A 57,671-nucleotide genomic window follows, 5' to 3' on the forward strand; every position below is an offset into this window, starting at 1 on the left:
AAATTAGAGAAAGACAGTGTGTTGTGTAGTGATGGCTATAAGCCCTACATAGCTCTTTCTGAGAAAAATGATTTAATACACAAGCGCTTAGATGTGGCAGGAGGAATTAAGGTGATAGATAAAGTCTTTCACATTCAAAATGTTAACGCCTATCACAGCCGTCTGAAAGCGTGGATAAAACGGTTTCACGGAGTAGCCACAAAATACTTGGAACACTACCTGGGTTGGTTCAGGTTTATGGATAATCCAGAAAACCTTAACGAAAACAGGCTCTTTTCGATTCAACAACAGTTAATCCGAACATAGCCAAAAGTATTCACTCTGGTTTACACATCAAATGAGTGTTAACCGTGGGTACAACTAAATAGTTACAATCCACATAAGTCCACAGCAGTAAAGTACACAGGAGCAGGGCAGGATGAAGGCGCCGTTGCTAAATCTGTGATACTCGTGGAAGTACAAACCTTGTAAGTGTAAACACACCAACCTGTGGTTTTAGCCGTACTAGCTGGACCTCGGTATGGATCTCTGCGGGTTCCTGAACCCTCTGAGGGGTCATCCGGATGAGGATCGACTTTTTGCCCTTCTTCTTCAACAAATTCATTCCAACAATTTGACATTGTAGTATCCCAGAGTTGCACGACTTCACCTTCGACGAATAGCTGATTAACTTGCACTCCTTCTATTTTTGATATTTCCGGATGCAGTTTGAAGCCAATATCGAGTCTATCATTGACATCGTCCAACTGACCCGAAACGGAAAGGTCAAACGTTAGGTTATTACCGGTTCCATACGTTTTCGTTACCCGTAACGCCTTTTGGAAATATTCCATACCGAAACCATAACCTATTGCACCAACAGCAATATCAATTTGAGCCGAGTTTTGATAACCATCGTTAGTAAACTCAGTCCAGCTTCTGCTCCCCATTCCCTCTCTAATATCGTCAGCAATACCCCTAAGAATATCTCGTCTTGATTCGGCTGATTTAAAATAAGAGGTAGGATGATTAGCGTCGCAAAAATCTTCTGCATCTGAAGAAGTAGCTTGGACTGAAAGCCCTAGGCTCGAAGCTGTAGGGGAGGTTATACTCTCTGTCTGACTAAAATACTCGGTATGTACTTGATCGATAGCGGTTGAAATATCGTCCATCAAATTGAAAAATTTTGTAGAAATCTGAAGGTCTGCACTTGTAGGGTTCTGATCGAAAATACTGATGCTAGCGCCACCGAATCCAGGAATAACAACTAAATGAAACTTAAAAACACTTCTATCATTGACAGAAGTGATAATAATGTCTTGCTCTACTCCATCGCAAACCGATGGCGCCGATGGGAACGAACCGGGCATATCAGCAGTTGAGCAGCTTTCAACGACTGGCGCTTCTTGCATCGCTATTTGCTTAGCTTGCTCATACCCGCAGTTATAGCAGGCAAACGCTTTTGTTGCTTCACTCGCATTTGCAATCTGCACCCAACAAAGCGAGATTAATATAAATATTTTTTTAATAAAAATAATTCCTTTTATTACAAAAGCCAAAGAGAATTAACGTATGAATCATAAGGTTACGAACATGTAGAGACCTTGTGCTAACTGCCCCCAACAGTGAAAGCTGCAGACTTATATATATTGGCAGAGCTAACGCCAATTACGTGCAGGCCTGGCTAACCAGATAACGCTTAGTCGAGCACAATAATAACGCCGGCTTCATTGAAAAAGCCTTTATCATTAAGCTCGATAATGCGCTCGGCATATTCGCTGGCCAGCACAATTTCGGTACGTGTATCACCATAAGTACGCAGCGCCTTAACTAACAGCGGGCGATTTCCAACCACCGGGTGCTGCACAGCAAAGTCCACATCGCGGGCGAACAAAGACACCAGTTGACCACGCTCCAGTAAGCGCTCATTACTAGCGCCCTGATCCGGGTAAACAACCGCGCCGCGTAACTGGCGAATCTTCGGACTCAGTGACGGAATAAAGTTACTGCCTCTGGCATCCACTACCAGCCCGGTCGGCTGCACGTCGGCGGCCGGCCCAGGCTGGGCTTCCTGGCGACGGTTCTCAACCAGTTTTTGCTCGATGACCGACAAACGGCGGTTGAGCTTTTCCATTTCCTGCAGCCATGCCGGTTGCTCCAACTCTACATCATCCTGAGCATAGGCTTTACTGATCACTGCACCGCCTAACCAATCGAGAGTTGAGCGATAAAAACTTTGCAGACCGGTTTCCTGGTAGACTTCCTGATAAATCGTTTTAGACGCCTTACCGCCCAGGTTGATCACCATTTCAATTTTGCAGCTACCATCATTGGCAGGGGTGCGGCTGATAATGCGGGCATTACGAATAATCCCCTCCACTTCACTTTTTACCTCATCGTTACTCAACATGTAGTTGTCGATAACGGTGGTCGCAGTAACCCGGACGCCCTGGGTTGCCTCCAGCAGATTACGCTGAGCATCCACCACTGCCGCACGGCACGCCAGTAATGGCCCGGCTTTACCGCCCACATTGCCCGGCGGCAAACCATAACCTTCGGCAGAGACTTGCGCCGTGGTCCAGTTAATTTTACCGCCGGCCGCTGTCCATTCTTCATAATGAGCGTCCGCGGCAATGCTACTGCTGCTTACCAGCGCCAGGGCGAATAAAAGCTTTCTCATTATTTAGTCCTTACCTTACCTAAAATTGACGTTTCAGATGGCGCAGGTTGCCATTGGTTGCCCTCGGCTATGACCTCATAACTGGACGCGTTCTGAATATGAAACGGGAAATTATTCTGCAGCGTGCAGTCGGTCATATTGAGCTTGGCATAATCACTCACCACAATACCGGCCGTATTACTGCCGTCAATTACGCAGGAGCGTAAGGTCACATTGGATTCACCTTCGATACTCAACGCGGTAAAACGGCTGCCGGTTATCTCAATGGCTTCCAGCAGTGGCTGACCGGATTTAACCAGTATGCCGATGCCGGCACCGGAGATTTTTAGTCCTGAGATTTGTGTTGGTTTGGTATTGTTAACAATCAGGTATGGCTCCCGGCGCGCTTGTTCGCCACTGGCACGAATACGGATATCCTGTTTCAGCCCCCAGAAATACGCCTCACCATTAATTTCGATAGTCGCACCGGGTTCAAACTCCAGCACCACACCCGGCTCAATGTACAACTCACTGTCTTCTTCAAACACCACCTCACCTTTTACCTGATAAGGACTAAAGGTTTCGGTTAGCGACAATATACCGGTATAACCACCCTGCAGCGGGCCACTCACAAAGGTTTGTTTACCCACTTCCTTTATATAGGTAGTCAGCGTCAGTGCCTTAGGCTCACTGGCATTGCCGGCCTCATCAATGGCCACCACCTCATAGGTACTCTTACTGAATGCTTCTGAATCAATGTCGAGGTTCACGAAGGAGTCACTGCTCTGCTGTATGACTTGACTACCGCCGTCATTGGTACGCGTTACTTTATAGGCGGCTGCAACTTCAGCATCCTGCCAGGCCAGTTTAAGGGTGGTTTCAGTCTGACTGCCTACCAGATTAGTGACCGGCGGTGGCGCTTCATTATCAAAATTCACCAGGCCGGTAATACTCAGCAGGGTATTGGTGCTGCCATCGGTGTCTTGCAGAATACCGGTAACCGGCACCCGCTGTTCGTTCCAATCGGGTTGTACCGGGATCTCACTGATATAAATCCCTGGCTCCACTTCTTTAAGCTCGGTACGTAGCTGATTACCAAGCTCTACAAATGCCTGCAAACCTGCTTCGCCTTTCACGCCAACTTCGATTACGTCGCCATAGCGTAGCCATTTGCCAGCTTTGTCGTGAATAACTGATTCAATAAGAGGTCCGGCACTGCCTTTATAAAAGCGCGGTTGAGGAAATTCAAAAGCCACTTTGCGACCCAGTTCGTCGGCGGCCGCGAGCAGGTTTTCATCATCCAGGTTCATGGCGGCAATCGCAGCATTGAGTAATAAGCCCCAGGCGGTAGTCGATACACCACCGGCACGCTGAGTGACCTCATGCTCGCCGGTCCATACCACATCGCCTTTGGTGTTATACAGTGACAGTTTAATGCCCAGCCGGATCTCTGAATAAATTCCGGCAAAAAACCGTTCGAAGTCTACCACTTCACCAACCAGTACCCCTTCAACGCCCAGGTAAGACGCCATCTGAGTATGATCAAGCGGACCCGATGGCAGCCGTTTATCCACTTCCCCCGGATGCATTACCGAAAAGTTCCGGCCGGAAAGCTGGCTGTTAATGACTTGTCGAAGCAGCGGTCCGGCGACTTTTTCCTCGGTGACATTACTGAAGGGTAAAATGGCAATGCTCGAAGGAATCGCCTGCTGGTCACCGCTTACGCCGGTGTTGTTCTCAACTTCGCTGCTGGTTGAACGTTGCGGTGGACCCACCAGCACCGTGTCTTTTGTACTTACCGTACAACCAGCCAACACCAGACACACCGCACCTAACCACAGGCGCACAGACAGCTTATTCATGACTTGGATTCTCCTTCCACAGGCGGTGGTACCGCAGGGTCGTATAGGGATTCATCAGGCGGGAACAAACCATTATTTTCCCGCCCCTTGCCTGGTATCGGCGCGGGCTCCCCGCCCTGTAATAACCAATGTTGACGTAACTGGCGGGTGAGACCATTTACCTCAAACAATAAATTGTTAAGTAATGCCTGGGTTTCTGGCATGTCTGCCACAGTGGGTTCCATATTCACCGCGATAGCATTAATACTTTCCATTAACTGTGCCGACTGCTCTGCCACCTCGGCAAAGGTAGCCATATTATCGTTCACCGTTTGCGAGCCTTCCTGCAGCGTGTTTTCCATCACCTGCATGGTGCGCTGCATCTGATTAAGCACGTCAGGCAACTGCTGACTGGCTTCGGTCATACTGGAGGTCAGCGCAGCAACGTTTTCCAGACTTTTCGTCAGTGAGTCCTGATTATCACTGACATTGGTCACTATGTTGTCGAGGTTCACCAGTATATCGGCCACTTTTTGTGACAGCGCCTGGATATCCCATTCCTGCATAAGATCCTGTATTGACCGTGGCTCTTCGGCTTCCAGCAAGGCGCCGTTTTGTAATTGCCCCGCCGGCCCGGGAATAAAAGCAATGGCCGCGCCCGACAGCACGTTGTCAATGGCCAGCGTAGAATCTATCTTAAGCCGGCTTCCCGCCCGGTACAGTGGCTGGTATTCCCGTTGCATCACTAAGTCCAGCGCCACCTGCCCCTGCTCACTAAGGCGGATATTATCAATCCGGCCCACGCTGACACCATTAATTTTCACCGGCGAGCCCACGCTCAGTCCGAACGACGAAGAAAGGTTAGCCCGAAAACGCAGTTGATCGGCGTGTTGTTCCTGTAAATCCTCAAACAGTAACCAGCCAGCCAGTAACACAGCCACAACCACAAACAAACCAAGCAGCGTATCCTGCGCACGGGAAGACAGCGACTGTGATGGCGCAAAGCTCATTGTACTTCCTCCAGTTGATGGTTATGGATTGCCAGTACCCGGTCGGCAAAGTCGGTGCGATCGCCGGCGGTGACCGTCATCACTACCGCATACTGATGCGCTTGCTGTTCCCTGAGCAACACATTTAGCATATTTTCACGCATTTCGTGTGACATTCCGCTTTGCACTTCATCCAGTAGTATCAGTTTAGGCCGAAACACCATGGCCCGTAACAGGTTCATCATACGGGTTTGCACATCATTCAGCTGATGCGGTTCGAGCGCCAGTAATTCGGTTATTGCCAGCGCCTCTGCCAGGGGCTCTATGTGTTCAGCAATTTCCTTTTCAGACATCCGCGTATGGTACAGCATCGGAAAGGCAATGTTATTGTAGTTAGTAAATATACTCAGTAACCCACCGTCTTCAAAAGCCATACAGGTAGCTTTAAACCGCGCCTGTTCGGTCATATCCCTGAGCGATAAGCCTTCGATAATGATGTTGCCGTCATCCGGTTCGCACAGCCCGGCAGCCAGCTTTAAAAGACTCGACCCACCATCGAGCACGCCAGTTTCCACACACACAATTTCACCGCTATTAACGCGCAGGTTGAGCTGCCGGAACACCACATTATCGTTAAACCGCAAATCAACATTATCTATCTGTAAGCAAGTCATAGGTACACCAGGTAAGACAAGCCCACGTTCAGCACAAAAAAGGCAAACAGTTGAAAGGTGTTTGAATTAGAAATTGCCCGCGACACATCGGTAAAACGGTCTTGTACATTGTAGCCAAAAAACAGACTCGCCAGACCAATCAGGCAACCGCCCACCAGCGCCTTGGTCATACTCACCAGCACTTCGGTGAAAGTGAGCTGCTCTAGCAGGGCACGGATAAATGCCATCAGTGTAATGCCACCCTCATGATATAACTCGATGACCGCATAGGAGGTAAACACGCATATCAGATTAAAATAGAAAAACATCAGCAACAAAGACAGCGGAAACGCAAAGAACACGGGCAGCAAGAAAACCAGTGCCGGACTCATATTCACCGCAGACAAAGCATCAAACTGGCGGTATAGCTGCATTTGCCCCACTTCTGCGGTTACCGCCGAAGCTGAACGCGCGATCAGTATAATGCCGGAAATTAGCGGGCCGATTTCCCGATTCACCACAATATTAAAAAACTGCGCGTAGTAATCGATAAACTGCATATTATTGGGAATAACCGAATAAGCCTTGGACATCACGAACACGCCCAGCAACACAGCAATAATAGTGTTGATCGACGCTGCTCTGAGGCCTGAGTTATACAACTGACGCTTAAACAGCAACCAGAATATACGACGCCGCTGAGGCTTTAAAAGTTGCGGGCAGGTATTAATCGCCAGCCCGAGCAGACCGGTTATCCCTACCAGCACATTGGCATAACGCCGGGCTCTTAATCCCAGGCTACTGAGCATGAACCGTATCCCTGCGCCAGGCTCTGACCTGCTCTGCCCGGGCGGCCTCGCCCAGCAGACTAAGCAGCAGCGCTGCCCGCGACGCATAATCCGCTGCCGTGTCCGGTTGTCCCTGCTCGTATTTTAACTTTGCCAGTAAAAAATAGCTGTCTGCCATATTATGGCGGGCATCAAACTGCTCAAATAACACCAAGGCTTTTTGTAAAGCTGGCTCATTAAAGGCAGCTTTACCAGAGAGATAACACTGTAGGGCTAACCACTCGGTTGTTTGTGTACTGTTGAGGCAGCTATCCACACTGATATCGAAGATAGCCCGGTAAGAGGCGTCGCTGGCCGGCAGTGCTGCCATGGCCCGCGCATAATCATCCCGATTGCCGGTAATAAAATACTGCCCCAGGTGGGCTCTTGCCTGGGCTAACTCATCGCCCTGAATAATTGCCACGTCCAGCAGTGCCGCACAATCATCGGTGACTCCCGTGGAGGCAACCCCTCGCTGGCATAATTTCCACAGCGCCTTCGCCATCAGTGGCAGGTCGTTATTCAGATAGGCCTGATTGGCAATATTACGCATGGCGTACACCGGAAAACCGGCGTCCCGGGCAAGCTGTTGATATTGTGCAGACAGGCTGGGCGGTGGTGGCGTGCTACCACACCCCCACAACAATGCAGCGCAGCAAAAGCTAAGTGTTCGGAATATCGCCATGTTCATAACTTAGCCTTACCATACGAGTGAGTGTATGGAGGTTATCTTCCGTGTTCACGTAGCGGTTAAGCAACGTCATGATTTCATCCTGCGACATTTGTTCCTGCATAAATTTTATACTGCGGCGCAGAGGTTTTAGCTCGTTAGTCGAAAGCTGAATTTCCAGCAAATCAACAAAGTCATCGTAATCACCTTTTAAAAACAGTTTGCGACTGCGACGCATAAAGTTCCAGTCAGAGAACTTACGCAAATATTTCGACATCACCGTACCTAAGGCAAATGCCATGGCCATAGCAATAAGATCAAAGAGTTTATCAAGAGTGAGTTCTTCTAGCTGCTGGGCCTGCTCACTCACCGACGCATCGTAAATAGACCGTATTACTTCTATCCGGCGGGCCGCAAGGGCATTCAGGGGGTTAATTTCCAGCGCCCGGCGAAAGGCCACTTCGGCCTCGGCTATCTGCTTATTTTCGTACAACGCATCACCATAGAGAGACAGCAGCATGTCATTGCCCGGGTACTGTACCGTGGCATTCTCCAGATAACGAATAGCTTCTTCGTACTCGCCGCTTTCAATGAGGATTTGCGCTTCGACAATCGCTACTTTGGGTGACGCATGGGCAACCGGCTGGCAAAACACCAGCAGCAGGCACACCAATAACCCTCGATAGCAGGTGGCGCTCATCATCTGGCAATCACTATCATCACTTCGGCGTTACCCAGCGCTTTTTGCAGGGTTTGCTGGGATTTCAGTAACGCCACGGCAGCGTCACTGATGATTAAATCTGACTTACGCGATTTATAGGTGCCTTCAGCCGGAATGATAAAAGGTTTAACCGCAATGCGCGCGTTGCGTACCGCATCATTCACATCAAAGTCGTAAGACACCGGGCGGCTGCTGATCCGGCCCTGGGTTAAATCGTCCGCGGTAGGGTAAATAATGTCGCCCTTCTGATTTCTGATACGCGGAATGGTCGCCAGTTCAAAATTAGCAATCTGGCTGGCATCAATTAATACGCCGGTAAAGTTACTGTTACTCTCGTAGAACTCTATTTGTTGTTCCAGCTGAGCGATAACCTGTGGCTGGCTGTGGGCTTTCAGTAACCGGGTAATTTCTTTTACCAGTTCCAGTTGGTTGGGGTTGTCGATAACCAGATGGCTCTGGGTTGTTTCTGCTGCCGCAGCCGTGGGGAACAGAGTAAGCGAGGGCCATTCAATCTGGCCGGTGCGTGCCAGTACCCATTGCACCGGTTTATCGTACCAGTTTGCCGCCGTCATGCCGCCTTTTGCTACCTCAGGCGCAATCATCTGAATAAAACGACCGTCCAGTGACATGGTCATGGTAACCGTTGCAACGTCGTTCTGGTAATGATCGGCGGTCATCGCAGCGCCTTTAATCATGGCTTCCAGGCTGGTTTTCACCGTATCGCTCTGGGCCACCATTTGCTCAACGACCGTTTCAGACGATACCCGCACGCCTTTAATCATCTCGGCCAGGTTCCGGTAAGCATCCAGTTGCGCTGCCCGACGGGCCAGCAACCGTTGTTTTACAAGCGGTACATCATCCGGTGCAACGCCGTAACCGTAGGCTGAAATCACCCCGGAAGACCAGTTAATTAAGCCTCCGGGCTTTTGCTCAACGACTTCTTCTGCATTCGCGAGGCCGGTAAGGAACGCACACACCAAAGTTAAATATCGCATTGTGTTCATTGTTGCTCTCACTTTAAACGGGTTACGCATCAAATTGTTTATATTTGGCCATTCGGGTAACTACCTTTTTCAGGTAGTTTTTAGTTTCCTGGGCTGGCAGGTTTTCCATCAGAAAATCATAAACAGCATCGGGTGACATCTCATTGATAGTGTTCACCGCGGCGGTAATGCTCTTTTTGCCGGTAAAGGTTCTGGCTACGTTGCCCACTCCGGTGTTGTAACTGGCAACCGCACAGTAAAAACGCGCCTGCGGGTCGGTGATCTTGCGTAGGTAGCGGTGGGTTAGCAGGTGGAAATAAGCTGAACCAAGCTTGAGGTTGTTATCCTCATTAAACAAATAGTCAGCACTTACTATCTTTTTCTCGCCGTGCACAAAAAGGTGTGCGTCGAGGCCAGCGGTTTTAGGAACCAATTGCATTAAACCAAACGCGGGAACGGGAGATACCGCTCTGGGGTTATAACTTGATTCTGTTTCGATGATGGCCATGATCACTGAGACCGGCACATCATACTGTTCTGCATAGCCTTTAATATCATCAAAATACTGCTTAACGAGTTTTTCCTGATAACCGTTCACGAACTCAATTTTTAACTGCAGGCGCGTTTGCCCGTTTTCTTCCACTACGCTCAACACCGGCATGGGGGCGGGTACCGGAAAGGGTTTGGCCTGTTCAGCAGGTTGTCGGGTTGCTGCTATCTCAGTTTCCACTTTGGGGTTTTGCGGTGTAGCTGGCTGCTCAACGACAACAGGTGATTTTTCTACAGGTACAGCGGCGACTTGTGGTGATTCTTCCGCCTTGTCATTTACCTTTGGCTGCGGCCGTGGCTGCCCCGCATTGTCTTTGGCTAGTTGTTGCTGTTGCGCCACTTTGCTTACCACCGCACTGATATCAACCGACTCAGATTCAATCTTTAACTCAGGCACTGCAGAGAAATCCTGCTGTAAAGCGTCAGCCAAACCTTCGAGCTGACCGCCGATGGTGTCGGGCAGCACACTGGCCAGGGATGAATCAGTAGATGATGTAATCGCTACCGGCTCTTCGGTGACCTCGGCCACCTCTTTGGTGACTTCCTGGAGCAATACGTCCTGCTCATCCAGCTCGGCGGGTGTGGCAGTGGCAATGGAAGATGACATTTCCATCAGTTCAGCAACCCGTTCCTGCAGATCCTCACCAGGCTCAACCAGGGTTTCGATGATCAATTCACCCGACTCAAAGTCGGCGATTGCCCGGCTGCTCATGGTTTTGTTATAGGTAACCCAGCGGTGCCTTTCAGGCAGGGCGCCATCCGGCCATTTCACTTCAATGCGTTTGGTCAGGCCACGAAAAGCGCGGTCGATGGCTTCATCGACCGCCTGGTAGATATCATCGATACGCTTTGTCTGGTTTTCAAATTCGGCATCCATCCGCGCACTGATTTCATCGAAGTCGTCTACCGACTGCGCAGCACTGAGCGAACTGCATGCCAGCGACGCGGCCAGCAGGCTAATACTGAGAATTTGCCGCATTACTGATCGCCTCTAAACTTTCCCGTTCTTTGCAAATATCAGCTTCGTTTGTCAGGCAGATGCCCAGTACCACTTCAGCAATCCAGGTACCTTCCTGCTCATACACTTTCTCGTCTACCACAACGGTACCCTGTAACCAGGTTTTAACGCGGGTTGCAATGATATCGCTTTTTACTTCATATTCTTCTACAGTAGAACCGGCACGTAATTCGATCCCCTTTACCTGCTCAGACAACTGACGCTGAGCATCAAGCTGAGCAGCGCGTTTAGCCAGCATGCGAGCCTGGGCGTTGGTTTTTGCCATCGCCGGATCCACAGTACCAAAGCCCTGCGCCGTCACTACGCCGGGTAAATCTTCAGCCTGAGCAAGGCCGATGAAACCGGCCAGCAATAACAGTAAACACTTTACTTTCATGGTTTAATCCCTTTTTGCTTAAGTACCTCAGCGTAGACGTGATTAACCAGGTCAATCTCTACTCCTTCCCGTACTGAATCCATCAATTGATCAACAACTTCCACTTTAAACGCACCGGAGAGCAAAAACTGACGCACGCTCAGCAGTTCACGCTTACAGGCAATGGGCGCATGAGCGATAGCAGAGTTAACATCGTTGACTTTTAAATATAGCGTGCCTTTGGCTAATACACACTCGCGATACTTGTCGCGCAGGCCTTCCAGCTCTTTCGACTCGCTGACTTTCTTAATCGCAGAATACTCGTTGGCTACTGCCATATTGAGACCGGAAAACACTGTTACTGCCGAGCACAGCAATAACAGCTTGGATAATTTGATCATGTTAGTTCCCTTCTGCACGCGGTGCAGTGGTGATTTCAGCAGAAGCCGAGACGCTTCCTTCTAATTCGTCTTTATCTACCGCGGATACCCGGTAGCAGTAACTGCGATTGCCAGACACATCAGTATCAACGTAGTTGGCGGCACTGACAGCAGCAAGTTTTCTTACATTGCCACAACTGGAGCCGCGGTACACCTGATAAAAATCAATATCGCTTTCAGGCGCCGGCTGCCATTGCAGCACCACGTTAGGTGCTGATTCCATAACGCTGAGCCCCTCAATGCGGGCCGGTAGCGGTTTGGTTCTGGCCTCAACCACAGGCGAGGTTACGCCATTGGCGTCATATAGATTATACGCCAGTATTTTGTAGCGATAGGTTTGACCATCATCCAGTTTGCTGAAGAAACTCCCCTCATCGACATAGCGACTGGCCGTTCGGCTGCTCAGGGTTTCCAACAGATCAAATTTGCCCTTGTCTTCACGGTAGATCTTAAAGCCTTTAACATCGGCATCGTTAGCCGGCTGCCAGGTGAGTGTTACTTGTTTCACCTGGTTACTCGCCGCCGCAAAGTTCTGAGGTGCTGCCGGCACCGCTTTGGTAGTGGCCGTCACGATATTCGACTTTTGCGTTTCTTGGTCACCATCCACCGCGCTAATCGCATATTCATAGCTCACGCCATCGGCCAGATTCCGGCGGTCATTGTCGGAGTACTGAGTAATGCTCGGTGTAGTAATAGCTGTCACCAGCTCCCAACGGGTTACACCCTGCACCCGGCGGTACAGTTTATAGCCATCAATGTTTTTATGAGCAGTCCAGCTTAAATCCGTTCGCCGCAACATGCCCTGAGCAGCCACACTTAGCGTTACTTCATCAGGACTAGCAATGCTGGCAAACGCAGACGGGTCACTGCGCAGACCGTCTTTATCCTCGGCCACCACATAATAGGAAGTTTGCGCATAAGGTTTAAGGTTAGCATCGGTAAATGCCGACTCATTAGCGGGTACCACCGCAATTTCCTGCCAGCCCTGGTTATTCCAGCGCCGGTATAAGCGGTACTGTTTGATGTCAACCTCACCCGATGGCGGCCAGCTGACACGAATTGTATTGTTGTCTGCCGATAGCGCCGGGCTTTGCGCCTGATCCGGGCGTGGCTTGGTTTGCGCGCTGCGTGTTTCTGATACAAAACCAACGCCTTTGAATTTATTCAGTGCAACCACGAGATAATGATAGGTCGTGCCGTCTTTTAAAGGCTGACCGTTATCCACGCCATCAATAAATTGAGTTTTATTGGCGCCGCTGACATCGGCTAATTCATCGAGCAGGGTATCCTGTTTTAGCTCTCCTTCCGTACGGAAAATCCGGTAACCCACTACATCGTCGTCTTTTACCGCCTGCCAGTACAAGTGCGCCGACTTAACCCCACCCGACACGCTGAACTCTGCCGGTGCTGCCAGTTTTTTAGTTTCCTTGCGGGTAATATTGGAAGGCGCTGAGGCAGACAATTGATCGAACAGGCGAACCTGATACTCATAAACCAGGCCATCTTCCAGCCCTTGTTTGTCTAAATATGTGCCGTTGTGACCCGGATTAATTTCGCCTACCGTTTGCCAGTCATTGGTACCGGCACCGCGACGCTCGATGCGCACGCTGTATTCTGATGCGGCCGGCTGCCATTGCAGGGTGACTTCACGGGTTTTTATCTCACTATCCGCATTAAGCAGGATGATCGGCGCACTGGTTACCATCACCGGTGGAGACTTGGCACTTTCCTTACCACTGTTGGTTACCGTAGTTACCGCAAACTCATAGCTCTTATCCGCTTCCATCAGATTAACAGCAGACACGGAGTAATTAATTTTACCGGTGTCTTCAATTTTCACCGCAGGGGCCCAAACGCCGCCGACTTCACGAAAATACACCTGATAGGCGGCGGTTTTTTCCTGATTAGCAATCGAAGGAACAAAGTCGAGTTTTACGCCATTAACGTAAACCTGATGCTGCAGGATAGATGGCGCTGCCACATCGGCACTGGCCTCGGCTTTGGCAATAGTGGCTTTACTGACCAGGCCACCATCCATTTCATCACCGGTTTCCAGGATAATATCCAGACGGTAATAAAAAGTGCCACTTTGGGGAATTCGGGTATCGACATACTGGCTTTCAGTGGTGCTTTCGACAAACTCAAAAGGCCCCGATTCTGACTCACCCCGATACAGATTGTAGTAAAAGACCGCACCAATATCCGCCGTTGCCCAGTTCAGCACAATCTGTTCGCCCTGTGCTTTGCTGGTAAATGCCGTTAGCGCGGCACTGGCCTGGGCGATATCCGGCTGCACCGACAGTGCTCGGCGGATGCGTCGTTCCAGTGACTCAACAATTTCCGGCGCGCGGGTTACCAACTCACCCTGGGTTTGAAAACTCTCCTGCCAAATTGCCGCTTCCCGGCTGTTTGACACATCAATCAGCTTAAAGTCCACAATAATGGTGGCGCGCTTAATGTCGATGGAGCCAGACAAAATAAAGTTAACGCCCAGTCCGTTGCCGTATTGAATAATCTTTTGGGTATCAGCTACCTGGGCACCACCAATACGGTACAGGCCTTCTTCCATCTGGCGTCTGGAAAGCAGTTGATAGGTTTGGGAACGCTCCAGCTCTTTACGCATAGAAAAGAGCAGGTCACCGTCCAGACCAATGGCATCAATACTGGCCGGTGACAGGTTGAATAAAGCGAGGCTGGTTTTTGCAAAAGTAGTGGTTGGTAACAACAACATTACCAACACTACTACCCTAAAGATTACTGCTTGCATATCCCTCGCCTGCTAACTAGTTTTTAAATTGATAGGTTTCGATGATTTGCTTCATGTACCCGTCAATTTTGGCGGAGATTGGAGAGTTAACGTTTGATTTAACACGCTCGTCAAACTTAGCATCAACAAACCGCTCCAGTGCTTCCAGCGACTCTTTTCGCTTCAGCAGTAACTCTTCACCGGCTTCGAAGTAATCCACTTCACGGTTACGCAGTGGTTGTAATACTTTACGGGATAAATCTTCCACCACCTGATCGGCCATCATCTGCAGCATTTCAGTGTCGGTGGCGATTTCCAGAGGATCGTAAGCAATGTTGGCGTCTTTCACCCCATCGTTACCCACATCTTCTTTAACCAGACGCGAACGGATGGTATCCACACTCACGTTTTGTCCGGTTGAAACATCAACGATACGGTAAGAAATCTCAATAAAACCCACCTTTTTAGCTTTGTTTACGGTGTATTCTTTTTCGGCATAAACCGGCACCATAATTTTCGCCTGAGGCGCTTCTTTCAGATCGTTTTTATCCGGGTTAGGGTTCAGCGCTTTCCAGTTAAGGAAGTCAATGTTGTCCTGGATTTCCTGGCCAACCTGATAACGTACGGTTTCGGCACTTTCAGATTTGGTTTCGTCTACTTTAAACAATAGTACCGAGCCCATAATTGCCACGTCGATACCATACAGGCGGCCCATTTCTTTGGCGGTATCTTCAGATACCACACCGATTTGGCCCAGCTTCATTTCTTCCAGAATGGATTTGAGGTTCTCACGTTCAAGGATGTTGATATCCTTGGTGGCGTTGTTGAACAGGTTTGAAATCAACTTACCGGCAATCAGGCCACCCGCATCCATGTTATAAGAAGGACTCTTGAAGTCGAATACCGCGATAGATTTGATGACACGCTCGCGAATTTTATCCTGCACATCACGTGACTTCTCGAACAGGCCTTCCATTAACGGATCGAGCTTGCCGATTAACTCATACATGTACCAGGCAACCCCCCAGTAACGATTGTCCATGTATTCAATGGCAATATCTTCGGCGCGGGATACCACGGCGTTGCGCAGTGCAACGGCACGCGGAGGCAGTGCACCACCGGTATTCTCATCAATTTCAATCGCCAGATTGATTGCCCGGGCGATATAGCCCTGTTGCAATAAACGGGTTGCTTCGACAATTTTCTCATCAACCTGTTTTTCCAGCGCAGTAGCTTTCCATGCAATACAGTCCTGGTCGTTAGGACTGAACGAAAGCACTTTTTCACAGGCAAACTCAGCCTGACTCCAGTTTTGCGTATCTAACGACTGGGCAGCCAGGTTTTTAAAGAATGTTGCATTGTTCTTTTGATCGGCGTCGGCGGCCATCTTCTTGGCGATGGCGTTGTTCGGATCCAGCATGGTGGCCTTACGGGCTGCCAGCTTGGCATCTTCAAACTCATACTCAACGAAAGCCTTTTTGGCTTGCAACAGATAGTCCCGGGTACCTTCGGTTTTAATCCGCGAAGCTAAGGGGACTGACGCTTCAAAGTTTGGATACAGCTTTTGTACCTGCTGTAGTGTGAGGTTCGCACGCACCCAGTCCTGACGATCAATCAGTGCCAGCGCTTCAGAATAACGTTCTTTTACTTCATCAATGAGTTCGCTGCGCGAGCTGTCGATCTGACTTTCCAGCGGCGCAATGGCCGGTAGGTTTGGCGAAAACTGCTTGGCTTCTGCCACCAGAGACTCAGCTTTCTCAATGTCATTAATGCTGACACTGGCCGCATTCAGGATCCCCTGTGCCTGACTGATTAATGTCTGTGAGGCTTTCAGGCGTAAACTGCTAAGCTGAGCTGAATACTGTTGATTATCCGGCTCCTTGGCAATTGCCTGCTTAAGGTAAGCAATGGCCTCAGCATAATTCCCGGCTGCAGCGAGCTGCTGAGATACATCAAACTCTTTTTTTCCCTTGCCCGTTGATTGACAGCCTGCCAGGGCTGACAATACCAGAGCGGCCAATACGTACCGTCTCATTGGTTGATCCTCAAACTTTGGTTGCGGTGATTTTGTTACCTGTGACGCCAACAATCTGTATTTTATGTCGTTGCGCTATATTACTGGCCAGCAGTTCTTCATATAACTGTTCTGTCCAGCCCTTATAGCTTATGACAAGGTGTGCCACACCATTGGCGATATTAGAAATCTCGATTTGCTGAATAGCCGGCATGGCCTCCTGAATGACCGCTTTCATCTGATTGGCGACCTCCAGTGACTCAACGCCCTCAATATCAAGAAACATATTTCTGGCTTTTATCTGCTCCTGGTGCCAGAAGCGAATCAGTTGCTTACGTAACTGAGGCCATTCCTTGCGAATGATATCGGCTGATAGCTTTGCAAAAATACTGTTCGATTTAACACCCGGCTTGCTGGCGCTTTTGCTGCCTGCTGCCAGTACCTGGTTATCACCCACCCGGGTGACCTGCATACCCAGGGTCAGCTCGTTGGCATTAATTTTCATGCCCTGAAATTCTTCCGGCTTTATTTGGGAATCCACGGTCAGGTTTACGGCAAAGCCGGCATAAATCGGTTCGTCTTCGTCAAACACCTGAAAACCATCCCGCAACAAACGTTCGGTCATCTCATTACGAGCATGCTGGGCAATGATAGGGTTAGTGGAATTTTCGTCGAGTACTACGGTAACGCGGGGCATTTTGGTCCAGCCCATGGAAGCCTGAATCTGGGCGACTCTGTCGACCAGTAAATCAACCCGCACATCAGCCTGAATAACCACTTCGTAGATGTCTTCGCTGTCACCCACGCCGTCATACATAATTTTGTATTCGTCGATTTGCCCGGCCGTGCTGGAAAATATCTGATCTTTGCCGAGCAGGTAATTGTTCACGTCGGTACGGGAGCGCACAAAGGTGCCAACCACTTGCTCTACTGCAGCCCGTTTTGCATTTTCCAGGGCCACTTTGCGGGCTTCAACAATGTTGTTGTCTGCCACCGCGCTGATACCTTTGGCTTCAACCAGCTTTGCAGACGCTGATGAACTCACAACGCTCAGAAAAGCAACGAAAAATGCGGCAACCACGAAAGAATATTGTTTGATGCTTCCACTGCACACTGCCATAGTGTCTCCAAATACCCACTATTACTACCAATAGTAGTTCAATATAATTCAATACCCCGTAATTTGCACTATTACCTGGGGTACTTTACCCGAATATCGTAAAAAGAAGTCATCTTATCGAATTTAGGTGAGCTTAATTTGAGTATTCTATGGGTTTTATTTCGTCATTTATAGGACAAAAGTTGACAAATAAGCCCCACAAATCCGATGTGTTGCTAAATAGCGACTTTTTACAGCCGTAAATAAAAAAAAGCTTTATAAAGTTGCCATTGGCGTATAGCTTTAATAGTTTGTACAGGCCCAATCCAGCGCGATTACGCTGTCTGCCTACTTTTATCCTTCCCTCCCGGCTTTATTTTTGAAGGAAAGCGCAATGCAAAGTGACTCAACCGGAATCTGGTATTTTGAATGTGACGTATCTGATATCGAAGCGCACCTGCTGAACCTGCAAAGTCGTTCTGTTATCTATCCCGATGAATGCGAATACCTGATTAAAAACCTGCATAAACTGCATGCTACGTCAGAGCAGAATACCCATGGCGTGGTCCCGTTGTGCCACCGCTGTGTCACGCTCATTGCTAAAGATGACAAAGTTGAAATTGTTATAAACCGGGAACAGGAAAAAATTGACCACGTCACCCAACTGCCATTACGTGTGTCTCTTTTGCGTCAGTTGGGTATCTGGTACGAACAGGATCCGGAGGCGATAACCGGTATCTGTCTGGTCGAGCTCGACGATTTCAGTGATATTAACGACACCATTGGCCATGCAGCCGGCGACCTGATTCTGTTTGAAATCGCCCGTCGCCTGGAGCGTTACCATGGCTCCCGGTTTAAGCTGGTTAGGCTGCATGGTGACGAATTTGCCCTGGCGGTCACCCAACTGGACGATGCCGAGGATATCTGGCAGGTCTCAAAATGGATTTGCGAACAGTTCGAACCACCGTTTATGACCCAGAAAGGCGCCGTCTTCCTGACGCCATCAATTGGTTTATCGCTGAATATTAATACCGGTGAAGAACCCGTTACCCTGCTGGAGAGTGCGTACATTGCCCTCAACCATGCTAAAGACGATCCGCTGACCAAAGAGAAATTGTACAATCCTCAGCAGGAACATACCCTTACCCGCCAGGTATTGCTCGAAGCCCAGCTCAATCAGGCGCTTACCGAAGAAAACAGTTTACTGGTGTGGTACCAGCCCAAACAGGATTTGCATAACCGGCAGATTAATGGTCTGGAAGCACTTATCCGCTGGAACCATATTACCGAAGGGCTCATTTCCCCCGGTGAGTTTATACCCCTTGCTGAGCGCACCGGTTTAATTTGCAGCATTACCGACTTTGTTGTCCGTCAGGTTGCCAAAGATATCCCCAAACTGCGCATGCACGGGTTTACCGGCAAAGTGTCTATCAATATCTCAGCTAACGACTTTATGCGAGCTAACCTGGTGGATAGTCTGCTGGCGTTGCTCAAGCCTTATAACATCGATACCAGTGACATCGAGTTAGAAATCACCGAGGGCGCTTTTATCAGCGACTTTGATCACTGCATATTACTTCTTACCGCCCTGCGTGACGCCGGGTTTGCCCTATCCATCGACGATTTCGGCACCGGCTACAGCTCTTTGAGCTATCTTACCCGGTTACCGGTAGATACCATAAAAATCGATATGAGCTTCGTCAGGGAACTGGCTCGCTGTGAGCAGGCCCGGCAAATTTACAAGGGGATGATTGATATCTGTAAAGCAATGCATTTCGACGTGCTCGCCGAAGGCGTGGATGATGATGCCCAGCGTGAGGCGCTGGCAGCTATCGGCTGCGATCGCATCCAGGGTTATCTGCTGAGCAAACCTTTACCGGTTGATAAACTTGGTGATTTTCTGAATAAATAATCCGCGCACTCATAAAAAGGGGTGTGTCTCGATAAACGGAATGCTCATCAGTTAGTCAACTTACCCCGCCAGCACAGTCATAGTAGGATTCAGGCCACGAAGCACCGGCCACACAAGCCGTTAATTTTACAAAAAAAACACATATTAAAAATAAATAAGCAACACCACGTAAAGCTTCCATACCAGAAGAGTCTCTATTCTGGTCCCGGGTAGAAGGCGCAGGCTACTCTGAAGCAGTAATGCACGTATAATAGGCGCTTAATTTTTCGTCAACCTATAAAACTAACAGACGAATTAACTTCATTCAGAACGACAGAAATCCAGTTTATTATTATGAAAAATGCATCACACAGTGTTTTTGAAGATGTTTTTGCTCTGCTATGCGCCGGTTTGTTTGTGGCGTTTGGTATTTTCCTGTTTCAGTCTCAGGAGCTCATGGTGGGTGGCGCCGCGGGTCTTGCCCTGCTGGCGACTTATGCAACACCGCTTGAGTTTGGCTTGTTATTCTTCCTGATCAACTTACCGTTTTATTATCTGGCGTGGCGACATATCAGCAAACGCTTTATGATCAATACGTTTATTTCCGTTACTACCGTGTCGCTGTTTTCGGAGTGGGTCCCCCATTTTGTTGATATTTCACGGGTTGATCCCTTTTTCGCGGCAGTATTCGGCGGCATATTAATTGGCGTGGGCATGCTCATCATGTTTCGTCACAGCTCTAGCCTTGGTGGACTTGGGATCCTGGCTTATTACCTGCAAAGCCAGTTTGATATTCGCGCCGGTTCATTCCAGTTGGTGGCCGATACCTGCATTCTGAGTTTGTCGTTTGTGTTTATCGACGCGCATCTGGTGCTAATCTCTATTCTGGCGGCGTTTTGTCTGAACATGGTGATTTCACTGAATCACCGACCGGAGCGTTATACCCTGCCCGCCGTAAAAAAGTCTCAGGCAGATGATGAAGTGGAGCATCTGCACCCGCAAAACGGCTAAACGCTGGTATCCACTGAAGTAAGCTGCTGCTGAGCCAGGTAGACTGCGCCCCATTCCGGTCCGTGCAGGGCGGGTTTGATGCGCGCAGCAACAGACTTTGCCAGATAAGGCCGCCATGCGGTGGCCAGGCCACCGCTGAACACCAGATTCATATTGCTGTTTATAAGCGCCCGGTTAGCCAGCTCATTTAAATAACCCGCGCCTTCTTTAACAATCGCCGCTGCCGCCGCATCGTCTTTGGCCAGTTCAAACAACCGGGGCGCAAAGCGGGCAAATTCACCAGGTAAGGCGTTGTTCAGCCGCTCAACCAATCCGGACGGGGTTGAACAATTATAGAACTGACTCACTTCCTGCCATAACAGACTGTCATGGCCAAGTTCATCGGCCACCAGCAACGCTTGTCTGGCTGCCATCTGGCCGAGCCAGGCACCGCTGGCCTGATCACCAAGCTGAAAACCATAGCCGCCATACTGCGTTACTTTGCTATTTTGCAGCACCGCAGCACAGGAGCCGGTACCGGTAATCATCACAACACCATCCTCGCCACCATGAGCACCAAGTAAAGCAGTATGCAGATCGGAAGAGAAAACCAGTTCAGCAAAGGGATGTTGCCATTGTTCCAGCAGCGCTGTGGAGGATTCCAGGTAAGCACCGGCAAGGCCTGCACTGACTACCAGCTCACTGCTGATGTCACTAAACTTCAGCCCGGCATCAGTCACGGCATCCTTTACCGCAGTCAGTATCGACGACAACGCCAGCTGCCCATGCCTGGCAATATTGGCAGGCCCGCCAACTCCCTGTCCTAACGACTCACCGAATTCGTTAAACAGCTCAGCCCGGCACTTGGTGCCGCCGCCGTCTACGCCTACCCAGTATTCGCCGTATTTCAGGTTTTGTGTCATTTCCATTACCCCAGTAAAACATCCAACAACATCATTACCACAAAGCCAATAAGCAGGCTGAACGTGGCTATGTTCTGATTACCATTCTGGTGGGTCTCCGGAATGATTTCATCAGAAATGATAAACAACATGGCGCCAGCAGCAAATGCCAGCGCCCATGGCATAAACGCTTCAGCGCCGGATACAGCAACAGCGCCTACAAGCCCCCCGAGAGGCTCAACCACGCCACTGCCAATACCTATCAGTGACGCTCTGGCCGGAGTAAATCCCACCGATAATAATGCTACTGATACCGCCAGGCCCTCGGGGATATTTTGCAAGCCGATGCCCAGTGCCAGCGACAGGCCATTTGCCATTTCACCACCGCCAAAGCCAACGCCAACGGCAAGCCCCTCCGGAAAGTTGTGCAGGGTGATGGCCAGCACAAACAGCCAAATCCTGGCTAATTTGGTTTTCGACGCCCCTTCACGCCCGGTAACAAAATGCTCATGGGGCACTGTCTGGTGGATAAAAAACAGTAAAAACGCGCCAGTCAGCAGGCCCGTTGCGGCCACCATACCGCCTGCCATCTCGCCACCGTACAAGGTACTGCTATATTCCAACGACGGCAGTAACAACGAAAAGAAAGTGGCGGCCAGCATAATGCCCGCTGCCAGGCTGAGCAGGGCATCTTCCAGCCGGCGTGACAGCTGCCTGATTAGAAAGACCCCGAGGCTACCAGCCGCGGTGCCCAGACTGGCACAGCCACTGGCTATCACACCTGCCCAAACTATTTGTGAACTATCCAATTATCCATTTCCCATGTTAACCAGTTACTCTTGGTACTCTGGCCGAGACACGGGTGATCAATTCATAACTAATGGTACCGGCCCAGTCGGCCACCTCATCCACGGGTAATTGCGCTCCCCACAGTTCCACATCGTCACCCAGAGCTACCGCTTCGATGTGGGTAACATCAATGGTAATCATATCCATGGAAACCCGGCCCACCAACTGTCCTCGCTGCCCCCTCACAACTACTGGTGTACCATTCGGGCAGTGGCGGGGGTAACCGTCGGCATAACCAATTCCGACTGTGGCGATGACGCTGTCCCGCGGCGCTGTCCAGGTCTGGCTGTAGCCCACAGTTTCACCTTGTTTTACATTATGCAATGCAATGATTTGCGCGATCAGCGTCATCGCCGGTGTGAGGCCGTATTCAGCGGCAGGGTGACCTGTCACCGGACTGGCACCATACAGGCCAATTCCCAACCGACACCAATCGGCCTGACTCGGCGGATTACATAAAGTCGCCGCAGAGTTAGCCATACAGCCAGGTAGAGCCAGTGACCCTGTTAGTGCTAAAAATTGTTGCAGCTGGGCGGCATTATTCGGGTTGTCCGGATCATCTGCACAGGCAAAATGAGAAACCAGCACCGGCTGCTGTTGTTGCAGCCAGTCGTAGCTGCTCAGTACCTTTGCAATATCGTCGGCGTTAAAGCCTAACCGGTGCATGCCGGTATCAACCTTGAGCCAGACTTCGGGCCGTTGTGACTGTTCAAGTTCGTCCAGCCAGGCTAACTGTTGCTGGTTATGTACCAACAAGATGAGATTACCGGCTTTGGCGGCACGGCAATCATCAGCATCATGAGGCCCTTCAAGTACCAATAACGGCTGGTTAATTCCCGCCTCTCTGAGTGCTGCCGCTTCATCGCAAATAGCAATGGCAAAACAATCACACTGCTCAGCCAGCGCTTTAGCTACCGTTACCGCGCCGTGCCCATACGCGTCGGCTTTAATCACCGCAATAGCCACACAATCCCGGCCAGGACTCAGCCGGCGGAAGTTATTGCGAATAGCATCCGGGTTAATGATGGCGCGGGTTGCTCTGCTCAAACGACTGACTCTCAGGTTGCGGATTTCATTGGGTATATCCTGTACGATACACCTTGCTCATAAATTAATAAATTCTTAATTTGAAAATGGCGCAGAATAATATATTCTAAATTCACACCAACTCTGACAAACTGGTGTCGATATCGATGGTTATTGGTTACACAGCTCCATGATAACCCAGCTTTCAAACGGTGAGAACGAGAATAAATGCTAGCCAATTACACCCTGCCAGACTTATTGCTGTTTGCCTTTTACGGGCTGCTGTTGTTGGTATCTGGCTGGTACTTTAATCGCCGTGCGCAAAACACCAGTGACTACTTTTTAGGTGGTCAGGCAATGCCGGTGTGGATGGTTGCCATGTCGGTACTGGCAACATCTCAGTCTGCCGCCACGTTTTTAGGCGGCCCGGATCAGGGGTATCGCGGTAACCTGACCTATCTGGCAACCAACCTCGGCGCCTTTATTGCCGCTTTCTTTGTAGCCAGAGTGCTCATTCCACGCTTTTACCAGCTAAAAGTGTTTACCGTTTACGAATTACTGGAAACCCGCTTTGGTGCCGGCGCCAAACAACAGGCCGGACTGATGTATCTGTTTGGTCGCATCTTTGCCAGTGGGGCAAGACTCTACATGGCCGCACTCGCTGTCGCAATGATCCTGTATGGCAACATTGCTGCCAGTAGTGTAATCACCGCCACACTGCTAATCAGTGTAATCGGGCTGATATACAGTATTTACGGGGGTATCCGTACAGTTATCTACAGTGATGTCATGCAGGCGTTTACCTACATCGGCGCCGCCGTTGCGGTAATAATAGCACTGCTGATTGCTATCCCTGCGGATGTACCGGCAATCCTCGACGTGTTACAAAACCCCGGTGCCGGTGAGCCCTCCAAACTCACCCTGTTCGACAGCCGCATCGATTTTTCGCCTTCCGGCGTGTTTACCCTGACTTCGGTATTTACCGGCTTTGTATTACTGAATATCGCCGCCTTTGGTCTGGATCAGGATATGACCCAGCGAGTGCTGACCTGCCGCAATGCGCAAGAAGGGGCCAAAGCGATGCTGTGGTCGGTAGTTATGGTAATCCCGGTAATGTTACTGTTTATCGTGATAGGCCTACTACTGTATATCTATTATCAGCAACCAGATTTAATGGCCAGCAACGCCGGTGCGCCGGTACCACAGTTTGCCGGCGAACCGGTAACAATATTTATGTATTATGTACTCACCGACTTACCCGCTGGTTTAAAAGGGCTGGTAACCATAGGTATCCTCGCTGCCGCGCTATCCACACTGAACTCCGGGTTAAATTCCATGTCGAGTGTACTCATTCAGGACTTATACCGCCCCTGGCAACGCAAACGGGGGCAGCAGCGCAGTGAACATCATTTTGTCAACGCCGGCCGGGTTGCCATGGCGTTAGTAGCATTGGCGTTAGCGTCCATGGCGTGTTTATGCTATTACTGGCAACAGTATTCAGATACGCCATTATTACAGTTTGCACTGGGCGTGATGGTTTTTTCCTACAGTGGCTTACTTGGCGTATACTTTATTACACTATTTACTCAGCGAGGCAGCCCTGCCTCTGTCACAGCAGCATTATTGTGTGGTTTTATTATCCCCTTGCTGCTACAACCTTATGTGATGAGCTGGTATTTACCTGAAGCCTGGCAACTGAGTCTGGGTTTCACCTGGCAACTGGTGATTGGAACACTGGTGGCCACGCTGGTATGTGCTGCAGGCCACCAGCCTGAATACATGCCCGAGAAGAAGGCGGAAGCAAAATGAATGGAATAACACGTTTAACCGGGACGATGGCTAACCTTAAGGCCGGCAGTTAACTATGCACATGACAAATAAACAGTCAGCAACATTGCTTGAACAACTGAACAGAATTATTTCTGAGGGCCGTAACCCTCACACGATGGATATTGATGTGCTGCCGACCATCGAGATTCTGGAAAAAATCAATCAGGAAGATGCCGGGGTGGCCGATGCTGTACGTAAAACTATCCCTCACATCGCCAAAGCCGTGGACGCCATAGTGCCAAGCTTACAGGCTGGCGGCAGACTGATTTACATGGGCGCCGGAACCAGCGGCCGTCTGGGTATTCTGGATGCAGTAGAATGCCGGCCCACCTTCAGCGTACCGGAATCCATGGTCATCGGAATCATCGCCGGCGGCGATCAGGCCATTAAGAACGCCGTGGAAGGCGCCGAAGACGACACCGTTATGGGTGTGGAAGATTTAAAAGCCATTAACTTTTGTGCCAATGACGTACTGGTTGGTTTATCGGCCAGCGGCCGCACGCCTTACGTGATTGAAGCAATGAAGTATGCAAACTCGCTCAACGCTGCCACCATTTCTGTTACCTGTAACCCGGAGTCACCCATGATGCATGTAGCCGCCATTGGCATTTGTGCCGTGGTAGGTGCTGAGTGCATTACCGGCTCAACCCGCATGAAATCAGGCACGGCACAAAAGCTTATTCTTAATATGCTCAGTACGGCCAGCATGATCCGGTTAGGTAAGACCTACGAAAACCTGATGGTAGACGTAAACGCCACCAACCAGAAGTTAAAAGCCCGCGCCACGCGCATTGTTATGCAGGCTACCGACTGTAGCGAAGAACAAGCCGATACAGCATTACAGGCCGCCAATAACCGAGCAAAACTGGCTATTCTGATGATCCTCACGGGCCAGAGCGCCACCGAAGCAGAAGCACAACTGGCCGACAACGGTGGCTTTTTACGCCGTGCCGTGCAATCTCACTCCTAGTCATGACGCGATTTCTGGCCATTATTCTGCTGTTGCTGATCTCGGCAACAACACAAAGTGCAACATTACAGGTTGGCGCTAAGCAGCCAGAGCGTTACTTACCGCTGCTGGCAGGCAAAAAGGTAGGACTGGTAGTTAACCAGACCAGCCGGGTAGAACAAACCCATCTGGTGGATTTCTTGGTGAGCCGCAATGTGGCAGTGCAGGCGGTATTCGCGCCCGAACATGGTTTTCGAGGCAAATTAGGCGCTGGCGAGAAAGTCACCGATGGCATAGATCCGAAAACGGGCCTGCCGATCCGTTCGCTGTATGGTAAATATAAAAAGCCAGACCAGGCAATGCTCAACGACATCGACCTGCTGGTGTTTGATATTCAGGATGTCGGCGCGCGCTTTTACACCTACATCAGTACCCTGCACTATGTTCTTGAAGCTGCAGCCGAACAAGGCATTGAGGTTATTGTGCTGGACCGCCCCAATCCCAACGGGCGCTATGTAGACGGGCCCCTGCGCGAAGCCGAATTTACCTCCTTTGTCAGCCTGGATCCGCTGCCGCTGCTACATGGGCTGACTGTGGGCGAGCTGGCAACAATGATAAAAGGCGAAGCCTGGATAAATCAGGCAGAAGAGCTGAGCCTCACGGTTATCCCGGTTGCCGGGTATAGCAAAACGGTTGACTATGAATTACCGGTAGCCCCCAGCCCGAATTTGCCCAACAGCACGGCCATCCGCCTCTATCCGTCGCTTTGCTTATTCGAAGCCACCGTTGTTAGCGTTGGCAGAGGCACCGCCTGGCCGTTTCAGGTTATTGGTCATAACGAAGTAACTCTTGGCGACTTTACTTTTACTCCGCAATCCATGCCGGAAAGTGCGCCGAACCCGAAGCTTAAAGGCGAATTATTATTTGGCCGTGATTTACGCGACAGCGTCATTGAGGGCTTTAACATTGAATTGCTTTACGCGGTGTATCAGCAGTTTGAGGAACGTGAGCAGACCTTCATCGACCGTCCTGACTTTTTCGACCTGTTAAGTGGTACAGACAAGCTGCGCAAACAGCTGAGCGAAGGGCTCGACCCTACCGCCATTCGTGCAACCTGGCAACCAGGATTGAATGCCTTTAAAGCGCAGCGCCAGCCGTACTTACTTTACCCGCAATAATTAGCCGGGCGTCAGCTACCCTGAGTCCCCGAACCACCACGTCGGAACTGGGAAACAATCTCGTTGGTTTTCTCCAGCAATTTGCGGCCAGGCCGTGATGCCTGGGTCAGTGCAATAAACAGCATGTCGATAATCAGTTCCTGAGCGGTTCTGGCCAAGATTGAGGACAGCCGTGCCGACGCTTCCTCGGCCACTGAGTAAAGCTGCACATCAGCCGGCTCAGATACCGGCGTAGTGCCATATTTGGTAATGGAGATGACCTTAGCGTGATTGTCCTTAGCCTGATTGACCACATTTACAATCTCCCGGGTAGCGCCGGATTCAGAAATCGCCACCACCACATCACTTTCGTTAAACGTAGCAGCCAGCGCTAATTGAACGTGTCCGTCGGCTTCGGCAATTGCCATCATGCCCAGCTTTTGCAATTTGAATGAAAAGTCTTTGCTCACCAGCGCTGAGCCGCCTACCCCGCAAATCAGAATGCGTTTGGCGTTTTTAATGATCTCTACCGCCTTTTCAAACTCAACCAGTTCGTTGAGGTTACGGGTTTCATTAAGCACACTAATCTTACTGCTTAGCAGCTTGTCAGCCATTTGCTCAAAACCGTCATTGAGGGTGATTTTGCCATGTAGCTGTGTGTTGGGGGTTTCCCGGTTAAGCGCATCAATCACTGCCAGTTTAAACGCCGGGTACCCCTTGTAACCCAGCTTTTGCGCGAACTTCACCACACTGGACTGACTCACGCCCACCACATTGGCCAGTTCCTGAGAAGACAGGTCCCGCACCGCGTTGGGTGAATCCAGCGTAAAGGTCGCCAATTTTGATTCACTGCTCGACAATGAATGCTTTATTGCTTTGATTTTAACAAAAGCTGACATGCGCGTGTTCCTGGTTGTCGGCGTCGGTTACTAAGCAAAGAAACCAACAACAAAAATAACGAAAGAATTTTTTATTCAAATATAAACCAGTTGATAAGAATATCAAAATCTCTTTAAATAGAGTTTTCGGCGCGCTACGCGTTTAACTGTTTGTAAGGTTACCGTAATTTATGAAAGCTGCCCATCCCCACGCGCCTGCACAGGCTATTGCCAGCCTCTGGGATTCTCATCATTTTAGCGCACTGGATAAATCTCATCTGCGCCACGCGGATATTCAACCGGTGCTCGATGAGATTGCGGACTATCCGTCGATCACCCGGGAGACTATTGGCTACAGCTGCACCGGCAAATCCATTGAGCGACTAAGTATGGGCAGTGGTCCGCTAATTATCCTGGCCTGGACCCAAATGCACGGCGACGAGCCGACGGCTACTGCTGCGGTGCTCGACTGGCTGAAACTGCTACATCTTAATTCCACCAGCAACTCACTGGCATTGGGCAGTGACTGGACGTCGCTGGTCACTCTGCACATCATCCCGATGCTGAATCCGGATGGCGCAGAGCGTGATACGCGGGTCAATGAGCAAGGCATAGACATCAATCGTGATGCCAAGCAGCTGCAAACCCCGGAAGGCAGATTGTTGTGGCAACAAGTGCAAACGCTTAAACCGGATGTGGCCTTTAACCTGCACGACCAAAACCCATATTACTCGGCGGGCCCGACGGGTTACCCGGCAACCATTGCTTTTCTTGCGCCGGCTTTTCACCCGGATAAACATGTTGATGCGCCGCGTCTGCGGGCTAAACAACTGATTGCCTGTATGGCAGATACCCTTAGCCACTGGCTGCCCTGCCATATCGGTCGCTATGACGATACCTATTCGCTACGCTCGTTTGGTGACAACATCGCCGGTACCGGGGCCAGCACGATTCTGATTGAATCCGGAGCACACCCTAACGACCCCCACCGTCAGGTGGCCAGAAAGATGAATGTCATTGGCTTGCACAGTGCGTTGGAGGCTTTATTAGGTAATTTGTATCAGCAAAAATCCCTGGCCGACTATTACCGCATTCCCGATAATGTTGAAGATGGCCTGGTCGATATTAAATTTTCCCGTGTTGCGCAGCGCTGCGCCAGCCATGATTACGTGGCGGATATCAGTGTGAATAGAGATAAGCAGGGCCGCGCTACGGTAAAACATATCGGCGACCTGTCGGGTCAGGCCGGCTTTACCAATATCAGCGCCTACCAGACCACCATACTGCCGGTAAAAGCCTATCAACTCGACGGCCCTATGGTGCTAACAGAGACTGATTACCTGGCGCTACTTAAACAGGGCTTCAGTGTTTTTACCGGTGATAGTTCGCTGCTTGATAATCTCAGCGGCTTGCCGGTGTTATGTTTGCCTGAGCCGCCCGCCTATTCCACCTTATATCCCGGTGCAGACGCTTTCTGGATAATGCAGGATAGCGAGGGCAAACAACGGGCCGTGTTAAACGGCAAAATGATTAATCTCTAAAAGGTCTGCCGGGTCAGCTCGGCAACCAGCGCCTGATTAAAGCGCTGCATAAACGCCTTATCTACCCGGTTGCGGCTAAATAGAAAGTGCACCCGGGTTTCATGTATCACCTGTTTGGACACCTTGAAGTCGTCAATACCCAGCTGCTGTGCAGCAGCTTCAAGTACTTTCTGATCGCCAACCACCGCATCCACGCGCCCCATTTTCAACAGCTGCATGCGCCGCATCGTCCCTTCCGCGTGGATCAGGTAGCGATCGTGAGCATCGAGCGCCTTACGCTGGAAGTCTTCGCCAAACCAGCCACTTTTATTGACTGCGACCAGATAATTTTGTTGCAGCAAAGAGCTGACATTGACGTCACTGAAATAGGGATTACGGGAAAACCTGAAGCCAAATACGATGGTTTCCTTACGATAGGGCATTGAGTAGAAGTTATGGGCTTCGCGGGCCTTCGTATAGGCAGCGCCAAGGATCACGTCAACTTCGCCCTGTTTAAGCTCCAGCGCCAGACGCTTTTCCGGTAGCCGCTGCGCATTCAGCTCATAGCCGAGCCGCTTCAGCGTGCGGCGCAGTAAACGTAAATCTTCGCCATCGGGCTCGCCCTGTTGATTGATATACAAGTAAGGCTTCCAGTCAACCGTAACGGCCAGATCGAAAGGCTCTTCACTGCGGGCCATAAAGCCCACCGCATACAGACAAACCGCCAATATAAAGATTAACAAGTCGCGCAACGTCTTTCCCTGTGTTTGCGTTAACGGTGTAATACCAATCCACATAGAAGTTTGCCCACTCAGCAAGACTGTCAGGCTTTCTGGCTAGGCTTGGTTGCACAGGTTTGGTGGTTCCAAATCAAGCAAGCGTAACAACGCCAGAAAGCCTGCCAGCTCGCCCTCAGGGAATTGCCCAAAGGGAGTGGCCAAAACGACTTACATCTGTGTTGCGCCCTCTGGACATAGAATAACTATGCCGCAGAGAACGCGTCGTGATCTAAGTCGTTTTCGTCTAGCCCTCAGGGATCACTCTGAGAGGGTAAACTTCTATGCGGATTGGTATAAGATGATTATTGCACCGGATCTACCCGGATGTGGACTTACCAGCGTTTAAATCCGCCAGAAAAAACCATTATTATACATAAGCTTAATTGGGTAATAGCAGATTATCAGAAAAACTGATGCTAACAATAGCGAAGCCATTTCTGCAGGCAGAGGGAGCGCTTGCATAAATCGCCAGGCATGACCTTTCAGAGAAACACCGTCAACTTTAATAATAAGCAGTACCCGGGCGAGAATACCAGATAACATGAAAAAGGCGATGCTATTGGTGCCGGCAACTAATAGCGGATGCCCTTTGGGCAAAGGGCCAGCCTTACGTTCGTACAGGATACTTAGCCAAAAAAGGATGGTTAGTATACCGCTGGTTACCAGCACAAAAGTGGGCGACCAGAGCGCTTTATTTATAGGGTTGATGACTGCCATGCCATAGCCGGCACAAATGCCCGCCAGAGCCAGCATCATCAGTTTATTCGGGCAGCCGTGTTGTACCAGAACGTAACGCCCGACCCAGACACCGGTCAGGCAAGTCACTACCGCAGGCAGGGTTGACAGGATCCCCTCTGGGTCAAAAGCAAATGGGGTCGCAGCGGAATAATAGACATGATTGGCCCCGAGCAGATGATGATCAAGATAAGCGGCAAGGCTGTTACCAAATTCCCAGCGGCCCTGATAAATCCCGCCGCCGACGTCAGCATAGGGGATCCACTCCATGGCGCCCCAGTATCCCGCCAGCAATACGGCAGCCAGCAAGCCAACCCAGCGCCAGGATACGGCGAGGATGAGCATCACGGTGAGCCAGTATACGACGCCGAGCCGGGGTAATACGCCGGCAAAACGCAGCGACAGCAGGCGCTCTTCAACCCAGTTATAGCCGGGGCTACCGGTGTTGTACCAACACAGATACAACCCCCAGCCCAGTAGAATTAGAGTGATTGCACGGCGGGTAGTGTTTCTGACTACAGCCATCGTACTGTTCAGGCGGGTTAGCTCCCGCGGTAAGTGGATTGCAATAGTAACGCCCATCACAAAGATGAAGCCCGGGAAGATAACATCGGTTGGGGTCAGACCATGCCAGTCAGCATGTTTTAGCGGCGCGTAAATAGCCTGCCATGAGCCCGGATTATTAACCAGCACCATGGCGATGATGGCCAGCCCCCGCAAGGCATCCAGAGCACTAATGCGCTGCATAATTGGTCTTACTCGTCGATGGTGACAGGCGACTTACCCGGCATCGGCGACCGCCCGAGTAAGCCTTCTGCCAGCGCGGTAAAGACCGCACCATGAGCCCGAACTGTACCTTCCTCTTCTGCACCGGTTACGGTGACGTTATAACCGAAGGTAGCCACGGCGGCGCCGGCAAGGTGACGATAATCCGAAATAATATAGGGCGCTCTCAGCGCAATGAATACCGCATTAACCGATTGTTCACCGGCGCTGACTAACAGCCGTCTTACCCACGCTTCCTGAGTGTTTTTATCCGGTCGGTTACGCCAGACGCTCAGGTCTGCCATGCCGCCCATTTCAGCAAGGCTGTGTTGGGGCGTAATATCGCCCACAATCACAGCATCGGAATCAGTCAGGTCGGGCAAGGCTTTATCAGGATCAATGGCGGTTAACGCATCGCAGGTGAGTTGCAAACCTGGCTGAAGCTTTAATAAAGCTGTTGTCATCGCCATGCAACGTGCCTCGTCGGGCATTACCACGTAAAAGCGACTCCCTCTGAGTGGCAACACACCACGATTATAAACCTGGGTTAAGGCGGCGCTGGCCAGCGCCATCTCGGTGCGCTGGTTGTCTTCACCGGGCAGCGTGTCGACAGCGCTTTGGATCCGCTGGGCCAGCGGCTTGCGGGTAAACTCATCAAGCTCAAATTGCTGTTTGGCCTGCAAAATACGCTTAACCGACAACTGGGTTTGCTGGCGGTCAATTTCGCCGCTACTCATGGCCTGTACCCACTGCTTATAGAGCTCCCAAAAACGACTGATACTTTGTGGATTACGCACCGCATAAGGCATCAATGCGATATCCGCCCCGGCATTAAAGGGTTTTATTACAGCGTTCTTATGGTCCACATAGTGTGCAATACCAGCCATATCCAGCGCATCGGTCACAATAATGCCTTGGTAGCCCATTTTATTGCGCAGTATACCGGTGAGAATCTTGTGCGAGAGGGTGGCTGGTACCAGGGTTTCCTCACCGTCGAGTGCCTTAAAACGGGTGTCATCAAGCAATGGGTACTGAATGTGCGCAGTCATTATCATTGCCGGAGCCTGCCCCTGCTCAATGGCATAGCGAAACGGCAGTAAATCAACCGCTTCTACGGTGGCCAGATCGTGATCAACCCGAGGCAGACCGGTATGACTGTCGGTATGAGTATCGCCATGACCGGGGAAATGCTTCAGGGCGCTGAGAATATTTTCGCTCTGTAGCGCGGCCACGGCCGCAGCGCCAAGCTCTGCCACCATTTGTGGGTCTTCACCGTAGGACCTGACGTTAATAACCGGATTATCAGCATTGACATTAACATCCACAGTCGGCGCGAAATTTACGTTAAACCCAAGCTGACCAATGCTTTTAGCAATGCCTTTATTTACCCGTTCTGCGAAGGTGGTGTTATACAGCGGGTAGGTTGCACCAATTGCCATATTGCCAACATAACGGGTTGCCACTTCATCCGGCAACCGCGCAACCCGGCCCCCTTCCTGATCGATGGCAATAAACAGAGGCGGTAAACCTTCCTCTTTGGCAAGTTGCTGAATGGCATAGTTGAGCTCGATAATCTGCTGGCTGTTGTCGAGGTTTTCAGCGAACAGGATCACCCCGCCAATCCGGCCCTGACGAATAATTTCGGCAAACTCAGGAAGCAAGGTGGTAACCGGTGTTTTGCAACTTTCGGCTGGTGTACCATCGGCGCAGTAATAGCGCATGTCCAGCATCAGCTTCTGGCCCAGCATAAACTCGGTGTCCTGCCCGCCGGAGCAGCCTACGGTTAACATTACAAGCAAACTCACCAGTACGGCTTTAGTACGCATCACTATCAGGGCCCTTTCCAAATGCATCAACGTCGATAACCAAGCTTACCCCAGCGACCACAAAAAATAAATTATTCCACCCTGACATTTTGAATCTTTGTTTATCAAAGCCATTAAGGCTTACCACTATCAACCAGAGTCGCAAACAAAAACACACGAAGATGCCTGTATAAAAGCGCTTAACCAACAATTAACAGTTGCCAAAAAGCGCTCAATTCCACACCACACAATAGGAATATTTTATTATGCACAAGCCTTTCGAGTATGGTAGTTTGAGTAATGTAAGCGTCTGTGCCTCAGGCAAACGCCCGGCCAACAAATGAACCAAAGAGTAGAGGAATTGCTGTGACCAGCCGAAGTTTTCGCGGTGTTTTGTTATGGACACTATGTGCACTGCTTTTAATTAGCTGTAGCAGTCGACGGGTAATTGAAATGCCGTCGGCCAATTATGGCGAGCGGGTCAAATCACTGGTGTTGCACTTCACGGCAATTGACTATGCCCGCTCAGTCACGGCGCTGGTTGATGAAGGCGGTTTAAGCTCCCACTACCTTATACCTGAATCCAATGATCCGAGCGATCCCGGCGGCAAGCCCAGAATAATCCGGTTAGTGGACGAAAATATGCGTGCCTGGCATGCCGGCAGAAGTTACTGGCAGGGGCGTACCGGCTTAAATGACCACTCCATTGGGATCGAGATAGTTAATGTGCCGGAATGTGAGCGCGACGGCGATATGGCTCCCTCACTGGCCGAACATGGCTCAAACCGCTTATGTTTTTTCCCGGATTACGACCCGGCCCAAATCGAAGTCGTTATTGAGCTGGTAAAAGACATCATTGCCAGACACCCGGATATCGAGCCCACTGCGGTAGTCGGTCATTCGGATATCGCTTTCGACCGCAAGAACGATCCCGGCCCGCGCTTTCCATGGTTTGAGTTATATCAGGCTGGCGTTGGCGCCTGGTACGACAATGAAACACTGGCCGACTACTGGAAAACCTTTAACGAACAGCCAGCCAGTATTGGTTTGCTGCAAAGTGCACTGCGCGCCTATGGTTATGGTGTAATCGAAACCGGTATCGCCGATACCAGTACTCTTAATGCTATTTCTGCGTTTCAGATGCATTTTCTGCCCTGGCATGTCAGTGGCGAGCCTGACAGCCGTACCACGGCCGCCGTGTTTGCCTTACTCGATAAGTATTTTCCCGAGCAAAAAGACGCGCTGCTGAGCCGTTATGAAAAAGAGCGTGAGCTGGCTATTGCCACCGCAGAAAGTGAGTTACCAGGCGTTCGGCGCGGTCAGGTAGACGCGGTGTTGCCAGACCTCAGGCCATCCAAGCGCGCCTTTGTTAAAGACCGCTTCGCGTTTAAGAGCTATGCCGGTCGCGGCGAGCTGATTATTGAGAGCAACCTGCCAGCTTCGGCGACGGTGTCGGTTAACGGCGAAGTATTATCGCTGGATGACGAGTTTGCCGCCGACAATACCTATCGTTATTCTCTGGCCCGCCGCACCCGAACCGGCATCAATACCCTGGCTGTGAGCAATATAGAACCCGCCGAAGCGCAGTTGCATATACAGGTGCCCTACCCTGAATTAAAAGACAACACTCAGGCCTACCAGAACCGCTTTACCGCAGTAGACGAGCTGATCCATCAGGAAGTAGCTGAAGGCTTTCCGGGGGCGGTGTTACTGATAGTCAAAGACGGCGAAATTATTAAACGTACTGCCTATGGTTACCAGAAGCGCTACGACGAAAACGGGCTACCGCTGGCCAGCCCGCAGCCAATGCGTACCGACACCATTTTTGACCTGGCCTCTAACACCAAGATGTTTGCCACCACGCTGGCACTGATGCATCTGGTGGAGACCGGTCAGCTCGATGTAACGCAGCCCATTAAACATTACCTGCCGGAATATCAGGGCGCAGGTCGTGAGGCAAGACGGGTCAGCGATCTGCTGTCACATCAGTCCGGCTACTCGCCAAGCATTGCTTTTTACGACCCGGAAAACCCGCTGGGCAAACGCTTTTATTCCCAGTCCCGCCAGCGCACCAGCGAGCTGCTGATCACCCAGGCGCCCTTTGAAGTCAGTAACGGGCTTAACGCCTCTTACAGTGATATTAATTTTATGCTGCTTGGTCTGATTGTGGAGCGTATTACTGGCATGCCCCTGGACCGGTATTGCGAAGAGTGGCTGTATCAGCCGCTGGGGCTCAAAAACACGTTGTTCAACCCGCTGCAGAAAGGTCACCACAAGGGCGAATTTGCCGCCACGGAGCTACGCGGGAATACCCGCGATGGCCGGATAACGTTCCCGAATATCCGTGAATATACCCTGCAGGGAGAAGTTCACGACGAAAAAGCCTTTTATGCCATGCAGGGTGTGTCTGGTCATGCCGGGCTGTTCTCCACCGCCGATGAACTGGCCGTAATGGCACAAATGCTGTTAAACGGCGGTGGCTACGGCGAAACACATGTGTTCGACAGCAATATAATCAATGCCTTCACCAAACCGGATAATCGCTTCTGGCACTATGGGCTCGGCTGGCGCCGGGCGGCTAATGGTACCAACCGCTGGCACTTCGGCCCTTATGCCAGCGATCTGGCATTTGGCCATACCGGTTGGACAGGCACGGCTACAGTTATCGACCCAGCCCTTGATTTGGCCGTCATCCTCTTGACCAACGCGCGCCATTCGCCCATTGTGGAAGAAGACGAAGAAAAGCTGCAATTTACCGGTAAGCAATTTGAAACCGGCCGCTACGGCAGCATCGTTTCACTGGTCTACGAAGCAATTCTGAACAAACAGGCCAATTAAAATAACGACATAAAAACAACAAGGGTTCATTCGTATGGATTGGGTTTCCATCATTCCACCTGTCATCGCCATTGTGATCGTTTTCTGGAAGAAAGAGGTCATTATGGCATTGCTGATGGCGGTTCTCAGTGCTGAGGCACTGATCCTCCTCACCGCTGGTACAGACAGCCTGTTGCTGGCACCGATAACTTCCGTCGAACGGGTGGTAGACGTAGCCACCAGCGCCGGTAATACCCGCATTTTATTATTCAGCGTTTTGGTAGGCGCACTGCTGGCGTATATTCGTGACTCAGGCGGCGTTACCGCAACGGTAGACTGGCTGACTAAACGCGGGGTCGCTAAGAGTCGTCGCCAGGTAGGCGGGCTCACCATGCTCACCGGTATCGTTGTTTTCATTGAATCTAACCTCAGTGTGCTCACCGCCGGTATTTTTGCCCGCGGCTTATTTGATAAGTTTGGTATGAGCCGCGCGCGCCTTGCGTATCTTATCGACAGCACCAGTGCACCAATTTGTATTCTTATTTTGCTCAATGGCTGGGGCGCGTTTGTCCTTGGCATGCTCGATACTTATGAACTGCCCGCCTCATCGGCCAGTATCTTGTGGGGCTCGGTATTCTTTAACTTCTACGCCATCATCGCTCTGCTCATCGCCGCCTACACCGTGTTTGCCGACAAAGTACACGGCCCCATGGCCAAAGCGGAACAACAGTTACAGAGCAATCAACCGCAGCTTTCTGCCGCAGCCGCCACCAAACCCGGCTATATGGTTATCCCTATTTTAACCATGGTAGTGAGCATGGTTGGCTTTATGCTGTGGACCGGCAATGGCGTACTCTCTCAGGGCAGCGGTAGTAAGTCAGTACTGTATGCCACCATTCTGGCCACTGCTGTGGCTTACCTTATGCTGGTATTTTCCAAACGCTTTAGCCATCACGAAGCGGTAGATGTCGGCTTTAAAGGCATGGGCGAATTGTTGCCTTTAGTTACCATCGTATTACTATCGTTAACTCTTGGTAGCAGTTTAAAGGTGCTGGGTACCGGTCTGTTTGTTGCGGGTATAGTTGGTGAGTACTTACCATTATTTCTGATTGTTCCCATGCTGTTCTTAGCTGGCGGCATTATGTCGTTTACCACTGGTACTTCCTGGGGCACTTTTGCCATTCTTATCCCCATTGGCGTGCCGCTCATCCAGCAGCTTGGCCTGCCTCCGTCGCTGGTTATTGGGGCCATTCTGGGCGGCGGCGTATTTGGCGATCACTGCTCACCTATCTCCGATACCACCGCGGTTTCGTCGATTGCCTCAGGATGCGACCTGCTTGAGCACGTGCGCACACAAATGCCCTATGCCTTAACCGGCGGTGCATTAACCTTAATCCTTTATGTCATAACCAGTTTAATCATGGTGGGTTAGTTTCATGCGATATCTGTTAATAAGTGCCTTAATCATTTCTCTCACCGCTTGTTCGTCCTCCGAACAGGTCACCACTACACCGGCCAGCACAGCCGAGTATGCGGTGGCCATGCCCGATAAATTCGCGGCCCGGGTTGCACTCGATGTCATGCAGGACGGCGGAAATGCGGTAGACGCAGCCATCGCGGCGCAATTTGTTCTGGCGGTAACTTACCCCGAAGCTGGCAATATTGGCGGCGGCGGGTTTATGACCATTTACATGGATAGCAGTGCCGATTTCCTTGATTACCGGGAAATGGCACCTGCTGACGCTTCCCGTGACATGTATCTCGATGACAACGGCGATGTACACCCTACCGACTCATTGTTTGGGGCTAAGGCCTCAGGTATACCCGGCACCGTTGCCGGTATGTGGGCTGCTCATCAAAAATACGGTAAGTTACCCTGGCAACGCCTGGTTCAGCCAGCCATAACCTATGCCAGTGAGGGCTTTGAAGTCCCGGAGAAACTGGCAGGCCGGGTGAGTCGCTACATTAAGCGTATTGAAAAACGCGGCCTTAAAACCAACTTTGCCAACTACTTTGGCGAAGCCGCCACAGCAGGCGTGTTATTTAAACAACCTGAGCTGGCGGCCACCTTAAGCCGCATCCGGGATAACGGGCCGGCCGGTTTTTATGAAGGCGAAACAGCCGATCATATTGTTAGCTACATGCAGGCCAATGGTGGTTTAATCAGCCATGAAGACTTAACCCGTTATCATGCTCAGTGGCGCACACCGATTAATTTTGACTGGCGCGGCTATCAGGTTGTCACTGCCCCGCCGCCAAGTTCTGGCGGTATCGCGGTGGCCCAATGGCTCGGCATGGTCGACAACGTGACCAGAACAAATATATTACCTGCGCATAACTCAGCGCCTTATCTGCATCTGGTGAGTGAAGCCGGAAAACGAGTATTTGCCGACCGCGCAGAATACCTTGGCGACCCGGACTTTTTTGCCGTGCCTCAACCGCAGTTAATCGCGCCGGACTATATCGCCAAGCGAGCGCGGGAAATTAACCTGACCGCCATTTCAGCTACCCCACAAATCAAACCCGGACTCCACGAAAGTGAGGATACCACCCATTTCTCTATTGTTGATCAATGGGGCAATGCGGTAGCCAATACCACAACCATAAACCTGAGCTTTGGTGCTGGGGTGGTGGCTGCAGGCGCGGGCTTTTTGTTAAATGACGAAATGGATGACTTCAGCGCCAAACCCGGTGTGCCAAATTTTTTCGGCGCAATTGGCGGAGAAGCTAACGCTATTGAGCCATATAAGCGGATGCTTTCATCCATGACCCCCACTATTGTGCTCGAGGACGGACAGGTTAAGCTGGTGACCGGCTCACCCGGTGGCACCACGATTATTTCCTCAGTGACGCTGTCGATTCTCAACACCCTGCTATACGATTTAAGTGCAGAAGAAGCAGTAAACCTGCCTCGTTTCCATCACCAGTTATGGCCAGAGGATCAAATCCGCGTACATGAAGGGTTTGACCCGGCTACACTGAATACGCTGCAAGACATGGGCTACAACATAAAAGAAAGTAACTTTGGGGATCTGCACCTGATCATGCAACAAAACGGCAAACTATCAGCCGCTTCCGAAGCTCGCGGACGGGGTAAAGCGGTAGTGCAGTCAGTAAAATAAATAATCCACCTTCTAAAGAAGGTGGCTTTGCGTTAATCCCCTAAAACGGGGCTCAAATCGAAGAAAGAACAACAATTGTGCCCTTCTTCAGTGTTGTCATTGTCACTGGCAGACATAACAAACTGGAAGAATCATCATGGATGAGGATTCAGTCAATGCGGCACAGGGATGTGCCGTCATTGACGGTCTAGTTTGTTCTGCCAGGGACGATGACGCTTTTCACTGATAAGGGCTGCGGGGAGTCCAGAGGGTGTCGCACAACACCCTCTGGTCGCTGTCGGCGACTCCGACAACAATCTATATACAACTTTCTTTTCTGACTTTTATATATGGGCCAAGCCCTACCTAGAATGATAACCACCTACTGAAGTAGGTGGTTTAGGACTGGAAATAAAAAATCGAAAATAGCCTGGGGCCAGCGGCTTCAGGCTATTCAGAAGTAAAGCCCGGGAAGCTGGAGGGCCAGTATCCTGAGTAAATAACCGCTAAAACAAGCAGGACGATTAAGCCGCTAGCCGCGCAGGTAAAACCGGTATGCGCTTTTTCCTGACGAAAAATGGCTCGCTCGCGTTCAACTCTTCTGGGGTACTGACCAAGGGTGAGGATTTTACAAGCCGGCCAGCCAACGATGTAGCACAACCGCCAGAACAGCAGCTCCGCAATAAGAAAACCAATTCCCCTGAAAAACCCTTTGCCAGCCTGGGCAACTACATCTTCAATCACGATAAATCCTGTCGGTTTTTATTGTTGTTATAGGTTCAGCACAACGCTTGTTGCGTTGACTACTGCAGAGTTAATTTATCTGTCTTTACCTGAGGAGCTAAGCAACTCAATGACGTAGCATCTCTATTTGTGCCACGGTTACATTATTAAATTATTACAAATCGCCATAATAAACAATCAGTTCGCATTATAGGGCAAGCTCCGACCAACTAAGTTTAATCTGTCGCAAACAATTGGTTAATATCGGCAAATGCCTTGAACTCCAAGGCGTTGCCCGCCGGATCCATAAAGAACATGGTGGCCTGTTCACCGGCCAGGCCCTTAAAACGTACGTAGGGCTTAATGACAAATTCCATACTAGCGGCAGTGAGCTTATCGGCCAGGGCCTGCCACTCCTCCATGGTTAGTACCACACCAAAATGCGGGACCGGCACACTGTGACCATCCACGGCATTATATTCAGGCGCGGAGGGCATGGCCTTCACCAGATGCGTTACTAACTGATGGCCGGCTAAATCCCAGTCTATCCACTGCGTATCGCTGCGCCCCTGTTTGCAGCCAAGTAACTCGCCATAAAATTCGCGGGCTTTCTCCAGGTTGTCTACCGGAATGGCTAAATGAAAAGGTTGAGGCATGGCGATACGGCTCCTTCGTCGTTAATGAACGTTAAACTACAGTAATTTTTTAAGTAAAAAGCGCTTACGGGCACTTGAGGGCGCATAACGAATAGCGACATCAAACCAGAAACTGCGTTTCATTACGCTTTTGAGATGACTGAAAGTATCAAAGCCAAATTTGCCATGGTAGCGGCCCATGCCGCTATTGCCTACTCCGCCAAAGGGCAGTTGCGGGTTTGCCATAAACATCATGGTGTCATTGATACACACACTACCGGCACTGACCTCATCTGCAAATTGCTGCTGAATACTCTGTGACTCGCTGAATAAATACGCCGCCAGCGGCTTGTGGCGACGCTTAATAAAATCGATAGCTTCGCTGACGCTGCTGACTTCAATAACCGGCAAAACCGGCCCGAAAATTTCTTCCTGCATAACCGGTGTGTCGATATCCGGATTTAAAATCACCGTGGGTGCCAGTTTCATTTGTGCTTCATCGAGCTGGCCACCGATTACTATCTCATGCCCTTCGATGTATTGCTTTAAACGCGTTAGATGACGCTCATTAACAATGCGCCCATAATCCTTGCTTTGCAATGGTTGATTGCTAAACTGACGGGTGATTTCCTTACCAAGTTTGTCGATAAGCGCGTCGGCACAGCTGCGCTCAACCAATACATAATCAGGCGCAATACAAGTTTGGCCGGCGTTGGTCCACTTTCCCCATACGATTCGGCGCGCGGTGGTGGCGATATCAGTATTGGCGTCTACCACACACGGGCTTTTGCCTCCCAGCTCAAGAGTAACAGGCGTTAGGTTTTGAGCCGCTGCAGTCATAACAATTTTACCCACAGCTTCACCGCCAGTATAAAAGATATGGTCAAAGGGCAACGAGAGTAATTCACTGGCCACGTCCTTATCGCCCTCGACCACCGCCACGGCGTCGCTATCCAGATACTTAGGGATAAGGCTGGCCATCAGAGCAGAACTGGCCGGTGCCAGTTCAGAGGGTTTGAGAAGCGCACAGTTGCCTGCGGCCAGTGCTGCAACATAGGGGGCGAGCGTGAGCTGTACCGGGTAATTCCACGCACCGATGATCAACACAGTACCAAGTGGCTCCGGTTGCAGAGAGCTGCGGGCCGGTTGTGCCACCAACGGTGTGCCGACCTTACGAGCTTTCATCCATTGACGCAGGTGTTTTTTAGTGTGCTGTATATCACTCAGCAGAAAACCAATTTCGGTAGTAAAGGCTTCTGCCTCACTTTTACCCAGATCCGCATTGAGGGCCTCAACAAACGCCGCTTCGTTTTCGCTGAGCATGCGCTGCAAGGCTTCCAGTTGCGCTTTTCGCCAGGCATAGGTTTTGGTTTTGCCCAGCACATAGGACTGCTGTAAACGCTCAAAAACTGACACGATGGCGCCCGGTGCTCTACTCACGAAACAACTCCTGCAGGTACGATGTGTTCATACTAGCACTATTTCACAGCAATAAAAAAACCCCGCGAAGGCGGGGTTTTTAATCTTTAACCATTTTTATGCGTCGTAAGGATGGCGCATCACAATGGTTTCATTACGGTCCGGACCGGTAGAGATAATGTCCACCGGTACACCGGTAATCACTTCCAGACGAGCGATGTAGTCTTTAGCAGCCTGAGGCAGCGAATCATAATCGGTAACACCAAAAGTGTTATCGCTCCAGCCAGGCATTTCTTCATAAACCGGCGTCACCAGATCATAGCCATCAGCCGCCATGGGCGGAACATCTTTTACGTTACCGTCTTTATCTTTATAACCCACGCAGATTTGCAGGGTTTCCAAACCATCCAGTACGTCCAGCTTGGTGAGACAGAAACCGGTGATAGAGTTTATTTGTACCGCGCGCTTCATGGCTACCGCGTCAAACCAACCAGTGCGTCGCTTACGACCGGTCGTTGCACCAAACTCGTGACCTTTAACACCTAAGTGTTGACCGACATCATCTTCCAGCTCGGTAGGGAAAGGACCAGAACCAACACGGGTGGTATAAGCCTTAACAATACCCAGCACATAATCCAGGTTCAGCGGGCCAAAACCAGCACCGGTTGCTACGCCACCAACAGTGGTGTTCGAAGAGGTAACGTACGGGTAAGTACCGTGGTCGATATCCAGCAGTGTGCCCTGCGCGCCTTCAAACATGATAGGCAGGCCGGCTTTCTGGGCTTTATCCAGTTCGTCGGTAACATCAACTACCATCGCACGCAGGATATCGGCAACAGCCATGGCATCAGCCAGGGTCTTATCGAAGTCAACCGGCTCTTCGCCGTAATATTGCGTTAAGGTAAAGTTATGGATATCCAGCACTTCTTTTAACTTGGCAGCGAAATCTTCGGCATTGAACAAATCGCCAACCCGTAAACCACGGCGGGATACTTTATCTTCATAAGCCGGACCAATGCCGCGACCGGTAGTGCCGATAGCCTTGGCACCGCGGGCTTTTTCACGCGCCACATCAAGGGCTACATGGTAAGGCAGAATAAGCGGACAAGCTTCACTGATTTTCAGGCGTTCACGCACTGGGACACCGCGCTCTTCCAGCATGGAGACTTCAGTCATTAATGCTTCCGGGCTCAGTACCACGCCGTTACCAATAATACAGGTAACGTTTTCGCGCAGAATGCCGGATGGGATTAGATGCAGAACGGTTTTTTCACCGTCGATTACCAGTGTGTGACCTGCATTGTGTCCGCCCTGATAGCGAACAACATACTTTGCACGGTCAGTAAGCAGATCTACTACTTTACCTTTTCCCTCGTCACCCCACTGGGTGCCAAGGACCACAATATTTTTAGCCATGAGTCGAGTATGTTAAAAAATTAGGCGTGGATTCTATCAAAATTAAGGCCACTGGATCATCTGTTTTATGCACAAATATTCAGCTGACCAGTGAATATTTGGCCTGTTTAGCGTTAATTCACTATAAAGTATAAACAAACTGAGCCAATCACCACCAGAGTGCCACCAATCTGACGCAATTGGCCGGCCTCTGATTCGGCGACTTGCCTAAGATATTGCCGCCAGCGGTTTGGTATAAGCAAAGGCCCGATACCCTCAACGATCATTACCATAGCCAGCGCCGCCCAGAACCAATTTGGCATACTTGTCTCAAAAATGCGTATGTTTGTCCCGCACTATACCAAATAATTCACCTCATGCGACGCCGGGCGAGTTATAATTAAGTACGACAAATCACTAAGCACAGAACATGCTATTCCCCAACCTCGGTCAGTACAGCCTGACTGTTTCAAATAACATACTGGAGATATATGCCACCGGAGCGTGGGATGTGGGTATGGCAACTATGCTGAATGATGAAATGGCGCCCATCGCCAGGCAGTTTGAACAGCGCAACTGGGCAGCGATTGTAGATTGCCGACGTTGGGTGATGAGCACCCCCGAGTGCCAGGGTATCGTGCGGGAAGGTATTTTCGACAATATCCGCAACGGCTTAAAAAGAGCAGCCTATGTGGTGGATACCAATCACATAAAGCACGCCCAGTTGGAACGCACTCATCCGCAGATGAAATCGGACGATCCGATTTTAAAAGCCTACAAGCGTGAGTACTTTACTAACTATCTGGACGCCATAAAATGGCTCAGAGATGAAGGTTATCAGCCCTGAGCCGCCATTTAATCAGTACATCAGGCTGTATACTTTACGACGATAACCAGACTTCAGTGAATCGCCATCCGGCAGGGCATTGATAATATCGAGGATAAGCTTTTTCGCTTCGCCAAAACCGAAGTCTTTCAACAACACGCCATAGAGCAATTCCAGCGCTTCTTCAAAACGCTGTACCTGATAAAGCGCTACGGCTAAATCCACCTTCACCTGTAAATCATCCGGATTGGCTGCAGCCTGTTCCTGTAACGCACGGATCTCGGGCGTATCAGCGGCCTGTTCGGCCAGCTCCACCTTGCCCTGCAGGGTATGATAACGCTGATCCTGATCCACCAGCTTTATCTCTGCCAGCAGTTCTTTTGCTGCAGGCACTGCGCCGGTTTCAATCAGGCAGTCAATATAAAGGTATTTGCTATCGACATTGTCCGGGTTAATTTCGTAGGCTTGCTTTGCCATGGGGAAAGCGCCGCTGTAGTCACCGCTCGCGATAAGCTCGGCAGCTTTGGCCAGAAACTCATCTTCCGGGCTAGGCAGGTATTTACCCAACATGGCGCGAATTTCAATTTCCGGCTGCATACCAGCAAAGCCATCTACCGGCTGCGCATCTTTCACTACCATTACGGTAGGCAGGTTACGAATGCCAAACTGAGCGGCTACCTGCTGCTCGCGCTCACAGTCAACACGGGCCAGTAACAGGGCGTCCGGATAATCACCGGCAATTTTTTCCAGAATCGGCGATAACTCTTTACAAGGCTCATAGCCTTCGGCCCAAAAGTCGATTAAGACGATTTTCTCTTTAGACACTTCCAGAATGATCTGCTGAAAGTTCTCTACCGTTAAATCCACGATGTTGTTCGACATCAATTGCTGCATGCTTATTTCGCCTGTTTGCTTTCGTTCGATTGTGGTTATGAATATGGGCGCGCTGGCCTTAATTACAAGTCCTTAAAATACAAATGCTACACTATCTGTGACAAATTACTAAGGCGATAAGATGACAACAACAAAACGCTTTACTTCATTCCGGGAATTTTACCCGTACTACCTGAGTGAACATCAGAATGTAACCTGTCGGCGACTGCATTTTATCGGTTCAACACTGGTACTCACCCTGCTGATATTGAGTTTATTTACCGGGCAGTTAAGGCTGCTATGGTTACTTCCGGTAGCCGGTTATGGCTTTGCCTGGCTCGGCCACTTTAAATTTGAGCACAACAAACCTGCGACCTTTCGTTATCCCTTGTACAGCTTAATGGGAGACTGGGTCATGTATAAAGATATCCTGCTTGGCAGGATAAAATTCTGACGACAGTAAGCAAGGAAAAACAATAATGAATAACACCATAAAAGCTCTGGCAGCCAGCGTTATGCTGGGCTTGTCAGCCGGCGCGGCGGCCGATACCAGCGCCCCCACCACCTTCGATTACAAGGACGTGTTTGCCCTGGAGTACGCAGCTTCACCAGTGTTTACCCCCGACAGCAAACACATTATTTATGAGCGTCGCAGCAACGATATTATGAACGATCGTATGCACATCAGTTTATGGCAGGTAGAAGTAAAGAGTGGTCAGCATCGCCCGCTGATTGCTGAGCATGCCAGTGTGCGCAGCCCGGTACTTTCTCCCGACGGCACCAAGCTGGCCTATCTGTCTGACCGCTCGGGCTCACAACAACTTTATGTGCGCTACCTCGACAGTGGTGAAGACGCCCTGTTAACCAATACGAGCTATGCGCCGGGTAATGTCGTCTGGTCGCCAGATGGACAATCGCTGGCATTTACCCAGTTTACCCCGAAAGCAGATAAACCCTTGTTTACCGATATGCCAGGCAAACCGGCCAGGGCCAAGTGGGCAGAAACCGGTAAGTTTATTGATGACCTCAACTACCGCTCTGATGGTGCGGGTTACGTACCGGGCGGCTTTAATCAGATTTATCTGTTACCGGTAGAAGGTGGTACCCCCCGCCAGCTAACGTTTACCGATTACCCGCTCAATGGCGATCTGAGCTTTTCAAACGATGGCAAGCAGTTGTACTTTTCTGCCAACCCCAGCGACAACTACGCCATGGAAGTGATGAGCAGTGATATTTATACTCTGGATATTGCTTCGGGAGCGTTTAAGCAGATCACCAGCCTTGAAGGCCCGGAGAGCGCCCCGCAATTAAGCCCGGACGGCAGGTATCTGGCGTTTAAACACACCACTGACCGTAAGTTAAGCTTCCAGAGCAGCGACTTATGGATAATGCGTATGAAAGACGGCAAGCTGACTAACCTTACCGAATCCTTCGACCGCACTACCGGACAGTTTGCCTGGGGCGAAGACAGCGATGAGTTATACGTCAGTTACCAGGATGCCGGACAAACCAGAGTGGCCGCTGTCGAACTCGACGGCGACATGGATAAGCTCAACATCGCCCTGAGTGGTCAGTCGCTTGGGCGCCCGTACACTTCAGGCGAGTTTGCAGTGGCCGATAATGGCGCGCTGGCTTTTGTCAGTTCCGATGGCTCGACACCGGCAGATTTGTTTGTGCGTGAAAGCCGCGGCAAGGTAACCCGGTTAACTACACTCAATGAAGATGTACTTGGTCACCTGAATATGCCGGCGATTGAAGTCATGACTGTTACCTCAACGGTGGATGAACGTCCGATTGAGGCCTGGATGATTACCCCTCCGGATTTTGATGCCAGTAAGAAATACCCGCTGATTCTGGAAATACATGGCGGCCCACACACTGCTTATGGCCCCAACTTCAGTGCCGAGATTCAGTTAATGGCAGCCAAAGGCTATGTGGTGGTGTGGTCAAACCCGCGCGGCAGCACTTCTTACGGTGAAGACTTTGCCAACTTAATCCATCACAACTATCCGTCAGAAGATTATAACGATTTGATGGACGTAGTAGATGGCGTCATCGCCAAAGGCTTTATTGATACCAACAACCTGTTTATCACCGGTGGCTCCGGTGGCGGCGTACTGACCGCCTGGTCAATTGGTAAGACCGACCGATTTGCCGCCGCAGTGGTTGCCAAGCCGGTAATCAACTGGATGAGCTTTGCCTTAACTGCTGATGCTTATCCCTACTTTACACAGTACTGGATGCCGGGCATGCCCTGGGAAATCCCGGACCATTTATGGGCCCACTCGCCTTTATCACTGGTAGGTAACGTGACCACGCCAACCATGCTGCTAACGGGTGAGTCTGATTACCGCACGCCAATCAGTGAGTCTGAACAGTTTTATCAGGCCCTGAAACTGCGTGGAGTAGACTCAGCCATGTTGCGCCTGCCTGGCGCATCCCATGGCATCGCCTCAAAACCGTCACGGCTTATCCAGAAAGTCGGCAATATCCTCGCATGGTTCGAACGCTATCGTACCGAGCCGGAAACAAAGGCCGAGTAGAATGAAAAAAGGGCTACCTCGGTAGCCCTTTTTACTAGTTAACCGGCGTTATCTGCAGTAACTTACCGTTACTTTCATCGGTTAACAGATAAATCAGACCGTTGGGACCCACTTCGACGTCGCGGATCCGTTCGTTACGGTCGCGCAGGTACTCGGTTTGTGACTCCACTTCGCCGGCCTCATTAAAACTAATGCGGCGCAGGTGGCGAAACTTCAGCGCGCCCACCAGCAAATCGCCCTGCCAGTCTTTAAATACATCGGAAGCATAGAACGTCATGCCACTTGGGGCGATGGATGGATCCCAGTATAAAACGGGCTGCTCCATGCCTTCCTGTTCAGTTTTATCGGAAATAATACTGCCATTGTAATCAATACCATAGGTAATTTCCGGCCAGCCATAATTGTTACCGGCTTTGATCAGGTTTACCTCATCTCCACCTTTCGGACCGTGTTCCATGGCCCATACTTCGCCCGTTTGCGGGTGCACGGTTAAGCCCTGGACATTACGGTGGCCGTAACTGAATATCTCCGGGGCATCGCCCTCTGCAAACGGATTGTCACCGGGCACATCACCATTACGCTTAATGCGTACAATCTTGCCAAAGTGATTGTCGGTGTTCTGTGCTTCTTTCATGTACTTATAGCGGTCACCCAGCGAGACGAACAGGTGCTGGTCATTATCGAAAGCCAGGCGACAACCAAAGTGGAAACCATTATTTACTACCGAATCGGCCACAAAAATATCTTTCACGTGGGTCAGACTGGTGCCATTCAGAGTGGCACTGGCTACGCTGGAACTGCTGCCACCGTCGGTCGGCCGCGAATAACAAAAATACACTGTTTGATTATTGGCAAAATCCGGATCGGCAGTGATGTCCAGCAGACCGCCCTGATTATCGGCGGCTACTTCGGGAACGCCGCTTAATGGCTTGCTTAGTCCGGTGGCAAAATTAAACTTGCGAATTTGCCCGCTTCGCTCGGTGATCAGCATTTCGCCGGTAGGCAGAAAAGTCATTCCCCATGGATGATCAAGGCCGCTGGCCAATTCGTTTACTTTCAGTGTTTCTGTCGCCTGGCTGCTAAACGCAACAGCACCGGCCAGGGCCAGTGCTGTCAACGTCGCAACCTTATATTGAGGTCGCTTCATAATCGTCTCTTGTTGTTTTAAATTTTGTTATTGCACCATCGCACGTAACATCCACGCCGTTTTTTCGTGCACGCGCATACGGTCTGAAATAAGGGCTACGGAAGACTCATCGTCTGCCTGCTGGGCAAGTTTCAGTGCTTCACGGCAAGTTTTCACTACCTGCTCATGAGCGTGAGTCAGTAGCTGCACCATTTCACTGGCTTCCGGCACACCTTCAACTTCTTCAATTGCACTGAGTTCGGCAAATGCTTTATACGTACCAGGCGCGGCAACACCCAGGGTACGGATCCGCTCGGCGATGTCATCTACTGCAACAGCAAGCTCGGTGTAATGCTCTTCAAACATCAGGTGCAATTCGCGGAATTGCGGGCCCGTCACGTTCCAGTGGAAATTGTGCGTTTGCAGATACAGTGTGTAGGAATCTGCCAGTAATTTCTTTAAGCCGTGGGCAACCGCTTCGCGATCTGCTTCTGCAATACCGATGTCAATCTTGCTCATTATAAACTCCTTGGTTTATTCCAATTATAGTATTAATAGCAATAATGTACTGATTTGGATTAATTTTAAAGCGACCCGTTGTCAGTGGTGGTGATGCCCACCCGGTTTCCCCTGCTCACCTACGGTAACTTCTACCGTTTTGCTGCGTTGGTCAGCGAAATGTAACGTCAGGTTAAACTTATTGCCTTTTGTCAGGGGCTTAACCAGCCCCATAAGCATTACATGGTAGCCACCAGGCTTAAATTCAACCATCTCATCGGGCGCAACATCGATGCCATCGGTTACTTGTCGCATCTTCATCAAATCGCCTTCCATTACCGTTGTATGGATCTGTGCTTCGCTGGCAATATCTGCTGGCACACTCACACCGGTTAAGGTAAACGCTGCCTCGCTATGGTTCATCAAAGTAAGGTAGACGGCGGCCGTGGTAGCCATGGCAAAGGTCGCCCGGGCATTAGCGTTGTGCACCATAACACCGTGCTCCATTTTTGCGGCAACGGGTAAAGCCAGTTGCAAGCCCAGCACCAGTACTAGACACTGCCAGTATCGGTTAATCATTGTTGTCACTCCTGTTACTTTACAATAAGAAAAGACCCCACTGGCAAGTGAGGTCTTAAAGGTTATTCTAGCTTACTGAAGCCAGCCGGTTCGCTTCATCGGTCAGGCAGGGAAAGTGGGCCAGCGAAAGATACTCACTAAGCTTTTGCAGTTTGCTGCCCAAGTCAGCATAACTCGACGCCGTTACATTGATATGACCCATTTTGCGCTTTTGACGCACAGACTTGCCGTACCAATGAAAATGTACACCCGGCACGCTTAACAGCGCCATCTGATGGTCGTCGCACCCAATGATATTGATCATTGCACTAACCGCTGCTTCGCCTCCGGTGTTACAGGCCAGACCCAAAGGTAAATCAAGCACAGCCCGTAAATGATTTTCAAACTGACTGGTAGGTGAACCCGCCTGACTCCAGTGCCCTGAATTGTGCACCCGCGGGGCCAGTTCGTTGACCAGCAGTTCGTCACCACACTGGAATAACTCAACCGCCAGTACACCAACGTAATCCATGCCGTTAACCAGCTTGGTAAAGATGTCTTTGGCCTGGTCGTTTAATGCAGCTGTGCTGGCACTTGCCGGCGCCACAGAGACATGCAGCTGTCCTTCGTGATGAAGGTTTTCAGCCAAAGGATAAACAACCACTTCACCGCCAGAACTTCGAGCGCCAATCAGCGATACTTCGCGGTCGAAATTGAGCATCTTCTCTACCACCAGCGGCACGGCTTTCAGATCAAGCTCTGCTAGCTGTGATTTAAGCGCCGGTAACTCAGTGGCCGCTTTTAAGCGCCACTGGCCATAGCCATCGTAGCCGTCACGGCTGGCTTTGATGATTAGGCGCTCACCCAGATTCTCAACACAGCTGTCCAGTTGTGTCAGGTCGTCAACAATCTGGTAAGGGCAGTTCGGGATAGCAAGGCTGCTGAGTAATTGCTTTTCACGCACGCGGTCGGCTCCGACCAGGATAGCGTCGATTCCCGGATGCAATTTACCTGACGCCTCTGCTTGTTGCAGTAGTGCCTCAGGAACATGTTCAAACTCAACCGTCAGTGCGTCTGCCAGTTCAATAGCCTGCTCAAGGGTGTAATCCAGCGGCGCTTTACTGACCGGGTGAACCACAGCGTTATTACTAACATCCACCGCCATAACATTGATGCCCAGCGGCGCGCCATCAAGATACATCATTTGTGCCAGCTGTCCGGCACCGTATACCAGCACCTGCATTGTTACAGCTCCAGTTTACCGTTTGCTAAAACCGTGTCTGTTTGTTGTTGGCGAAAGGCAATAATTGCATCGCGGACCGCCGGGTCCTGCAACGCAACGACCTGAGCAGCCAGCAAGCCGGCATTTGCCGCGCCCGCTTCGCCAATCGCCAGGGTACCCACGGCAACACCTTTGGGCATCTGCACGATGGACAATAAAGAGTCCAGGCCATTTAACGCTTTCGACTTCACCGGACAGCCGAATACCGGTAAGTGAGTGTGGGCGGCAATCATGCCAGGTAAATGGGCTGCCCCGCCTGCACCGGCAATAATTGCGCAAAAACCATTTTGCTCTGCCTGCTCGGCAAATTCGACTAACAGATTAGGAGTGCGGTGTGCCGAGACAACCTGAGCCTCAAATTCAACACCGAATTGTTTGAGCATTACTGCCGCGTTTTGCATTGTTGGCCAATCCGAAGTCGACCCCATCACAATTGCGATTTTCGCCATTTTGCCGTCCTCACAGACTTTGCGTTTAGTCATCCGCTTAACTCGTGGTTGAGCAGTGCTTGAAAAGCGGCCGATATTAGCTCATTTTGCCCCGTTTGCCCATAGTAAGCGTCTATTTGTGGTCAATTACAAACTGTCTGTAAACGGATATTTCCTCAGTTTTAACGCAACCCGGGAAATATAGATAGAGATAAATGAGTTTTTAGTATATTTTTACACAAACGCTTTCATGGGATGCTTTATGAATACATTGACGTTCAGACTACTTGAAGTTTTTCAGCAGGTTGTTGATTGCGGTTCGGTAACCGCCGCCTCCAATGCCTTGCAACTATCACAACCCACCGTGTCACTTCAGCTTAAAAAACTAAACAGTATTATAGGTCTGCCCCTGATTGAGCATTTTCAGGGTAGCGTGCAACTCACCGAAGCCGGCGCAGCCGTATACCGTTGCGCCCAGGAGATTTTGTCGTCTCAGGATAAATTGAAAAGCCAAATCAGCGCCTTGCAGGGTGTAGAAGTGGGCTCTCTTAAACTGGCCGTGGTGACCACAGCCAAGTACATCATTCCTCCGATGCTCAGCCCGTTTTGCAAACAACATCCTAATATCGACGTGCGCTTTACCGTGGGTAACCGCGAACAGATCGCCGAGCGTCTGATGCAAAACCGTGATGACTTGTATATCTTCACCTACCCGCCTGAAGATGATGATTTGGTCTGCGAACCGTTTCTGGCCAATCCGCTGGTAGTGATTGCCCCGCCGGATTACGCTGGCCCGGATAACTGCAGTTTAGCCGACCTGCAAAGCGCTAAGTTTCTGCTCAGAGAGAAAGGCAGTGGGACCCGCCGTACGTTGGATGAGTACTGCGATAAACACGATGTGCTGTTGCGCAACTCTATGGTAATTGAAAGTAACGAGGCGATTCGCCTGGCCGTTTCTGCCGGTTTAGGCCTTGCGGTGCTATCCCAGCATACGCTCGATCAATCTGCTATCGACAGCGTTAAAGTACTTACTATTAGCGACTTCCCGATTCAAAGTACCTGGCAGGTGGTGACCAACCGCCGCCGCCCAATCAGTCTGTCGGCCCAGGCGTTTCGTCAGTCACTGCTTGATAACCCACGTACTTGATCAACATGGTAAATAAGCTGGTGCGCCGCACCGGCTTACTTAAATAATCATTCATACCGACACTCAGACAAGCTTTGCGGTCATCATCAAAAGCATTGGCAGTGAGGGCAATAATGGGAATGCCGGATTTGTCGCCAGGCAAATCACGGATTGCCCGGGTTGCAGAAAAGCCATCCATCACCGGCATCTGACAATCCATTAATACCAAATCAAAATCGATTTTGGGGATGACTTCGAGCGCCGCCGCGCCGTCTTTGGCTCGAATGCATTTAACCCCAGCATCTTTGAGCATATCGAGGATAATGTCGGCATTAATGTCATTATCTTCCACCACCAGAATTTTTAACCCTTCAGGTAATGTGATAGCAGATTGCTCTGGCACCGGTGCAATCTGTTTTGAGGCGGGCAATGGCAACCTGACAATAAACTCCGTACCCTGGTGGCGCTCGCTCTCCAGCTCAATGGTTCCTCCCATCAGGTCGGTAAGCTTGCTGGTTATCGATAGACCCAGTCCAGTGCCACTAAACTGCCTTGATGTGGAGGCATCCGCCTGAACAAATTGTTCGAAGATCGTCTGCTGCTCAGCTTTTTTAATACCAATACCGGAGTCTTTGACCACCATTACGAGCTCGCCATCCTGGTACGAGACCTTAATTACAACCCCGCCGATCGCGGTAAATTTCACAGCGTTACTTAGCAGGTTATTTAAGATTTGACTTATCTTGCCGGCATCGCCGAGCAGAAAAGACGGTATGCTTTCATCCCAAACCACTTCGAGGTTGATCTGCTTTCGACTGGCTGCCTGACGATGAATTTCGGCACAAGCCGGAATTATATGTTGTGGTGAAAAAGGATGGCGGGTCACTTTCATTTTACCCGCTTCAATCTTCGACCAGTCCAGAATGCTGTCGAGGATCAGCAGCAGGTTATTGGCCGACTGCACTATAACCTGAATTCGCCGCCTGACATCATCTGGTAAGGATTGCTCAAGGAGATTTTCACAGGTGCCCAGAATACCGTTCATTGGCGTGCGGATCTCATGGGACATATTGGCCAGAAATTGAGATTTCGAGACGTTGGCCGCCTCGGCCTGGGCCAGCGCCTGAATTAACGAGGCCGTCTTCTCCTCTACCCGTTCAGTGAGGGTGAGGTTGAGCTTTTCCAGCTCTTCATTGAGCGTCCGCTGACGCTGGCGCGAGGTGGAAAGCTCGTTAAAAGCACTCACAAGACGCTCTCCCAACTCGCTAAACTCTATCGCTAACCCGGATATTTCTTTCAACTGCAGGCGATTGTGGCTGAATGAGGACATTGGCACCGGTGACTCCGGAGAATACCCGGCGAAGGTTTTCATTAATTCGCGCAGCGGCCGGGCAAAAATCTGCGCCACTCGTCCACCAACAATAATCCCTACCAGCCCCAACGCAAGAAGCAGAAACAGCGCCCAGCGCACATAGTCCGTACTCATAGCCATATAGCTGCTGTTTTCAAACAACATGGTTATCGTCCAGCCCGAGATTGGATCGCGCGATTGTGCAATAAACCAATCCCGCGACAGCGCAGATTGGCGGAAAAAACAACTGTCCTGTTCACAATCTGGCAAGTCAGGGCGCTGCAAGGCCTCGAGCCGGAGCTCCGGCGAAGCATAAACCACTTTCCCGGCCTCATCCCGGTAAATCGTCCAAAATCCGGCTAAATTACGACTGTCATATTCAATAAAGCTGCTGAGATTGAGCGAACCTTCAAGGATCCCCCTAAGGTTGCCTCCTCCGTCGTAGAGCGGGCTGGCAATGGCTACAATGGGGTCGTTACCAAAACCCCGCCCCTGAAACGCCTGCGATACAAAGGTCGACTCGGTCTGCATGGCCTGAATGAAATATTCGCGCTCAGTCACTACCGCCTGATTCAGTCGCTTTGCCCGGCTCAGCAGGTTAGTCGGGTAAGAATGGGTAATGGCACCTTTTTCATCGGCAATCAAAAACGTGAGAAACTCCGGAAACTCCTGAGCCAGATTAGACAGCGTTTCATCAGCGATAGCCGGTAACGGCGCACCGTGCTTCTGCGCAATCGCCATAGACCTGGCCGTTTTGCTGATGGCGGAGGCATGCCCATCGAGAAACCGGCTTAGCTCGGTACTCATGACCTGCGCCCGCTGAGTCATGTATAAGGTTAATTGTTGCGCCTGCTGGCGTTGTAACTGGCCGACATGTACATAAGTCATAATCAGTACAACAAAGAAAAACAGAGTGGCAAACATGTAGCGGAACAGGGTTTCTACATTGAAGTGGAGCTCATTACCCACCGGCAGATAACGCAGCAGCGTCATAAACAATAAATGACCAGACAAACAGGAAAAAATGCCGCTTATCCAGGTAATGGAGTAAGCCGTAAAGGCCATGGTAGGAGAGCCACTGTAGGTTGCATAGGCAAACACTATATAAACCGGCACAATCAGCGCGCTCCACCAGCCGATACCCAGTTTTAACGGACTCAGCGCATCCGCTTTGTTCGACAATGCATTTATCAGCAAAGGCTGCACCGCCAGAAAGGCGATCATAAACGGGTCGTTGCCATGCACCAGCAACACAGCATAGACGGCAGTAGACACCACCAGTGTAAGGGAAAAAGAAAGTAATAAGGCGGCAGCGATAGCGAAACCACCACCAAAAAACACCACCCCGCCGGTTTCCAGCGGGGCAGGGATTAGATTAACCGCAACTCCGGCCAGCGCCAGAGCAAGCGCCTGCAGCAACCTGTTTTCCATAGGGAATTATTCTGTGTTAGCATCCATGTAATCGAGAGTCAGATTGGTGAGTACCCGCACACCCAGTTTCATCCCGGCATCGTCAACATAAAACTCCGGCGTATGGTGAGCCGGCGAGTCTTCCACAGATACATCAAGGGGTTTACCGCCCAGCCACATAAATAACCCCGGCACTTTTTCCTGATAGAAAGAAAAGTCCTCAGCACCGGTGACCGGCTTAGCCAGTATGGTGTTTTGCTTGCCCGCCGTACGTTCCACCGTTGGGATCATTTGCGCGGTGAGTTCCGGGTCGTTATAGGTAATAGGGTAATTATAATCCAGTGGCAGGGTGAGCTCGGCCTTAGCGCCCATGCTGTCAGCAATACCCTTAACCTTACGAGCCATCGCCTCGTAAACGTGTTCTCGCGCGGCATGGTTAAGGGTACGAATAGTACCAACCAGCTCAACCTCGTTAGGAATGATATTCGAGCGGTTACCGCCATGGATGGAACCAATGGTTACCACTGCGGCATCATCAATGATTTTCAGTTCACGGCTGACGATGGTTTGCAGTGACATGATCATCTGTGCAGCAGTGGTGATGGGGTCGACACTCTTCCACGGGTAAGCGCCATGAGCCTGCTTACCGTGGATGACGATTTTGAAGGGGTCTACCGCGGCCATGGTACCGCCAGGGTTATAGCTTACCGTGCCGATATCGTTATTAGCGCTGATATGCAGGCCGAAAATCACGTCTACATCCGGGCTCTTTAAAACGCCTTCCTGCACCATAACTTCGGCTCCGCCCTTTTCACCAGCGGGCGCGCCTTCCTCTGCAGGCTGGAAAATAAACTTCACCTTGCCATGCAGCTTATCTTTCATTGAAGTTAATACCGACGCCGCCCCCATCAGCATAGCCATATGGGTATCATGACCACAGGCATGCATGACCGGCACGTCATTACCATTGTATTCGCCGCGCTGTGTAGAACGCCAGGGCAGATCATTTTCCTCAGGTACCGGTAAGCCATCCATATCGGCCCGTAACGCGACTACCGGGCCAGGCCGGCCGCTGTCCAGAATTGCCACTACGCCGGTTTTTGCAACACCGGTTTGCACTTCAAGATTTAGTGAACGCAGGTGCCGGGCCACGTACTCGGCAGTTTTAAATTCACGATTGGATAACTCAGGGTACTCATGCAAATGGTGGCGCCAGCTAATGACCTCACTCTCAATCTCATTGGCCAACCGATCCACTTCACCGGACTGAGCAAAAACAGGCAGGGAAAAAAGAGGTAGCAGGGCAGCAAGTACGACGCGACGCATAATGTTATCCATAAAATTACAATAACTTTACACTACCCCGTTTGCTCAAAAATCACAAAAAAAACCGCTGTCAGGCAGCGGTTTTTAGCAAAATATAAACTAATGATTAACTTCGCTGGCGCTTCATCGCGTCGAAGAACTCATCATTGGTCTTGGTCATGGAAAGTTTATTGATAAGGAATTCCATGGCGTCGATTTCTGACATTTCATGCACAATCTTGCGCAGGATCCACATCTTCTGTAATTCGTCCTGACCGGTGAGTAGCTCTTCACGGCGCGTACCAGAGCGATTAAAGTCAATAGCCGGGAATACACGCTTTTCAGCAATCTTACGATTAAGGTGCAGTTCCATGTTCCCGGTACCTTTAAACTCTTCGTAGATAACTTCATCCATCTTAGAGCCGGTATCAATCAGTGCAGTGGCGATGATGGTTAAGCTACCACCTTCTTCTACGTTTCGGGCGGCACCGAAGAAACGTTTTGGTTTGTGCAGTGCGTTAGCATCCACACCACCGGTAAGTACTTTACCTGATGATGGAATAACCGTGTTGTAGGCACGCGCCAGACGGGTGATTGAATCCAGCAGGATAACTACGTCTTTTTTGTGCTCAACCA

At 50.6% G+C, this 57,671-nt stretch carries 50 protein-coding genes (1 of these 50 running past the window's edge); 14 read left to right on the forward strand and 36 right to left on the reverse strand.

The window, feature by feature from the left end; genetic code table 11:
• Window positions 1-306, forward strand: a 306-nt coding sequence (locus C6Y40_RS19740) for an IS1595 family transposase (protein WP_146129497.1), incomplete at its 5' end; no start/stop codon positions are given.
• Between the two features lie 62 nt (window positions 307-368).
• On the opposite strand, the gene C6Y40_RS19745 is transcribed toward C6Y40_RS19740, so the two are convergent.
• The 15 genes from C6Y40_RS19745 to C6Y40_RS19815 form a co-directional block, all read right to left on the reverse strand.
• Window positions 369-1,538: a hypothetical protein gene (locus C6Y40_RS19745; RefSeq protein WP_146129618.1), complete on the reverse strand. Its 1,170-nt coding sequence runs from the start codon at window positions 1,536-1,538 to the stop codon at window positions 369-371.
• Window positions 1,539-1,678: 140 nt separating this feature from the next.
• Window positions 1,679-2,659, reverse strand: a complete 981-nt coding sequence (locus tag C6Y40_RS19750; protein ID WP_105936119.1) for a hypothetical protein — start codon at window positions 2,657-2,659, stop codon at window positions 1,679-1,681.
• Window positions 2,659-4,500, reverse strand: coding sequence for a right-handed parallel beta-helix repeat-containing protein (locus tag C6Y40_RS19755; protein ID WP_105936120.1), 1,842 nt, complete (start codon window positions 4,498-4,500; stop codon window positions 2,659-2,661). The genes C6Y40_RS19750 and C6Y40_RS19755 overlap by 1 nt, the downstream gene beginning before the upstream one ends.
• Window positions 4,497-5,489, reverse strand: a complete 993-nt coding sequence (locus C6Y40_RS19760; RefSeq protein ID WP_105936121.1) for an MlaD family protein — start codon at window positions 5,487-5,489, stop codon at window positions 4,497-4,499. Before C6Y40_RS19760 ends, C6Y40_RS19755 begins: the two co-directional genes overlap by 4 nt.
• Complete coding sequence (locus C6Y40_RS19765) at window positions 5,486-6,142, reverse strand: ATP-binding cassette domain-containing protein (RefSeq protein ID WP_105936122.1); 657 nt, start codon at window positions 6,140-6,142, stop codon at window positions 5,486-5,488. The genes C6Y40_RS19760 and C6Y40_RS19765 overlap by 4 nt, the downstream gene beginning before the upstream one ends.
• Window positions 6,139-6,930, reverse strand: a complete 792-nt coding sequence (locus C6Y40_RS19770; RefSeq protein ID WP_170308541.1) for an MlaE family ABC transporter permease — start codon at window positions 6,928-6,930, stop codon at window positions 6,139-6,141. Before C6Y40_RS19770 ends, C6Y40_RS19765 begins: the two co-directional genes overlap by 4 nt.
• On the reverse strand, window positions 6,920-7,639 hold the full coding sequence (locus C6Y40_RS19775; RefSeq protein ID WP_170308542.1) for a hypothetical protein: 720 nt from the start codon (window positions 7,637-7,639) through the stop codon (window positions 6,920-6,922). Before C6Y40_RS19775 ends, C6Y40_RS19770 begins: the two co-directional genes overlap by 11 nt.
• Entirely contained in the window at window positions 7,611-8,321 is a 711-nt protein-coding gene (locus C6Y40_RS19780) for a tetratricopeptide repeat protein (protein ID WP_105936125.1), read from the reverse strand. Before C6Y40_RS19780 ends, C6Y40_RS19775 begins: the two co-directional genes overlap by 29 nt.
• Window positions 8,318-9,343 carry an LPP20 family lipoprotein gene (locus tag C6Y40_RS19785; protein WP_170308543.1) on the reverse strand — a complete coding sequence of 342 codons (1,026 nt, stop codon included), beginning with the start codon at window positions 9,341-9,343 and terminating at the stop codon, window positions 8,318-8,320. Before C6Y40_RS19785 ends, C6Y40_RS19780 begins: the two co-directional genes overlap by 4 nt.
• Before the next feature lie 22 nt (window positions 9,344-9,365).
• The gene (locus C6Y40_RS19790) at window positions 9,366-10,850 is read right to left on the reverse strand and encodes a transglycosylase SLT domain-containing protein (RefSeq protein WP_105936127.1); all 1,485 of its coding nucleotides are present in this window, start codon (window positions 10,848-10,850) and stop codon (window positions 9,366-9,368) included.
• Entirely contained in the window at window positions 10,828-11,265 is a 438-nt protein-coding gene (locus C6Y40_RS19795) for a hypothetical protein (protein ID WP_105936128.1), read from the reverse strand. Before C6Y40_RS19795 ends, C6Y40_RS19790 begins: the two co-directional genes overlap by 23 nt.
• On the reverse strand, window positions 11,262-11,645 hold the full coding sequence (locus C6Y40_RS19800) for a hypothetical protein (RefSeq protein WP_105936129.1): 384 nt from the start codon (window positions 11,643-11,645) through the stop codon (window positions 11,262-11,264). Before C6Y40_RS19800 ends, C6Y40_RS19795 begins: the two co-directional genes overlap by 4 nt.
• A gap of 1 nt (window position 11,646) precedes the next feature.
• Window positions 11,647-14,451 (reverse strand): hypothetical protein, encoded by a 2,805-nt coding sequence (locus tag C6Y40_RS19805; protein ID WP_105936130.1) that lies wholly within the window; start codon window positions 14,449-14,451, stop codon window positions 11,647-11,649.
• A 16-nt stretch (window positions 14,452-14,467) separates the two neighbouring features.
• Window positions 14,468-16,465, reverse strand: coding sequence for a CsgG/HfaB family protein (locus C6Y40_RS19810; protein WP_105936131.1), 1,998 nt, complete (start codon window positions 16,463-16,465; stop codon window positions 14,468-14,470).
• Window positions 16,466-16,475: 10 nt separating this feature from the next.
• The gene (locus tag C6Y40_RS19815; protein WP_105936132.1) at window positions 16,476-17,564 is read right to left on the reverse strand and encodes a hypothetical protein; all 1,089 of its coding nucleotides are present in this window, start codon (window positions 17,562-17,564) and stop codon (window positions 16,476-16,478) included.
• Between the two features lie 373 nt (window positions 17,565-17,937).
• Here C6Y40_RS19815 and C6Y40_RS19820 point away from each other — a divergent pair, with 373 nt between their 5' ends.
• Window positions 17,938-19,455 (forward strand): putative bifunctional diguanylate cyclase/phosphodiesterase, encoded by a 1,518-nt coding sequence (locus tag C6Y40_RS19820; protein WP_105936133.1) that lies wholly within the window; start codon window positions 17,938-17,940, stop codon window positions 19,453-19,455.
• 333 nt (window positions 19,456-19,788) lie between these two features.
• Window positions 19,789-20,445 carry a YitT family protein gene (locus C6Y40_RS19825; protein WP_105936134.1) on the forward strand — a complete coding sequence of 219 codons (657 nt, stop codon included), beginning with the start codon at window positions 19,789-19,791 and terminating at the stop codon, window positions 20,443-20,445.
• Here C6Y40_RS19825 and C6Y40_RS19830 read toward each other — a convergent pair.
• The 3 genes from C6Y40_RS19830 to alr are packed head-to-tail and all read right to left on the reverse strand — an operon-like array spanning window position 20,442 to window position 23,222.
• Complete coding sequence (locus C6Y40_RS19830) at window positions 20,442-21,347, reverse strand: glucosamine kinase nucleotide-binding domain-containing protein (RefSeq protein ID WP_170308544.1); 906 nt, start codon at window positions 21,345-21,347, stop codon at window positions 20,442-20,444. The two genes, C6Y40_RS19825 and C6Y40_RS19830, sit on opposite strands and share 4 nt — an antisense overlap.
• A gap of 5 nt (window positions 21,348-21,352) precedes the next feature.
• A complete protein-coding gene (locus tag C6Y40_RS19835; protein WP_105936136.1) occupies window positions 21,353-22,135 on the reverse strand; it encodes a ZIP family metal transporter in 783 nt (260 codons plus the stop codon).
• 16 nt (window positions 22,136-22,151) lie between these two features.
• On the reverse strand, window positions 22,152-23,222 hold the full coding sequence (gene alr, locus C6Y40_RS19840; RefSeq protein WP_105936137.1) for an alanine racemase: 1,071 nt from the start codon (window positions 23,220-23,222) through the stop codon (window positions 22,152-22,154).
• Between the two features lie 207 nt (window positions 23,223-23,429).
• On the opposite strand from alr, the gene C6Y40_RS19845 reads away from it, so the two are divergent.
• From C6Y40_RS19845 to C6Y40_RS19855, 3 genes are all read left to right on the forward strand, one after another.
• Window positions 23,430-25,010: a sodium:solute symporter gene (locus C6Y40_RS19845; RefSeq protein ID WP_105936138.1), complete on the forward strand. Its 1,581-nt coding sequence runs from the start codon at window positions 23,430-23,432 to the stop codon at window positions 25,008-25,010.
• 61 nt (window positions 25,011-25,071) lie between these two features.
• Window positions 25,072-26,001, forward strand: coding sequence for an N-acetylmuramic acid 6-phosphate etherase (gene murQ, locus C6Y40_RS19850; RefSeq protein ID WP_105936242.1), 930 nt, complete (start codon window positions 25,072-25,074; stop codon window positions 25,999-26,001).
• Window positions 26,002-26,003: 2 nt separating this feature from the next.
• Window positions 26,004-27,158 (forward strand): exo-beta-N-acetylmuramidase NamZ family protein, encoded by a 1,155-nt coding sequence (locus tag C6Y40_RS19855; RefSeq protein WP_105936139.1) that lies wholly within the window; start codon window positions 26,004-26,006, stop codon window positions 27,156-27,158.
• A gap of 11 nt (window positions 27,159-27,169) precedes the next feature.
• Here C6Y40_RS19855 and C6Y40_RS19860 read toward each other — a convergent pair whose 3' ends face one another.
• Complete coding sequence (locus C6Y40_RS19860; RefSeq protein ID WP_105936140.1) at window positions 27,170-28,036, reverse strand: MurR/RpiR family transcriptional regulator; 867 nt, start codon at window positions 28,034-28,036, stop codon at window positions 27,170-27,172.
• A gap of 170 nt (window positions 28,037-28,206) precedes the next feature.
• On the opposite strand from C6Y40_RS19860, the gene C6Y40_RS19865 reads away from it, so the two are divergent.
• A complete protein-coding gene (locus C6Y40_RS19865; RefSeq protein ID WP_105936141.1) occupies window positions 28,207-29,556 on the forward strand; it encodes a M14 family zinc carboxypeptidase in 1,350 nt (449 codons plus the stop codon).
• Here the strand turns inward: C6Y40_RS19865 and C6Y40_RS19870 are convergent.
• From C6Y40_RS19870 to C6Y40_RS19880, 3 genes are all read right to left on the reverse strand, one after another.
• Entirely contained in the window at window positions 29,553-30,332 is a 780-nt protein-coding gene (locus C6Y40_RS19870) for a substrate-binding periplasmic protein (RefSeq protein ID WP_105936142.1), read from the reverse strand. The genes C6Y40_RS19865 and C6Y40_RS19870 overlap by 4 nt on opposite strands.
• A 324-nt stretch (window positions 30,333-30,656) precedes the next feature.
• Window positions 30,657-31,796, reverse strand: a complete 1,140-nt coding sequence (locus C6Y40_RS19875; protein WP_105936143.1) for an acyltransferase family protein — start codon at window positions 31,794-31,796, stop codon at window positions 30,657-30,659.
• Between the two features lie 8 nt (window positions 31,797-31,804).
• Window positions 31,805-33,640: a glycoside hydrolase family 3 protein gene (locus C6Y40_RS19880; RefSeq protein WP_240622040.1), complete on the reverse strand. Its 1,836-nt coding sequence runs from the start codon at window positions 33,638-33,640 to the stop codon at window positions 31,805-31,807.
• Window positions 33,641-33,985: 345 nt separating this feature from the next.
• Between C6Y40_RS19880 and pbp4b the strand changes: the two genes are divergently transcribed.
• From pbp4b to ggt, 3 genes are read left to right on the forward strand one after another with little or no spacing between them, the layout of a single operon-like run.
• Window positions 33,986-36,457 carry a penicillin binding protein PBP4B gene (pbp4b, locus tag C6Y40_RS19885; RefSeq protein ID WP_240622033.1) on the forward strand — a complete coding sequence of 824 codons (2,472 nt, stop codon included), beginning with the start codon at window positions 33,986-33,988 and terminating at the stop codon, window positions 36,455-36,457.
• Window positions 36,458-36,491: 34 nt separating this feature from the next.
• Complete coding sequence (locus C6Y40_RS19890) at window positions 36,492-37,868, forward strand: Na+/H+ antiporter NhaC family protein (protein ID WP_105936146.1); 1,377 nt, start codon at window positions 36,492-36,494, stop codon at window positions 37,866-37,868.
• Between the two features lie 4 nt (window positions 37,869-37,872).
• Window positions 37,873-39,558, forward strand: a complete 1,686-nt coding sequence (ggt, locus tag C6Y40_RS19895; RefSeq protein WP_105936147.1) for a gamma-glutamyltransferase — start codon at window positions 37,873-37,875, stop codon at window positions 39,556-39,558.
• Between the two features lie 429 nt (window positions 39,559-39,987).
• Here ggt and C6Y40_RS19900 read toward each other — a convergent pair whose 3' ends face one another.
• The 5 genes from C6Y40_RS19900 to C6Y40_RS19920 form a co-directional block, all read right to left on the reverse strand.
• Window positions 39,988-40,281: a hypothetical protein gene (locus C6Y40_RS19900; protein WP_105936148.1), complete on the reverse strand. Its 294-nt coding sequence runs from the start codon at window positions 40,279-40,281 to the stop codon at window positions 39,988-39,990.
• A 215-nt stretch (window positions 40,282-40,496) separates the two neighbouring features.
• Window positions 40,497-40,916, reverse strand: coding sequence for a VOC family protein (locus tag C6Y40_RS19905; RefSeq protein ID WP_105936149.1), 420 nt, complete (start codon window positions 40,914-40,916; stop codon window positions 40,497-40,499).
• A gap of 36 nt (window positions 40,917-40,952) precedes the next feature.
• Window positions 40,953-42,335, reverse strand: a complete 1,383-nt coding sequence (locus tag C6Y40_RS19910) for an aldehyde dehydrogenase family protein (protein ID WP_105936150.1) — start codon at window positions 42,333-42,335, stop codon at window positions 40,953-40,955.
• 96 nt (window positions 42,336-42,431) lie between these two features.
• On the reverse strand, window positions 42,432-43,730 hold the full coding sequence (locus C6Y40_RS19915; RefSeq protein ID WP_105936151.1) for an adenylosuccinate synthase: 1,299 nt from the start codon (window positions 43,728-43,730) through the stop codon (window positions 42,432-42,434).
• Window positions 43,731-43,843: 113 nt separating this feature from the next.
• Window positions 43,844-44,032 carry a DUF2065 domain-containing protein gene (locus C6Y40_RS19920; RefSeq protein ID WP_105936152.1) on the reverse strand — a complete coding sequence of 63 codons (189 nt, stop codon included), beginning with the start codon at window positions 44,030-44,032 and terminating at the stop codon, window positions 43,844-43,846.
• 107 nt (window positions 44,033-44,139) lie between these two features.
• Here C6Y40_RS19920 and C6Y40_RS19925 point away from each other — a divergent pair, with 107 nt between their 5' ends.
• Entirely contained in the window at window positions 44,140-44,556 is a 417-nt protein-coding gene (locus C6Y40_RS19925) for a hypothetical protein (protein WP_105936153.1), read from the forward strand.
• 12 nt (window positions 44,557-44,568) lie between these two features.
• Here C6Y40_RS19925 and C6Y40_RS19930 read toward each other — a convergent pair whose 3' ends face one another.
• A complete protein-coding gene (locus C6Y40_RS19930; protein WP_105936154.1) occupies window positions 44,569-45,429 on the reverse strand; it encodes a thioredoxin family protein in 861 nt (286 codons plus the stop codon).
• A gap of 121 nt (window positions 45,430-45,550) precedes the next feature.
• Here C6Y40_RS19930 and C6Y40_RS19935 point away from each other — a divergent pair, with 121 nt between their 5' ends.
• Together C6Y40_RS19935 and C6Y40_RS19940 are read left to right on the forward strand one after the other, a co-directional pair.
• On the forward strand, window positions 45,551-45,862 hold the full coding sequence (locus C6Y40_RS19935; protein ID WP_105936155.1) for an Mpo1-like protein: 312 nt from the start codon (window positions 45,551-45,553) through the stop codon (window positions 45,860-45,862).
• Between the two features lie 25 nt (window positions 45,863-45,887).
• Window positions 45,888-47,951 (forward strand): S9 family peptidase, encoded by a 2,064-nt coding sequence (locus tag C6Y40_RS19940; protein ID WP_105936156.1) that lies wholly within the window; start codon window positions 45,888-45,890, stop codon window positions 47,949-47,951.
• Between the two features lie 34 nt (window positions 47,952-47,985).
• Here the strand turns inward: C6Y40_RS19940 and C6Y40_RS19945 are convergent, their stop codons facing one another.
• The 5 genes from C6Y40_RS19945 to purE all read right to left on the reverse strand — a co-directional run bounded on the left by C6Y40_RS19945 (window position 47,986) and on the right by purE (window position 51,864).
• Complete coding sequence (locus C6Y40_RS19945; RefSeq protein WP_105936157.1) at window positions 47,986-49,098, reverse strand: PQQ-dependent sugar dehydrogenase; 1,113 nt, start codon at window positions 49,096-49,098, stop codon at window positions 47,986-47,988.
• A gap of 27 nt (window positions 49,099-49,125) precedes the next feature.
• On the reverse strand, window positions 49,126-49,596 hold the full coding sequence (locus C6Y40_RS19950) for a Dps family protein (RefSeq protein ID WP_105936158.1): 471 nt from the start codon (window positions 49,594-49,596) through the stop codon (window positions 49,126-49,128).
• A gap of 81 nt (window positions 49,597-49,677) precedes the next feature.
• Window positions 49,678-50,154 (reverse strand): copper chaperone PCu(A)C, encoded by a 477-nt coding sequence (locus C6Y40_RS19955; RefSeq protein ID WP_105936159.1) that lies wholly within the window; start codon window positions 50,152-50,154, stop codon window positions 49,678-49,680.
• Window positions 50,155-50,221: 67 nt separating this feature from the next.
• Window positions 50,222-51,376, reverse strand: coding sequence for a 5-(carboxyamino)imidazole ribonucleotide synthase (locus tag C6Y40_RS19960; RefSeq protein WP_105936160.1), 1,155 nt, complete (start codon window positions 51,374-51,376; stop codon window positions 50,222-50,224).
• A 2-nt stretch (window positions 51,377-51,378) separates the two neighbouring features.
• Entirely contained in the window at window positions 51,379-51,864 is a 486-nt protein-coding gene (purE, locus tag C6Y40_RS19965; RefSeq protein WP_105936243.1) for a 5-(carboxyamino)imidazole ribonucleotide mutase, read from the reverse strand.
• Between the two features lie 241 nt (window positions 51,865-52,105).
• On the opposite strand from purE, the gene C6Y40_RS19970 reads away from it, so the two are divergent.
• Complete coding sequence (locus C6Y40_RS19970; protein ID WP_170308546.1) at window positions 52,106-52,990, forward strand: LysR substrate-binding domain-containing protein; 885 nt, start codon at window positions 52,106-52,108, stop codon at window positions 52,988-52,990.
• On the opposite strand, the gene C6Y40_RS19975 is transcribed toward C6Y40_RS19970, so the two are convergent.
• The 3 genes from C6Y40_RS19975 to rho all read right to left on the reverse strand — a co-directional run.
• The gene (locus tag C6Y40_RS19975) at window positions 52,935-55,751 is read right to left on the reverse strand and encodes an ATP-binding protein (protein ID WP_105936162.1); all 2,817 of its coding nucleotides are present in this window, start codon (window positions 55,749-55,751) and stop codon (window positions 52,935-52,937) included. The two genes, C6Y40_RS19970 and C6Y40_RS19975, sit on opposite strands and share 56 nt — an antisense overlap.
• Before the next feature lie 6 nt (window positions 55,752-55,757).
• Complete coding sequence (locus C6Y40_RS19980) at window positions 55,758-57,056, reverse strand: amidohydrolase (RefSeq protein ID WP_105936244.1); 1,299 nt, start codon at window positions 57,054-57,056, stop codon at window positions 55,758-55,760.
• Between the two features lie 106 nt (window positions 57,057-57,162).
• On the reverse strand, window positions 57,163-57,671 hold the 3' portion of the coding sequence (gene rho, locus C6Y40_RS19985) for a transcription termination factor Rho (protein WP_105936163.1). 757 nt of this gene lie beyond the right edge of the window; 509 of the gene's 1,266 nt are visible here — the last part of the coding sequence; the start codon falls outside the window, past its right edge — the gene reads right to left on this strand; it ends in the stop codon at window positions 57,163-57,165.

The organism is Marisediminitalea alba (assembly GCF_002993365.1).
Classification (GTDB): Bacteria; Pseudomonadota; Gammaproteobacteria; order Enterobacterales; family Alteromonadaceae; genus Alteromonas; species Alteromonas alba.

What these genes read in the sequence shown, in the direction of transcription:
- C6Y40_RS19860 (WP_105936140.1), bottom strand. Translation starts at nt 28,036, where the DNA reads ATGTCAGCTTTTGTTAAAATCAAAGCAATAAAGCATTCATTGTCGAGC.
- C6Y40_RS19845 (WP_105936138.1), top strand. Translation starts at nt 23,430, where the DNA reads ATGCTAGCCAATTACACCCTGCCAGACTTATTGCTGTTTGCCTTTTAC.
- C6Y40_RS19855 (WP_105936139.1), top strand. Translation starts at nt 26,004, where the DNA reads ATGACGCGATTTCTGGCCATTATTCTGCTGTTGCTGATCTCGGCAACA.
- C6Y40_RS19955 (WP_105936159.1), bottom strand. Translation starts at nt 50,154, where the DNA reads ATGATTAACCGATACTGGCAGTGTCTAGTACTGGTGCTGGGCTTGCAA.
- C6Y40_RS19870 (WP_105936142.1), bottom strand. Translation starts at nt 30,332, where the DNA reads ATGTGGATTGGTATTACACCGTTAACGCAAACACAGGGAAAGACGTTG.
- C6Y40_RS19975 (WP_105936162.1), bottom strand. Translation starts at nt 55,751, where the DNA reads ATGGAAAACAGGTTGCTGCAGGCGCTTGCTCTGGCGCTGGCCGGAGTT.
- C6Y40_RS19875 (WP_105936143.1), bottom strand. Translation starts at nt 31,796, where the DNA reads ATGCAGCGCATTAGTGCTCTGGATGCCTTGCGGGGGCTGGCCATCATC.
- C6Y40_RS19755 (WP_105936120.1), bottom strand. Translation starts at nt 4,500, where the DNA reads ATGAATAAGCTGTCTGTGCGCCTGTGGTTAGGTGCGGTGTGTCTGGTG.
- C6Y40_RS19820 (WP_105936133.1), top strand. Translation starts at nt 17,938, where the DNA reads ATGCAAAGTGACTCAACCGGAATCTGGTATTTTGAATGTGACGTATCT.
- C6Y40_RS19920 (WP_105936152.1), bottom strand. Translation starts at nt 44,032, where the DNA reads ATGCCAAATTGGTTCTGGGCGGCGCTGGCTATGGTAATGATCGTTGAG.
- C6Y40_RS19800 (WP_105936129.1), bottom strand. Translation starts at nt 11,645, where the DNA reads ATGATCAAATTATCCAAGCTGTTATTGCTGTGCTCGGCAGTAACAGTG.
- C6Y40_RS19770 (WP_170308541.1), bottom strand. Translation starts at nt 6,930, where the DNA reads ATGCTCAGTAGCCTGGGATTAAGAGCCCGGCGTTATGCCAATGTGCTG.
- C6Y40_RS19750 (WP_105936119.1), bottom strand. Translation starts at nt 2,659, where the DNA reads ATGAGAAAGCTTTTATTCGCCCTGGCGCTGGTAAGCAGCAGTAGCATT.
- C6Y40_RS19950 (WP_105936158.1), bottom strand. Translation starts at nt 49,596, where the DNA reads ATGAGCAAGATTGACATCGGTATTGCAGAAGCAGATCGCGAAGCGGTT.
- C6Y40_RS19960 (WP_105936160.1), bottom strand. Translation starts at nt 51,376, where the DNA reads ATGCAGGTGCTGGTATACGGTGCCGGACAGCTGGCACAAATGATGTAT.
- C6Y40_RS19930 (WP_105936154.1), bottom strand. Translation starts at nt 45,429, where the DNA reads ATGCAGCAATTGATGTCGAACAACATCGTGGATTTAACGGTAGAGAAC.
- C6Y40_RS19790 (WP_105936127.1), bottom strand. Translation starts at nt 10,850, where the DNA reads ATGCGGCAAATTCTCAGTATTAGCCTGCTGGCCGCGTCGCTGGCATGC.
- ggt (WP_105936147.1), top strand. Translation starts at nt 37,873, where the DNA reads ATGCGATATCTGTTAATAAGTGCCTTAATCATTTCTCTCACCGCTTGT.
- C6Y40_RS19775 (WP_170308542.1), bottom strand. Translation starts at nt 7,639, where the DNA reads ATGAACATGGCGATATTCCGAACACTTAGCTTTTGCTGCGCTGCATTG.
- purE (WP_105936243.1), bottom strand. Translation starts at nt 51,864, where the DNA reads ATGGCGAAAATCGCAATTGTGATGGGGTCGACTTCGGATTGGCCAACA.
- C6Y40_RS19880 (WP_240622040.1), bottom strand. Translation starts at nt 33,640, where the DNA reads ATGCGTACTAAAGCCGTACTGGTGAGTTTGCTTGTAATGTTAACCGTA.
- C6Y40_RS19915 (WP_105936151.1), bottom strand. Translation starts at nt 43,730, where the DNA reads ATGGCTAAAAATATTGTGGTCCTTGGCACCCAGTGGGGTGACGAGGGA.
- C6Y40_RS19890 (WP_105936146.1), top strand. Translation starts at nt 36,492, where the DNA reads ATGGATTGGGTTTCCATCATTCCACCTGTCATCGCCATTGTGATCGTT.
- C6Y40_RS19805 (WP_105936130.1), bottom strand. Translation starts at nt 14,451, where the DNA reads ATGCAAGCAGTAATCTTTAGGGTAGTAGTGTTGGTAATGTTGTTGTTA.
- C6Y40_RS19795 (WP_105936128.1), bottom strand. Translation starts at nt 11,265, where the DNA reads ATGAAAGTAAAGTGTTTACTGTTATTGCTGGCCGGTTTCATCGGCCTT.
- C6Y40_RS19810 (WP_105936131.1), bottom strand. Translation starts at nt 16,465, where the DNA reads ATGAGACGGTACGTATTGGCCGCTCTGGTATTGTCAGCCCTGGCAGGC.
- murQ (WP_105936242.1), top strand. Translation starts at nt 25,072, where the DNA reads ATGACAAATAAACAGTCAGCAACATTGCTTGAACAACTGAACAGAATT.
- C6Y40_RS19765 (WP_105936122.1), bottom strand. Translation starts at nt 6,142, where the DNA reads ATGACTTGCTTACAGATAGATAATGTTGATTTGCGGTTTAACGATAAT.
- C6Y40_RS19970 (WP_170308546.1), top strand. Translation starts at nt 52,106, where the DNA reads ATGAATACATTGACGTTCAGACTACTTGAAGTTTTTCAGCAGGTTGTT.
- C6Y40_RS19830 (WP_170308544.1), bottom strand. Translation starts at nt 21,347, where the DNA reads ATGACACAAAACCTGAAATACGGCGAATACTGGGTAGGCGTAGACGGC.
- C6Y40_RS19945 (WP_105936157.1), bottom strand. Translation starts at nt 49,098, where the DNA reads ATGAAGCGACCTCAATATAAGGTTGCGACGTTGACAGCACTGGCCCTG.
- C6Y40_RS19865 (WP_105936141.1), top strand. Translation starts at nt 28,207, where the DNA reads ATGAAAGCTGCCCATCCCCACGCGCCTGCACAGGCTATTGCCAGCCTC.
- C6Y40_RS19780 (WP_105936125.1), bottom strand. Translation starts at nt 8,321, where the DNA reads ATGATGAGCGCCACCTGCTATCGAGGGTTATTGGTGTGCCTGCTGCTG.
- C6Y40_RS19905 (WP_105936149.1), bottom strand. Translation starts at nt 40,916, where the DNA reads ATGCCTCAACCTTTTCATTTAGCCATTCCGGTAGACAACCTGGAGAAA.
- C6Y40_RS19760 (WP_105936121.1), bottom strand. Translation starts at nt 5,489, where the DNA reads ATGAGCTTTGCGCCATCACAGTCGCTGTCTTCCCGTGCGCAGGATACG.
- C6Y40_RS19815 (WP_105936132.1), bottom strand. Translation starts at nt 17,564, where the DNA reads ATGGCAGTGTGCAGTGGAAGCATCAAACAATATTCTTTCGTGGTTGCC.
- C6Y40_RS19980 (WP_105936244.1), bottom strand. Translation starts at nt 57,056, where the DNA reads ATGCGTCGCGTCGTACTTGCTGCCCTGCTACCTCTTTTTTCCCTGCCT.
- C6Y40_RS19940 (WP_105936156.1), top strand. Translation starts at nt 45,888, where the DNA reads ATGAATAACACCATAAAAGCTCTGGCAGCCAGCGTTATGCTGGGCTTG.
- C6Y40_RS19825 (WP_105936134.1), top strand. Translation starts at nt 19,789, where the DNA reads ATGAAAAATGCATCACACAGTGTTTTTGAAGATGTTTTTGCTCTGCTA.
- C6Y40_RS19935 (WP_105936155.1), top strand. Translation starts at nt 45,551, where the DNA reads ATGACAACAACAAAACGCTTTACTTCATTCCGGGAATTTTACCCGTAC.
- C6Y40_RS19925 (WP_105936153.1), top strand. Translation starts at nt 44,140, where the DNA reads ATGCTATTCCCCAACCTCGGTCAGTACAGCCTGACTGTTTCAAATAAC.
- C6Y40_RS19785 (WP_170308543.1), bottom strand. Translation starts at nt 9,343, where the DNA reads ATGAACACAATGCGATATTTAACTTTGGTGTGTGCGTTCCTTACCGGC.